The organism is Paenibacillus sp. BJ-4 (assembly GCF_020404765.1).
Classification (GTDB): domain Bacteria; phylum Bacillota; class Bacilli; order Paenibacillales; family Paenibacillaceae; genus Paenibacillus.
Map to the genome: position 1 here is coordinate 1 of NZ_JAIVEM010000162.1, position 56,405 is coordinate 56,405.

At 45.7% G+C, this 56,405-nt stretch carries 71 protein-coding genes, 1 rRNA gene and 1 other annotated feature (1 of these 73 running past the window's edge); of the genes, 2 read left to right on the plus strand and 70 right to left on the minus strand.

The window, feature by feature from the left end:
- From LCF57_RS23755 to LCF57_RS23765, 3 genes are all read right to left on the minus strand, one after another.
- Positions 1–62 (minus strand): 16S ribosomal RNA (locus LCF57_RS23755); the annotation flags it as partial.
- A gap of 336 nt (positions 63–398) precedes the next feature.
- Complete coding sequence (locus LCF57_RS23760) at positions 399–629, minus strand: hypothetical protein (RefSeq protein WP_013312131.1); 231 nt, start codon at positions 627–629, stop codon at positions 399–401.
- 184 nt (positions 630–813) lie between these two features.
- On the minus strand, positions 814–1,428 hold the full coding sequence (locus LCF57_RS23765) for a stage II sporulation protein M (protein ID WP_226002903.1): 615 nt from the start codon (positions 1,426–1,428) through the stop codon (positions 814–816).
- A gap of 100 nt (positions 1,429–1,528) precedes the next feature.
- Between LCF57_RS23765 and pdaB the strand changes: the two genes are divergently transcribed.
- Positions 1,529–2,308: a polysaccharide deacetylase family sporulation protein PdaB gene (gene pdaB, locus LCF57_RS23770; protein ID WP_226002904.1), complete on the plus strand. Its 780-nt coding sequence runs from the start codon at positions 1,529–1,531 to the stop codon at positions 2,306–2,308.
- A 106-nt stretch (positions 2,309–2,414) separates the two neighbouring features.
- Positions 2,415–3,167, plus strand: coding sequence for a spore germination lipoprotein GerD (gerD, locus tag LCF57_RS23775; RefSeq protein ID WP_226002905.1), 753 nt, complete (start codon positions 2,415–2,417; stop codon positions 3,165–3,167).
- Between the two features lie 34 nt (positions 3,168–3,201).
- Here the strand turns inward: gerD and LCF57_RS23780 are convergent, their stop codons facing one another.
- The 67 genes from LCF57_RS23780 to clpC all read right to left on the minus strand — a co-directional run.
- Positions 3,202–4,308, minus strand: a complete 1,107-nt coding sequence (locus tag LCF57_RS23780; protein ID WP_226002906.1) for an Mrp/NBP35 family ATP-binding protein — start codon at positions 4,306–4,308, stop codon at positions 3,202–3,204.
- A gap of 60 nt (positions 4,309–4,368) precedes the next feature.
- Positions 4,369–5,145 (minus strand): N-acetylmuramoyl-L-alanine amidase CwlD, encoded by a 777-nt coding sequence (gene cwlD / locus LCF57_RS23785; RefSeq protein WP_226002907.1) that lies wholly within the window; start codon positions 5,143–5,145, stop codon positions 4,369–4,371.
- 68 nt (positions 5,146–5,213) lie between these two features.
- Positions 5,214–6,383: a sulfate adenylyltransferase gene (gene sat, locus LCF57_RS23790; protein WP_226002908.1), complete on the minus strand. Its 1,170-nt coding sequence runs from the start codon at positions 6,381–6,383 to the stop codon at positions 5,214–5,216.
- Positions 6,384–6,435: 52 nt separating this feature from the next.
- Positions 6,436–7,128 (minus strand): phosphoadenylyl-sulfate reductase, encoded by a 693-nt coding sequence (locus tag LCF57_RS23795; RefSeq protein ID WP_226002909.1) that lies wholly within the window; start codon positions 7,126–7,128, stop codon positions 6,436–6,438.
- Positions 7,129–8,137: 1,009 nt separating this feature from the next.
- Complete coding sequence (gene rpsI / locus LCF57_RS23800; RefSeq protein WP_007432554.1) at positions 8,138–8,530, minus strand: 30S ribosomal protein S9; 393 nt, start codon at positions 8,528–8,530, stop codon at positions 8,138–8,140.
- 19 nt (positions 8,531–8,549) lie between these two features.
- The gene (gene rplM, locus LCF57_RS23805; protein WP_007432555.1) at positions 8,550–8,987 is read right to left on the minus strand and encodes a 50S ribosomal protein L13; all 438 of its coding nucleotides are present in this window, start codon (positions 8,985–8,987) and stop codon (positions 8,550–8,552) included.
- Positions 8,988–9,170: 183 nt separating this feature from the next.
- A complete protein-coding gene (gene truA / locus LCF57_RS23810) occupies positions 9,171–9,956 on the minus strand; it encodes a tRNA pseudouridine(38-40) synthase TruA (RefSeq protein WP_025715672.1) in 786 nt (261 codons plus the stop codon).
- Positions 9,957–10,106: 150 nt separating this feature from the next.
- The gene (gene rplQ, locus LCF57_RS23815) at positions 10,107–10,472 is read right to left on the minus strand and encodes a 50S ribosomal protein L17 (protein ID WP_007432557.1); all 366 of its coding nucleotides are present in this window, start codon (positions 10,470–10,472) and stop codon (positions 10,107–10,109) included.
- Between the two features lie 33 nt (positions 10,473–10,505).
- Positions 10,506–11,450: a DNA-directed RNA polymerase subunit alpha gene (locus LCF57_RS23820; RefSeq protein ID WP_007432558.1), complete on the minus strand. Its 945-nt coding sequence runs from the start codon at positions 11,448–11,450 to the stop codon at positions 10,506–10,508.
- 135 nt (positions 11,451–11,585) lie between these two features.
- Complete coding sequence (rpsK, locus tag LCF57_RS23825; protein ID WP_007432559.1) at positions 11,586–11,981, minus strand: 30S ribosomal protein S11; 396 nt, start codon at positions 11,979–11,981, stop codon at positions 11,586–11,588.
- A gap of 19 nt (positions 11,982–12,000) precedes the next feature.
- Positions 12,001–12,369, minus strand: coding sequence for a 30S ribosomal protein S13 (rpsM, locus tag LCF57_RS23830; protein WP_007432560.1), 369 nt, complete (start codon positions 12,367–12,369; stop codon positions 12,001–12,003).
- Between the two features lie 21 nt (positions 12,370–12,390).
- Complete coding sequence (gene rpmJ / locus LCF57_RS23835) at positions 12,391–12,504, minus strand: 50S ribosomal protein L36 (protein ID WP_003333770.1); 114 nt, start codon at positions 12,502–12,504, stop codon at positions 12,391–12,393.
- Between the two features lie 118 nt (positions 12,505–12,622).
- Positions 12,623–12,838, minus strand: coding sequence for a translation initiation factor IF-1 (gene infA, locus LCF57_RS23840; protein ID WP_006212898.1), 216 nt, complete (start codon positions 12,836–12,838; stop codon positions 12,623–12,625).
- A 2-nt stretch (positions 12,839–12,840) separates the two neighbouring features.
- Entirely contained in the window at positions 12,841–13,149 is a 309-nt protein-coding gene (locus tag LCF57_RS23845) for a KOW domain-containing RNA-binding protein (protein WP_010348799.1), read from the minus strand.
- A gap of 9 nt (positions 13,150–13,158) precedes the next feature.
- Entirely contained in the window at positions 13,159–13,698 is a 540-nt protein-coding gene (locus LCF57_RS23850; protein WP_226002910.1) for a M24 family metallopeptidase, read from the minus strand.
- 5 nt (positions 13,699–13,703) lie between these two features.
- Positions 13,704–14,348 carry an adenylate kinase gene (locus LCF57_RS23855; protein WP_226002911.1) on the minus strand — a complete coding sequence of 215 codons (645 nt, stop codon included), beginning with the start codon at positions 14,346–14,348 and terminating at the stop codon, positions 13,704–13,706.
- Between the two features lie 89 nt (positions 14,349–14,437).
- A complete protein-coding gene (secY, locus tag LCF57_RS23860) occupies positions 14,438–15,736 on the minus strand; it encodes a preprotein translocase subunit SecY (RefSeq protein WP_226002912.1) in 1,299 nt (432 codons plus the stop codon).
- Entirely contained in the window at positions 15,736–16,176 is a 441-nt protein-coding gene (gene rplO / locus LCF57_RS23865; protein ID WP_007432565.1) for a 50S ribosomal protein L15, read from the minus strand. Before rplO ends, secY begins: the two co-directional genes overlap by 1 nt.
- 43 nt (positions 16,177–16,219) lie before the next feature.
- On the minus strand, positions 16,220–16,405 hold the full coding sequence (rpmD, locus tag LCF57_RS23870; protein ID WP_007432566.1) for a 50S ribosomal protein L30: 186 nt from the start codon (positions 16,403–16,405) through the stop codon (positions 16,220–16,222).
- 12 nt (positions 16,406–16,417) lie between these two features.
- Positions 16,418–16,915, minus strand: a complete 498-nt coding sequence (gene rpsE, locus LCF57_RS23875; RefSeq protein ID WP_007432567.1) for a 30S ribosomal protein S5 — start codon at positions 16,913–16,915, stop codon at positions 16,418–16,420.
- A 27-nt stretch (positions 16,916–16,942) separates the two neighbouring features.
- Entirely contained in the window at positions 16,943–17,311 is a 369-nt protein-coding gene (gene rplR, locus LCF57_RS23880; RefSeq protein WP_007432568.1) for a 50S ribosomal protein L18, read from the minus strand.
- 115 nt (positions 17,312–17,426) lie between these two features.
- A complete protein-coding gene (gene rplF, locus LCF57_RS23885) occupies positions 17,427–17,969 on the minus strand; it encodes a 50S ribosomal protein L6 (RefSeq protein WP_025715677.1) in 543 nt (180 codons plus the stop codon).
- Positions 17,970–18,002: 33 nt separating this feature from the next.
- Positions 18,003–18,401, minus strand: coding sequence for a 30S ribosomal protein S8 (rpsH, locus tag LCF57_RS23890; protein WP_014278308.1), 399 nt, complete (start codon positions 18,399–18,401; stop codon positions 18,003–18,005).
- 32 nt (positions 18,402–18,433) lie between these two features.
- Complete coding sequence (locus LCF57_RS23895) at positions 18,434–18,619, minus strand: type Z 30S ribosomal protein S14 (RefSeq protein ID WP_013312154.1); 186 nt, start codon at positions 18,617–18,619, stop codon at positions 18,434–18,436.
- 75 nt (positions 18,620–18,694) lie between these two features.
- The gene (rplE, locus tag LCF57_RS23900) at positions 18,695–19,240 is read right to left on the minus strand and encodes a 50S ribosomal protein L5 (protein WP_007432571.1); all 546 of its coding nucleotides are present in this window, start codon (positions 19,238–19,240) and stop codon (positions 18,695–18,697) included.
- A gap of 31 nt (positions 19,241–19,271) precedes the next feature.
- Positions 19,272–19,625: a 50S ribosomal protein L24 gene (rplX, locus tag LCF57_RS23905; RefSeq protein WP_013312155.1), complete on the minus strand. Its 354-nt coding sequence runs from the start codon at positions 19,623–19,625 to the stop codon at positions 19,272–19,274.
- A 36-nt stretch (positions 19,626–19,661) separates the two neighbouring features.
- Entirely contained in the window at positions 19,662–20,030 is a 369-nt protein-coding gene (gene rplN, locus LCF57_RS23910) for a 50S ribosomal protein L14 (protein ID WP_007432573.1), read from the minus strand.
- A gap of 34 nt (positions 20,031–20,064) precedes the next feature.
- Positions 20,065–20,328 (minus strand): 30S ribosomal protein S17, encoded by a 264-nt coding sequence (gene rpsQ / locus LCF57_RS23915; RefSeq protein ID WP_007432574.1) that lies wholly within the window; start codon positions 20,326–20,328, stop codon positions 20,065–20,067.
- A 50-nt stretch (positions 20,329–20,378) separates the two neighbouring features.
- Positions 20,379–20,576 carry a 50S ribosomal protein L29 gene (gene rpmC / locus LCF57_RS23920; RefSeq protein WP_007432575.1) on the minus strand — a complete coding sequence of 66 codons (198 nt, stop codon included), beginning with the start codon at positions 20,574–20,576 and terminating at the stop codon, positions 20,379–20,381.
- Positions 20,566–21,000, minus strand: a complete 435-nt coding sequence (rplP, locus tag LCF57_RS23925) for a 50S ribosomal protein L16 (RefSeq protein WP_007432576.1) — start codon at positions 20,998–21,000, stop codon at positions 20,566–20,568. The genes rpmC and rplP overlap by 11 nt, the downstream gene beginning before the upstream one ends.
- Positions 21,001–21,002: 2 nt before the next feature.
- Positions 21,003–21,668 (minus strand): 30S ribosomal protein S3, encoded by a 666-nt coding sequence (gene rpsC / locus LCF57_RS23930; protein ID WP_007432577.1) that lies wholly within the window; start codon positions 21,666–21,668, stop codon positions 21,003–21,005.
- A gap of 13 nt (positions 21,669–21,681) precedes the next feature.
- Positions 21,682–22,014, minus strand: coding sequence for a 50S ribosomal protein L22 (gene rplV, locus LCF57_RS23935; RefSeq protein ID WP_007432578.1), 333 nt, complete (start codon positions 22,012–22,014; stop codon positions 21,682–21,684).
- A gap of 35 nt (positions 22,015–22,049) precedes the next feature.
- Complete coding sequence (rpsS, locus tag LCF57_RS23940) at positions 22,050–22,328, minus strand: 30S ribosomal protein S19 (protein ID WP_007432579.1); 279 nt, start codon at positions 22,326–22,328, stop codon at positions 22,050–22,052.
- Between the two features lie 72 nt (positions 22,329–22,400).
- Positions 22,401–23,231, minus strand: a complete 831-nt coding sequence (rplB, locus tag LCF57_RS23945) for a 50S ribosomal protein L2 (protein ID WP_025715680.1) — start codon at positions 23,229–23,231, stop codon at positions 22,401–22,403.
- Between the two features lie 30 nt (positions 23,232–23,261).
- On the minus strand, positions 23,262–23,552 hold the full coding sequence (gene rplW, locus LCF57_RS23950) for a 50S ribosomal protein L23 (RefSeq protein WP_007432581.1): 291 nt from the start codon (positions 23,550–23,552) through the stop codon (positions 23,262–23,264).
- The gene (rplD, locus tag LCF57_RS23955) at positions 23,552–24,175 is read right to left on the minus strand and encodes a 50S ribosomal protein L4 (protein WP_007432582.1); all 624 of its coding nucleotides are present in this window, start codon (positions 24,173–24,175) and stop codon (positions 23,552–23,554) included. The genes rplW and rplD overlap by 1 nt, the downstream gene beginning before the upstream one ends.
- Before the next feature lie 26 nt (positions 24,176–24,201).
- Positions 24,202–24,825 carry a 50S ribosomal protein L3 gene (gene rplC, locus LCF57_RS23960; protein ID WP_010348812.1) on the minus strand — a complete coding sequence of 208 codons (624 nt, stop codon included), beginning with the start codon at positions 24,823–24,825 and terminating at the stop codon, positions 24,202–24,204.
- A gap of 32 nt (positions 24,826–24,857) precedes the next feature.
- Positions 24,858–25,166, minus strand: coding sequence for a 30S ribosomal protein S10 (rpsJ, locus tag LCF57_RS23965; RefSeq protein WP_006676490.1), 309 nt, complete (start codon positions 25,164–25,166; stop codon positions 24,858–24,860).
- A gap of 339 nt (positions 25,167–25,505) precedes the next feature.
- A complete protein-coding gene (gene tuf / locus LCF57_RS23970; protein ID WP_023990558.1) occupies positions 25,506–26,696 on the minus strand; it encodes an elongation factor Tu in 1,191 nt (396 codons plus the stop codon).
- Between the two features lie 95 nt (positions 26,697–26,791).
- A complete protein-coding gene (fusA, locus tag LCF57_RS23975; RefSeq protein ID WP_025715684.1) occupies positions 26,792–28,870 on the minus strand; it encodes an elongation factor G in 2,079 nt (692 codons plus the stop codon).
- A gap of 47 nt (positions 28,871–28,917) precedes the next feature.
- On the minus strand, positions 28,918–29,388 hold the full coding sequence (gene rpsG, locus LCF57_RS23980) for a 30S ribosomal protein S7 (RefSeq protein ID WP_007432586.1): 471 nt from the start codon (positions 29,386–29,388) through the stop codon (positions 28,918–28,920).
- 50 nt (positions 29,389–29,438) lie between these two features.
- A complete protein-coding gene (gene rpsL / locus LCF57_RS23985; protein WP_007432587.1) occupies positions 29,439–29,861 on the minus strand; it encodes a 30S ribosomal protein S12 in 423 nt (140 codons plus the stop codon).
- 143 nt (positions 29,862–30,004) lie between these two features.
- Positions 30,005–30,256: a ribosomal L7Ae/L30e/S12e/Gadd45 family protein gene (locus tag LCF57_RS23990; protein ID WP_007432588.1), complete on the minus strand. Its 252-nt coding sequence runs from the start codon at positions 30,254–30,256 to the stop codon at positions 30,005–30,007.
- A gap of 221 nt (positions 30,257–30,477) precedes the next feature.
- Positions 30,478–34,092: a DNA-directed RNA polymerase subunit beta' gene (gene rpoC / locus LCF57_RS23995; RefSeq protein ID WP_226002913.1), complete on the minus strand. Its 3,615-nt coding sequence runs from the start codon at positions 34,090–34,092 to the stop codon at positions 30,478–30,480.
- Between the two features lie 139 nt (positions 34,093–34,231).
- On the minus strand, positions 34,232–37,777 hold the full coding sequence (gene rpoB / locus LCF57_RS24000; RefSeq protein WP_063211168.1) for a DNA-directed RNA polymerase subunit beta: 3,546 nt from the start codon (positions 37,775–37,777) through the stop codon (positions 34,232–34,234).
- Between the two features lie 315 nt (positions 37,778–38,092).
- Complete coding sequence (locus LCF57_RS24005; RefSeq protein ID WP_226002914.1) at positions 38,093–38,734, minus strand: class I SAM-dependent methyltransferase; 642 nt, start codon at positions 38,732–38,734, stop codon at positions 38,093–38,095.
- A 148-nt stretch (positions 38,735–38,882) separates the two neighbouring features.
- Entirely contained in the window at positions 38,883–39,248 is a 366-nt protein-coding gene (rplL, locus tag LCF57_RS24010) for a 50S ribosomal protein L7/L12 (RefSeq protein WP_013373275.1), read from the minus strand.
- 68 nt (positions 39,249–39,316) lie between these two features.
- Positions 39,317–39,820 carry a 50S ribosomal protein L10 gene (gene rplJ, locus LCF57_RS24015; protein WP_025715687.1) on the minus strand — a complete coding sequence of 168 codons (504 nt, stop codon included), beginning with the start codon at positions 39,818–39,820 and terminating at the stop codon, positions 39,317–39,319.
- A gap of 73 nt (positions 39,821–39,893) precedes the next feature.
- Positions 39,894–40,045, minus strand: a sequence feature (ribosomal protein L10 leader region).
- Between the two features lie 68 nt (positions 40,046–40,113).
- Entirely contained in the window at positions 40,114–40,806 is a 693-nt protein-coding gene (rplA, locus tag LCF57_RS24020; RefSeq protein WP_025715688.1) for a 50S ribosomal protein L1, read from the minus strand.
- An 89-nt stretch (positions 40,807–40,895) separates the two neighbouring features.
- On the minus strand, positions 40,896–41,321 hold the full coding sequence (rplK, locus tag LCF57_RS24025; RefSeq protein WP_007432595.1) for a 50S ribosomal protein L11: 426 nt from the start codon (positions 41,319–41,321) through the stop codon (positions 40,896–40,898).
- Positions 41,322–41,394: 73 nt separating this feature from the next.
- A complete protein-coding gene (gene nusG / locus LCF57_RS24030) occupies positions 41,395–41,928 on the minus strand; it encodes a transcription termination/antitermination protein NusG (protein WP_007432596.1) in 534 nt (177 codons plus the stop codon).
- Between the two features lie 22 nt (positions 41,929–41,950).
- Positions 41,951–42,142: a preprotein translocase subunit SecE gene (gene secE / locus LCF57_RS24035; protein WP_025685946.1), complete on the minus strand. Its 192-nt coding sequence runs from the start codon at positions 42,140–42,142 to the stop codon at positions 41,951–41,953.
- 20 nt (positions 42,143–42,162) lie between these two features.
- Positions 42,163–42,312 carry a 50S ribosomal protein L33 gene (gene rpmG, locus LCF57_RS24040; RefSeq protein ID WP_081752062.1) on the minus strand — a complete coding sequence of 50 codons (150 nt, stop codon included), beginning with the start codon at positions 42,310–42,312 and terminating at the stop codon, positions 42,163–42,165.
- 330 nt (positions 42,313–42,642) lie between these two features.
- The gene (gene sigH, locus LCF57_RS24045; protein ID WP_007432598.1) at positions 42,643–43,287 is read right to left on the minus strand and encodes an RNA polymerase sporulation sigma factor SigH; all 645 of its coding nucleotides are present in this window, start codon (positions 43,285–43,287) and stop codon (positions 42,643–42,645) included.
- Positions 43,288–43,449: 162 nt separating this feature from the next.
- Positions 43,450–43,971 carry an NYN domain-containing protein gene (locus LCF57_RS24050; protein ID WP_226002915.1) on the minus strand — a complete coding sequence of 174 codons (522 nt, stop codon included), beginning with the start codon at positions 43,969–43,971 and terminating at the stop codon, positions 43,450–43,452.
- A 4-nt stretch (positions 43,972–43,975) separates the two neighbouring features.
- Positions 43,976–44,722: a 23S rRNA (guanosine(2251)-2'-O)-methyltransferase RlmB gene (gene rlmB, locus LCF57_RS24055; RefSeq protein WP_025715691.1), complete on the minus strand. Its 747-nt coding sequence runs from the start codon at positions 44,720–44,722 to the stop codon at positions 43,976–43,978.
- A gap of 55 nt (positions 44,723–44,777) precedes the next feature.
- Positions 44,778–45,236, minus strand: a complete 459-nt coding sequence (locus LCF57_RS24060) for a Mini-ribonuclease 3 (RefSeq protein WP_226002916.1) — start codon at positions 45,234–45,236, stop codon at positions 44,778–44,780.
- Positions 45,233–46,636, minus strand: coding sequence for a cysteine--tRNA ligase (gene cysS / locus LCF57_RS24065; protein ID WP_226002917.1), 1,404 nt, complete (start codon positions 46,634–46,636; stop codon positions 45,233–45,235). Before cysS ends, LCF57_RS24060 begins: the two co-directional genes overlap by 4 nt.
- 33 nt (positions 46,637–46,669) lie before the next feature.
- Positions 46,670–47,341 carry a serine O-acetyltransferase gene (cysE, locus tag LCF57_RS24070; protein WP_226002918.1) on the minus strand — a complete coding sequence of 224 codons (672 nt, stop codon included), beginning with the start codon at positions 47,339–47,341 and terminating at the stop codon, positions 46,670–46,672.
- Between the two features lie 488 nt (positions 47,342–47,829).
- Entirely contained in the window at positions 47,830–49,290 is a 1,461-nt protein-coding gene (gene gltX / locus LCF57_RS24075) for a glutamate--tRNA ligase (RefSeq protein WP_226002919.1), read from the minus strand.
- 39 nt (positions 49,291–49,329) lie between these two features.
- A complete protein-coding gene (gene ispF / locus LCF57_RS24080) occupies positions 49,330–49,806 on the minus strand; it encodes a 2-C-methyl-D-erythritol 2,4-cyclodiphosphate synthase (protein WP_226002920.1) in 477 nt (158 codons plus the stop codon).
- The gene (gene ispD, locus LCF57_RS24085) at positions 49,803–50,501 is read right to left on the minus strand and encodes a 2-C-methyl-D-erythritol 4-phosphate cytidylyltransferase (RefSeq protein ID WP_226002921.1); all 699 of its coding nucleotides are present in this window, start codon (positions 50,499–50,501) and stop codon (positions 49,803–49,805) included. The genes ispF and ispD overlap by 4 nt, the downstream gene beginning before the upstream one ends.
- Positions 50,502–50,571: 70 nt before the next feature.
- Positions 50,572–51,657: a PIN/TRAM domain-containing protein gene (locus LCF57_RS24090; RefSeq protein WP_226002922.1), complete on the minus strand. Its 1,086-nt coding sequence runs from the start codon at positions 51,655–51,657 to the stop codon at positions 50,572–50,574.
- A gap of 189 nt (positions 51,658–51,846) precedes the next feature.
- Entirely contained in the window at positions 51,847–52,593 is a 747-nt protein-coding gene (pssA, locus tag LCF57_RS24095) for a CDP-diacylglycerol--serine O-phosphatidyltransferase (RefSeq protein ID WP_226002923.1), read from the minus strand.
- A gap of 54 nt (positions 52,594–52,647) precedes the next feature.
- Entirely contained in the window at positions 52,648–53,724 is a 1,077-nt protein-coding gene (gene disA / locus LCF57_RS24100) for a DNA integrity scanning diadenylate cyclase DisA (RefSeq protein ID WP_013312183.1), read from the minus strand.
- 12 nt (positions 53,725–53,736) lie between these two features.
- Entirely contained in the window at positions 53,737–55,110 is a 1,374-nt protein-coding gene (gene radA, locus LCF57_RS24105) for a DNA repair protein RadA (protein WP_152379554.1), read from the minus strand.
- A gap of 242 nt (positions 55,111–55,352) precedes the next feature.
- A protein-coding gene (clpC, locus tag LCF57_RS24110; RefSeq protein WP_226002924.1) for an ATP-dependent protease ATP-binding subunit ClpC crosses the window boundary here: on the minus strand, positions 55,353–56,405 show its end. 1,392 nt of this gene lie beyond the right edge of the window; the window shows 1,053 of its 2,445 coding nt (coding positions 1,393–2,445); its start codon lies beyond the right edge, outside the window — the gene reads right to left on this strand; the stop codon is at positions 55,353–55,355.

Sequence of the window (56,405 nt, forward strand, 5' to 3'; positions counted from 1 at the left end):
ACTTGCATGTATTAGGCACGCCGCCAGCGTTCGTCCTGAGCCAGGATCAAACTCTCCAATAAAGACCAACCGAAGTTGGTTATAGAAAGAGCGATTAGCTCATTTGAAACTGACGAGATAAAAATATCTCATTGTTGATTTTGCGAACAAAATCATATACTCACTCGTTGTTCAGTTTTCAAAGATCAAACCTGCATATTACTGTTTTGCTTTTTGTTTTCACTTTGTTTCACCGCCGCGTCTCAGCGGCGACTTTTATAATATATCATCTCTTTTTGAAATTTGCAAGAGTTTTTTTAAATCTTTTTTTTCGAGCAAATCCTTCAAAAAGGAACGAAAATTAATTTACCATGAATATAGAATAGAGTCAATACTTTTTTGCTCAAAATCTTTATCTTTTATTGTTTGGTTTGAGGAACACGCCCTCTGCGGGCATATTTGGATAATTCCTTAGCAGGTGCAAAGCGGGCATACATGCGGAAGACTGTTTTATACCGAAGCGCTATTGCATAACGAATATCCTGGTCCAACCGTGTATCACTCATGTCAAGCAGCATTTCATCGAGCTCCTTACGAAGAACGTAGTCCAGTTCCTTGCATTCCTTTTCGTTAAACAGCATTCCCAACATATGACCATACTCCCTTATCAGCATATTATATAGTACTTATATTTGCTCAACTATTGTTCCAATCTTTACCTGTTTTTAAACTGAACTGCTAAGGTTTCAAACTTCTTCCCATAATTTTTCTTTAAGCTCTCCCTTTTGTTATGTTCAATTTTCAGTAAATATATAAATAAATGACCATAATATTTTAATGTGACAATAAGCGATAAGTTATGCCACTCTCTATTGCGGCTGCGATAAGCAGCAAAATGACAGACCATATGGACACTGTCAACGTCTGTTTCATATAGACCTCCCACGTTTGACCGTTTCCTTTTCGTTTTAGCCCCATGCTTGAGCCTATCGTAGACATTACTTTAATCCCAAACTTCAATCCAAAGGCGCAAGCGATAATTAGAACAGGCAATTCAATTACACCATGAGGAAGCAATCCTTTTACCACAACCTCATACATACTTCTTCCCATATCTGTCTGCAAATGCACTACAAATCCTAAAACCATTCCATTCACAATTAAAAATATAAACGGTACGATTCCAAATAAAGCCCCCAAAAATATAACTAGCACACACTTGATGGCATTATTGAGAAAGATAAACACAAAAAAGCTCCATTGAGGATGAGCAGTCTGCTGCAAACGTTGAGCTACTCCTCCCAAGCCTTCTATTTGTTGAGCTAGCATGGATTGGATAGCTCCTGTACTTAACCAGCCCACCACAATACTTATACAAAAAAGAAGTGTTGAAACTAAAATTAGCCGTCTTGTCGTGTGTAGATCATGAAAAAATGCTTTTAATCCCATTCGATGTTTCCCTCCTGTTAGTCCATTGGCATAATTGACAACCCCCGGCATAGCTTTAAGTAAACAAGCACTTCTAGGATGAAAGGGGCATTATTATACTATGAATTCTTTTTTCTATGTTCTGAACGGTAAAAAAATCAAACGGTTCTTTATCGTAATAGCCGCGGCCGTCTTTGCTATTGGGGTCATTTATGTGGAAACTGATAATGTTACCGTTTTTTCCGAGGAAGCACCAACCGCTGTTTATAGTGTACCCACTGATAAAAAGCTGATTGCCCTCACCTTTGACATTAGCTGGGGCGATAAGCGCACTGCTCCTATTTTAAAGGTACTTGAGGATAAAAAAGTAACCAAGGCTACTTTTTTTCTTTCTTCCCCGTGGAGCAAAACGCATCCAGAGCTTGTGAATCAAATTAAAGACAGTGGTTTTGAGATTGGAAGTCATGGACATAAACACGAAAATTATAGCAGCTTAAGCGACGAGGACATTCGTAAGCAAATATCAACTGCCCACACCACACTAACCGAGCTGACCGGGCAAGCACCGAAGTTAATTCGTATGCCTAATGGGGACTTTGACAAAAGAGTCCTTCAGGTGGCCAACACTTTAGGCTATAAAACCATTCAATGGGATACAGATTCCTTGGATTGGAAAAATCCTGGCACTCAGGTCATTATCGACCGCGTTGTAAATAAAGCGCATCCTGGTGACATCGTTCTTCTCCATGCAAGTGATTCCTGCAAGCAAACTCATGAAGCGCTTCCGATCATTATTGACAAGTTGCGCGCGCAAGGATATGAATTCGTAACGGTATCTGAACTGCTTCAACAGGGTACAGTAAAAGGCAAAGAGGTTCGCGATCAGGCTATGGATCTTTAAGGAGTTATTTTACATCGTTCTCAGCAAAAAACCAAAAGCCAGTCGACATATTTCTCCTCATTCATTCGCATACTATCCACATTCATGATAAAGGAGGAATACGGCCATGAATTGGACTCGTTTGCGATTTGTCAGCATGATATGCGTACTGGGCGTTGCACTGAGCGGCTGTGGCTCAGATCAGAGTTCTGCACCTCCCCAGACCAGTTATAAAGAGATGAAAACGATGGTTGTCGATATCTTAAAAAGCGATGATGGAAAAAAAGCGGTAGAAGAAGCTTTGACTGGGCAAAGCAGTTCGTCCAAGGATGGTCAATCTGGCAGCGGTGAAGAAAGCGGGGCTGGTGGTGGTTCCGGTGGAACTTCCGGTGGCAGCATGGGAATGAAAATGCTTATGCCCATGCAATCAGCTGAGCAGATGAAAATCGCAGTTAAGGATACTTTGGTTTCACCTGAGTATAAAAAAGAAATCGAAAAAATTATGACTGATCCGCGTTTTGCCGGAGAGTTTGCCAAAGCAATCAACAGCCAAAGCAAACAACTTCATATGCAACTTATAAAGGACCCATCTTATCAAAAGTCCATTGAAACGATGCTCAAGTCGCCAGAACTGACCAAGATGTTCATGGACCTGACTAAAACCCCTGAATATCGCAAACAATCTATGACAGTTATGCATGATGCCATGCAGAATCCGATTTTCCGGCTTGAGGTTATGAATTTACTCAAAACCGTCGTACAAGAGGAGCTTCAACCCAAGGTTGAGAAAAAAGGTGGTGAGCAAGGCGGCGCAGGCGGCGATAAACAAGGTGGCGGTGAAGGCGGTGGTGGTGGCGAAGGCGAACAAGGAGGTCAATAATAAAAAGGCTGGTTCAGCAACCAGCCTTTTTTTCTTATTCAGATTCGGCGTGCAACGTCGTAATTTGAAGGGCAATATCGTTATAAATAGCTCCGGTTGCCGATTCGGATTTATATACGGATGGCGAAAAATCAGCTTCTGAAGGATGATTATCCGGGATCCCCAAAGGAATTTGGGCCAGCAGCTTGGTATGGAGGTTATCGGCCAACATAGCCCCTCCCCCACGGCCGAAAACATAATCCTTTTCACCAGCAGAGGAAACATAATAGGACATATTTTCTACTACGCCAATGACCTTATGATCCGTTTGGAGCGCCATTGCCCCTGCGCGTGCAGCTACAAAGGCAGCCGTCGCATGAGGGGTAGTGACGATGATCTCTTCACTCTGCGGAATCATTTGGTGTACGTCAAGCGCTATATCCCCGGTACCCGGCGGTAAATCGAGTATCATATAGTCGAGCTTGCCCCATTGGACATCACTAAAAAACTGTCTGAGCATTCTTCCCAGCATAGGACCTCTCCAGATGACGGGATTGTTCTCCCTGACAAAGAAGCCCATGGACATGAGCTTGACACCAAATCTCTCGACTGGCTGAATAATCCCTTCTTCTACAGAAGGAACGTCCTCTGCCCCAATCATATCTGGTATACTAAACCCATAAATATCGGCATCAATCAAACCGACACGTTTGCCTTGTCTAGCTAAAGCAGCAGCTAAATTTACAGCAACTGTCGACTTCCCTACACCACCTTTTCCGCTCGCAATGGCAATAAATCGAACGCCAGATGCTGGATCTAGCAGCTCATGTTCTTCCATACCGACAGCATGTCCCTTGGTCAATACTGGGTCAGGCCCTGCTTCGGGATCATCTTCTGTTTGAATAGCGAATCTTTCATGCTCAGAGGCTTCCCGAGTACGAATATGAACGTGACTCAGGCCCGCCTCTTCCAACGTCTGCCGGATTTCCCGCTCCAAATCTGCCTGTACCCCTTCCTCCGAATTTAAACTAACCACGGTCAAGGATACGCGATCTTCTTTCACAACGACATCCCGAATAAAATGAAGATCAACCAGACGACGGCCCGTATGAGGCTCTCGTACCTGTTGAAGTAGCTCTATAACTTGCTCTCTAGATTGCATGAATAATCAGCACCTCTGCTTCAATGAATTTACGTAGTTGTAAACAATTACAGTATACCACTATCTGACTTTAGGTGCTGACGATGTCCCCTTTTCCCCGGCGCTATAACGTAAAATCCCCTTATAGATGGATGCCGCCACCTGTCTCTGATAGGTTACGTCACTCAATCGGCGGGCTTCCTCTGGATGGGATAGAAATCCGACCTCCACGAGGGCTGAGGGCATTTTAAGGGCCTTTAACAAATATACCGTGTCTACGGTCTTAGCCACTCTGTCCGTATTTTCCAGATTGCGCTTTATCTCCTCCTGTATAAGAGAAGCCAAATTCCCATTATCCTCATGGTTGGGGACATAAAAGGTTTGAGCTCCACTCCAACGGCTGGATGGGATGCTGTTCATGTGAATACTCAAAAAAAGGTCCGCTTTATGCTCCTCAATCATGCGCACACGTTGTTTTAGATCCTCCGTTTTTCTTCTGGAATAGCCCTTGGTATCTGGCAGCGCCAGATCGCGGTCATCCTCACGTGTCATGACGACAACGGCTCCTGCTTGTTGTAAGTAATCCCGCAAATAAAAAGCGATCGCCAGATTAATGTCCTTTTCAATGACACCCTCCTTGCTAACTGCCCCTCCATCAGGCCCTCCATGTCCTGCATCTATAGCAATTACTTTACCCGCGAGCGGAAGACTCCAATGGGTCCATACTCTCGAAGCAGGTATCTCATACATAGTCAGTACAATAAACAGAAAGGCGAGACAACAGCCCAATAGCATTTTTTGCAGCGTCCGATAGCGAATCCACAGTGTAACCTGGTGTTTACGATTATTTTTATGCATAACAAAACGCCTCCGTCCTATACAGATACTAATGATCTATATGGGACGAGGCGTGTAAATAGTACAACTCAGGAATGAACAAATTCTTTCATGCCTTCTATCAGCACTTGAGCGACTTCTGGTCGTGTAAACTCAGGCGGCGGACAAACCCCGGAGCGTAACAATTCCCGTACCTTGGTGCCCGAGAGCGTCAAATGATGCTCCTTGGGATGAGGACAGGTTTTGCTCGAAGCCATATTTCCACAACGGGTGCAATAAAAGCTGTGTTCAAAAAACAATGGAGTAATGGCCAGCTCCTCAGCAGTAAAATTCCTGAATATTTCCTGCGCTTCGTAGGTACCATAATAGTCTCCTACACCGGCGTGATCCCTTCCAACAATAAAATGGGTGCAACCATAGTTCTTCCGCACAATAGCGTGGAAAATTGCCTCTCTCGGCCCAGCATATCGCATGGCAGCAGGAAACACACCCAGAAATGTCCGATCCGCCGGATAGTAATTATCCAGCAGTACTAAATAGCTCTTCATGCGCACATCTGCTGGAACATCATCTGACTTGGTTTCACCGACGAGCGGATTGAGAAATAGTCCATCAACAATCTCCATCGCGCTTTTCTGAATGTACTCATGCGCACGGTGCACCGGATTACGCGTTTGAAAGCCGACTACCGTTTTCCAGCCCTTTTCAGCAAAATGATGGCGTGTCTGTGCTGGTGTGTAATAAAAATCGCCAAATTGTGCAGGTTCAGGTCGGTTTAGCACCTGCACAGAGCCTCCCACATAGGTGGCTGGTCGGTCCAACAGCTTTTTCACGCCAGGATGAGCTGGATCATCCGTCTTGAATACACGTCTGGCTTCCTCGGCCTGATCAACCTGATAAATACTTTCAATATCAAGCACTGCATAGATAGTTCCGTCTGTTTCACCTATCAAAGCGACTTGCTGACCCACGTTTAGTTCACTGGCTATGCTATCTGTAATTGCAAGCGTAATGGGAATACTCCAAACTGTACCATCGGCAAGACGCATATCTGTAACCACCGACCGATAATCAGACTCGTTCATAAACCCGGTCAATGGGGAGAACGCTCCCACCCCAATCAAATCCAGGTCAGAAATAGTCCACGAGTTCACTCGAATTGAAAACAATTCACGTGCAGCCTGCAAAAGGACTTTTTGCTCCGGGCCTGTGATGATTCTATCAACTAGTGTTCCGCCATGCGGAAGAATTGCAGTCATAGTGCACTTCCTTTCCTTTTAGAAATACGATTCACAGCTACTGTGTGCAGTTTTATTTATGGAGCCCGCATTCGGTTTTTTCATTGCCTGACCAGCGTCCTGCACGAGGATCTTCACCTGGTAGGACTTGCCGTGTACATTGCTCACATCCAATACTTGGATAATTGCGGTCATGCAGTGGATTATACAACACTTTATGAGTATGGATATAATTCCACACGTCTTCTGATGTCCAGCTTGCTAGCGGGTTGAATTTAACAAGTCCAAATTTCTGGTCATACTCTACCTTTTTGGCATTCGCACGGGTAGGTGCCTGGTCGCGGCGAATGCCGGTAATCCATGCATCATACTGAGATAAAATGCGTGTTAGCGGCTCAACTTTGCGTATACCACAGCAAGTGTTGGGATCCGATTTCCACAGCTCTTCCCCATACTTAGCCGCTTGCTCTTCGGGAGTAATTAAGGGAGATACCCGAACAAAATCCAGGTTATATTTAGCCTTGATCTGATCTCGTGTATCGTACGTTTCTTGAAAATGATAGTCGGTGTCCAAGTAAAAGATGTCGGTGGAGGGGCTAACTTTTTGCAGCAGATCTACAAGGACTACGTCTTCCGCCCCAAAGCTACAGGCAAAAGTGAGATTGGGAAATGTTTGAACAGCATACTGGATAATTTCCTCGGGCGTCGCCTCTTCCAGTTCAATCGCTTTGACCTTAATCAATGCTTCTTTCTCCAATAAATTCATTATTAATGCGCCTCCATTTGAAGATTCATAAATAAGTACCTTTTTCAATACCGACTAAACTAATAAGAATAAATAAAGTATAAAACTTTCTTACTCATTGTCAATCCACAGTAATGTACTTTGAAATAGGCATTCTTCATCCTGAAATCAGCAGGAGCGTTGTTCTGTCAGCATTTTATAACCCCATCCTCCGCATCCGAACAGGTTCATTAACCATATATAAAATATTCTTATACAACTTCATTTGGAATGATCCTTAAGTTTAATTGTAACTAAAAGGTACTAGTCAAAGACACCATCTTCCACAAGTTTATCTACTGCACCCAAGCCATTGGATGAATAAACATATATACTTTAACAAACTCAGGATCTCAAAGTGAGATATCCCCTAAACGCTTACGAAGTCGAATCACGATAGATTATGTACTGATATTGCAGCAGTCCATTCAGACGCCCCAGTTTCCCACAAGCGCGGTCTATCATTAAGATCAGACTACAGATTAGCCCACGCGCCCATCGTGCCTGGAACCCAAAGTTTTGATCGTCAGCAGCTCGCTCTCCACAATAGGGAGCACAAGGCAGCTTGATTTGCCCTAGTTATCGTAGTAAAAACGATGAGCAAATCCTTAAGGTTGATGGTGAGCGTTAGCCGACATAAGAGGTTAATAACAGATAAAATTGAAATAGATGAGCGAGGCTATTGAACGAAAAAAGAAAGATAAAAAGATTACTTGTACTTAAAAATCTATTTCAAGCAAAGGGCACATCTTTTTTAAACGCATAGGATGAGGTTTCTAAGCGTTTTCATCATTCTAGACACATAATCCCTTACTTTACTTAAAAGTGGCGTACACATCAAAGGAAATGGGAAATAACACACGAGGGGACAAATAGCCTCAATGAACAACCGGTTGCTAAATTTCAAAACTACACATTCAAAAACAATTGAGCTTCAATTTAAATAAAAAAGACCCCCAACCCAATGGTTGAGAGCCTTTGAACGTTGATATTAACGTTTCGAGAACTGTGGTGCACGACGAGCAGCTTTAAGACCGTACTTCTTACGTTCTTTCATACGTGGGTCACGAGTCAGGAAGCCTGCTTTTTTCAAAGCTGGACGGAATTCCGGGTCTGCTTTCAACAGAGCACGTGAAATACCGTGGCGAATTGCGCCTGCTTGACCAGAGATACCACCGCCATGAGCAATAACGAGTACGTCATAGCTACCAATTGTTTCTGTCAGGTTCAATGGTTGTTTAACGATCAGTTTGAGTGTTTCCAAACCGAAATATTCATTAATATCACGCTTGTTAATGACAATGCGTCCTTCACCCGGTACGAGACGAACACGAGCTACCGAATGTTTACGACGACCTGTCCCATAGTATTGTACTTGTGCCATGAAACTGTCCTCCTTTTAATTATCCGCGAAGTTCGTAAACTTCAGGTTTTTGTGCTGCATGTGGATGCTCAGTGCCTCTGTAAGCTTTCAATCTCAGCTTCATTTTTTCGCCTTGACGAGTTTTAGGAAGCATACCGTGAACAGCCAATTCCAACATACGTTCAGGTTTGTTTTTAACCATGTCTTGTGCAACTGTTACTTTCAAACCACCTGGGTGCATGGAGTGACGGTAGTATTTCTTGTTCTCCATTTTTTTACCAGTCAATACGATTTTCTCTGCATTGATTACAACAACGAAATCACCTGTGTCCACATGTGGTGTAAATTGTGGCTTGTGTTTACCGCGGATCAACGCAGCTGCTTCGCTTGCCAGACGACCGAGCGTTTTACCTTCAGCATCGATGATGTGCCAGTTACGCTCAACTTCATTTGGCTTAGCCATATACGTAGTACGCATAAAAAGTTTCCTCCTTAAGTTCATTAACAGAAATCGTCATTTATCTTCGTTCGTTAACTTGCTACATTATTGATGGATTAGATGTTGCTTTAATGTGATCATCTTAATTGGGGCTGTGGGAAAGCCATTAAGAAAACACAACTTTTATATTACAGGATAACCAGCAAATTCGCAAGGGAAAAATCAATGTTTTTTGATGTTTTCCTCATATTCCACACTCCAGAGAGTTAAAGCATGTCCTACCGCTGTAGGCCCTGCCTTTGAACGATTTTTCGCCTCTAAAATAAATGGAATATCATCGGCTGACTTCTTTCCTTCGCCCACTTCGAGCAAGGTTCCCATAATAATCCGAACCATGTGCTGCAAAAATCCGCTACCTGTAATATAAGTATGAATAATTCCCTGATCATCCGAACCCGGACGTGAAAAGGAATGGTCTACCGTCATATAGGCCTCGTAAATGGTGCGGACATGATTCGTCTTCTGGGAACGTCGAGATGCAAAAGAAGTATAGTCAAAGGTCCCCACTAAATGTGCTAGTCCCTGCTCCATTGCTTGTACATCTAGTTTTGTTGGGTGATGCGCCTGTGTACGACGGTGAAAGATGTCTGGAAATCGGTTAGCATTAATGCTGTACCGATAAGTCTTCCGCTTCGCCATACGGCGCGCATGAAAAGACAACGGCACCTCTCTCGCATCCGTAACAATAATATCACGGGGCAACCACGCATTTAGGGCAAGGCACCAACGTTCAATAGGAATAGGCGACTCGGTATGAAAATTAAATACTTGCCCATATGCATGTACACCAGCGTCTGTGCGACCTGAACCTGTGATTTTAAGACGTTCCCCCGTCAATGAACATATAGCACTCTCCAGATAATCCTGAATCGTATTGCCGCTGGGCTGAGTCTGAAAACCATCATACTCGGTTCCGTCGTAGTTCACTTTCATGCACAAGTTCCGCACGTTTCTTCACACCTTTACAGGGTAATCTCTGGGTCTATGAGGATTAACCGAACATAGCAAAGGAGAAGCCCCTCCGGACTTCTCCAAGAGAAAAAAAGGGTTGTTCAGAATCAAGCTGATTCTGTCCACCCTTCCCTCATCTTCGCCTGTCTACGCGCGGTCAACCAATTCCAGATATACCATTGGAGCAGCGTCGCCACGACGAGGTCCCAGTTTCAAGATACGAGTGTATCCACCTGGACGCTCATTGTAACGTGTAGCCAATTCGCTAAACAGTTTTTGGATTGCATCCTGCTCACCATCAACAGTTTCACGGCGAACGAACGCAGCCACTTGACGGCGTGCGTGCAGATCCCCTTTTTTTGCTTTGGTGATCAGCTTTTCAGCAATAGAACGAACTTCTTTTGCTTTAGCCTCAGTAGTTTGGATACGCTCGTACAAGAACAGATCGGTTACCAAATCACGAAACAAAGCTTTACGGGCACTGGAGTTACGGCCCAATTTTTGGTATGCCATGTAATTTCCCCTCCTTCACAAAAACGTTGCTGTCTATTCTTCCGTACGAAGTCCTAAACCAAGTTCCTCAAGCTTCTCTTGTACTTCTTCCAAAGATTTGCGACCCAAGTTGCGGACCTTCATCATATCTTCTTCGGATTTAGTCGTGAGTTCTTGTACCGTATTGATACCAGCGCGCTTAAGGCAGTTATAGGAACGGACGGAGAGATCCAGCTCTTCGATCGTCATTTCAAGAACTTTTTCTTTCTTATCTTCTTCTTTTTCGACCATAATTTCAGCATCTTTTGCTTCGTCCGTGAGACCCACGAACAACATTACATGCTCGGTCAAAATTTTGGCTCCAAGGCTCACTGCTTCCTCAGGACGAATACTTCCGTCAGTCCAAACCTCAAGTGTCAGCTTGTCATAATTCGTAACCTGGCCGACACGCGTATTTTCTACGCCGTAGTTCACGCGTGCAATCGGAGTGTAGATGGAGTCGACGGGAATGACGCCGATCGGCTGGTCATCACGTTTATTCCGATCCTGCTTAACGTAACCGCGACCGCGATTGGCAAAAATACGCATGTGAAGTCTCGAACCCGGTCCGAGAGTAGCAATGTGAAGATCCGGATTAAGAATTTCCACATCACTATCCGCACGGATATCTCCTGCCGTTACAACTCCTTCGCCTTCCGCATCGATTTCGAGTACCTTCTCTTCATCCGAGTGGATTTTAAGCGATAAAGCTTTCAAGTTCAGTATGATCTCCGTTACGTCTTCCTTCACACCGGGAACCGTTGCAAACTCGTGCAAAACCCCATCGATCTGAACCGATGTGACTGCTGCCCCCGGTAACGAGGATAACAGAATACGGCGAAGCGAGTTCCCCAGCGTCGTACCGTATCCGCGTTCCAGCGGTTCTACTACGAATTTTCCATAGGTGCCATCATCATTGACGTCGACCGTCTCAATTTTCGGCTTTTCGATTTCTATCACTGCAATATCCCTCCTTCAAAACGTCGCTCCTATATGAAACATTCACCTTATCCATAGTCAATCATGCAGTATACCTAAACATCCATTCTTGGCAATTTGTGCCGGATCTATACTACACGCAGAGGAGAAATCTCATTAGACGCGACGACGTTTTGGAGGACGGCATCCGTTATGAGGTACCGGAGTTACGTCTTTAATCAGGTTAACTTCCAGACCAGCAGCTTGCAAAGAGCGGATTGCTGCTTCGCGGCCTGCGCCTGGTCCTTTAACCATAACTTCGACAGTTTTCATGCCGTGTTCCATAGCAGCTTTGGCAGCAGTTTCTGCGGCCATTTGTGCAGCGAATGGAGTAGATTTACGGGAACCGCGGAATCCCATACCGCCTGAGCTTGCCCAAGAGATTGCATTACCGTGTGGATCTGTGATCGTAACGATCGTGTTGTTGAACGTGGAACGGATGTGTGCCACGCCACTCTCGATATTTTTACGGTCACGGCGTTTTGTACGTACAACTTTTTTCGGTTTAGCCATTGAATGTTATCCTCCCTTCTTATTTCTTTTTGTTCGCTACAGTCCGACGAGGACCTTTACGGGTACGAGCATTGGTTTTAGTACGTTGTCCGCGAACAGGCAATCCACGACGGTGACGAACACCACGGTAGCAGCCAATCTCAGTCAGACGTTTAATATTCAAGGAAATTTCACGACGCAGATCGCCTTCTACTTTAACTTCTTTGTCGATCGTTTCACGTAATTTGCTCACTTCATCTTCAGTCAAATCACGAACACGCGTGTTTGCACTGATGCCTGTTTCCTTCAAAATTTTCTGAGAAGTCGTTTTACCGATTCCGAAAATGTAAGTCAAGGCGATCTCAACGCGTTTGTCACGTGGTAAATCCACACCAGCTATACGAGCCATTTTACGCTACACCCCCTTCTATTAACCTTGTTTTTGTTTGTGTTTCGGATTTTCGCAAATAACCATTACATTCCCTTTGCGGCGAATGACTTTGCATTTCTCGCAAATAGGTTTTACAGAAGGTCTTACCTTCATGTTGATTACCTCCTCCAAGCTTTACCCTGGTAAAACTCGCTTCGTGAACATTCACATCGTTTTGCCGAGCAAAACAAGTTTTTTTAAATGACGTACGTTTAATAAAAACCTGCATGAATTACTTGCGGTACGTTATACGGCCTTTAGTTAAATCGTAAGGCGATAACTGTACAACCACCTTGTCGCCTGTCAAAATACGGATAAAGTGCATCCGCAGCTTTCCGGAAACATGAGCAAGAATTTGGTGACCGTTCTCCAGCTCTACCTTAAACGTAGCGTTTGGCAGTGGCTCGATTACCGTACCTTCAACCTCAATGACATCTTCCTTGGCCAAAGTCAGTCTCCTTTCTCTTCAGCTTGGTATTCGGACGAGTCCAGGAAAGTTTTCACTGCGTGACGCAGCTTTCCATTCGTCACCCGACCGCTTTCGTTTAAACTGTTTACAATCTCGCTACTAATCTTAGACTGAGGCATCAAATGAAGAACATTTTTCTTCTTCGCTTGATCAAACTTTCGTTTATCCCCATCCGCAATATATACAAACCTGCTGTCCGCTATTGAAACGACAACCGCTATCTGTCCGGCACCTCTGCCTTTCAGAATCTTCACCAGCTGACCGATTTGCAGGTTTCCTTGCTGAATCATTCCAATCACCTACGCACTCAGTTTCGTGAAAATGTCCATGCCGTCCGTTGCGACCGTCTTCGTGTGCCCGTTACGAGCACAAGGAACCAAGCCCACCGTAACGACCGTCCAGTTGTCTTCCAGCGTCCCCACATGGCGAGAACCTATTTGAATCATTGATTCAATAGCCAGCTTAATGCCGGTTTTCAGCCTCGACCCCTGTTCGGGAATACCACGGTTTGGATTCTCAATATATTGCCGAATGGCATGCGACATTGTAAACTGGCGAGTTTTCACGAGGATATCGCCTTTGTTTAACTTGCGTCTGCCGGGAAATCCGTGCACCAGTTGTTCGTTGACTGAAGCGCAAATGCTAGCAGGAAAACCATCATAACCTTTAGAAGACGGCACAGCTCCCTGACTGCGAATATACTGATCAGCTAAATGATCAAGTTTACCGGTCGTAATACCGGGCTCGATGTGTTCTGCCAAGTAATGGGTCGTTTCCGTCTCCATACTCTCAGCTTTCCTCATAAAGCTTAATTCCGTTCCCGACTTGCAAATGATCATTACAGCTAACCCCGCAACAAGGACACGATATTTTGGGAAACCACATCAATATCCTGTTCACCGTCAATATGACGCAGAAGATTCTGGTTCTCATAAAACGTGAGGAGTGGTGCTGTTTTATTACTATATTCGTCTAGCCGTGTTCTTACGCTATCTTCGTTATCGTCAGGACGCTGATAGAGCTCCCCACCGTCTTTATCGCAAATGCCTTCAACCTTAGGAGGATTAAAGACAACATGATAGCTAGTTCCACAACTTTTGCAAACCCGCCGTCCTGTGATTCGAGCCAATAAGTTGTCACGATCCACTTTCAGGTTGATGACATCATCAAGCTTCGTGCTCAAACGGCCCAAAATTTGATCCAAGGCTTCAGCCTGAGCTAAAGTTCTTGGAAACCCGTCCAACAAGAACCCTTTCTTGCAATCCGGCTGTTGCAGCCGTTCTTCAACGATGCCGATTGTTACGTCATCAGGAACAAGTTCACCCTTGTCGATATATTCTTTGGCTTTAATGCCAATAGGTGTTCCCTGTTTCATCGCCAGGCGAAATGCATCGCCTGTCGAGATATGAGGAATGCCGAATTCCTTCACAATGACATCTGCTTGTGTACCTTTACCAGCCCCCGGAGGGCCCATGATCAAAATATTCACAACCTGTCACTCCTCAGACGACCCCTACACAAGAAACAGCACAAAAGGTGCCGGTAAGCATGCGAACATCCTAAGCCGGAACCTATTGCCTATTTGTTGATGAAGCCTTTGTAGTGGCGTTTAATCAGTTGGCTTTCGATTTGCTTCATTGTATCCAATGCAACACCGATAATAATGAGCAGTGAAGTACCGCCAATTTGCACGGAGCGAGGCAAGCCCGAAAGCGAACCGAAGAATACTGGCAATACGGATATGACTGCAAGGAACAAAGCCCCTGTCATCGTCAACCGTGACATTACTCGTGTCAGGTATTTCTCCGTAGCTTTACCCGGGCGAATCCCCGGAATATAGCCGCCGTTTTTCTTCATGTTGTCGGCCATTTGCTGCGGATTCATCTGTACAAAGGTATAGAAGAATGTGAAACCGATAATCATTACGACATACAAAACCATGCCCAGCGGCTTGTCATAATACAAGTAAGTGGTAACCCACTTAGCCCACGCATGATCCGCCCAGAAACTCGCAATAATTGTCGGGAATTGCAGCAATGATACCGCAAAAATTACCGGAATAACGCCTGCCGCATTAATCTTCATCGGAATATGCGTATTCTGGCCACCGTACATTTTGTTACCAACCACACGTTTCGCATATTGTACCGGTATTTTCCGAATACCTTGCTGGATGTAGATAACACCAACAATAATCAGAATAACTACCAAGGCAATAATAATTGCCTTCAGAATATTCATGAACAGCTGATCTGCCTGAATAAACTGGGATTCCACAATCGTACGAATATGTCTTGGAATACCTGCCGCAATCCCTGCAAAGATAACAATGGAGATACCATTGCCGATTCCCTTTTCGGTAATTTGCTCACCAAGCCACATAAGGAACGTAGTCCCTGCTGTAAGCACAATTGCAATGACCAAATAATCAGCAAAAGTCGCTCCAGGAATCATCGCTGCACCGTACAGTCGGTTAAAGCCGATCGACGTTCCGAATGCTTGGATCAAGCCCAGTATTACCGTACCATACCGCGTAAGTTGAGCCAACTTCTTTTTCCCATGCTCTCCTTGTTTAGCCCATTCCGCAAGTTTCGGAATCACGTCCATTGACAGCAACTGCACAATGATAGACGCTGTAATATATGGCATAATCCCGAGGGCGAAGATCGAAAACTGATACAAAGCGCCCCCTGAGAAGGTATTAAGGAGTCCAAATAACTCGCTTCCTGCCTGATCCTGAGATGTAAAGACTTGCTTGTTCACGCCGGGAACCGGCACAAAAGAGCCAATACGATATACAAATAGTATAAACAGGGTAAACAGGATACGGGTTCTAAGATCCTCAACCCGCCATATATTTTTCAGGGTCTTGAACATTAGATCACCTCGGTTTTACCGCCGGCAGCTTCAATTTTCTCTACCGCAGATTGAGAGAACTTGTTCGCTTTAACTGTCAATTTCACAGTGATTTCACCGTTACCCAGAATTTTAATTCCGGACTTCGCGTCTTTCACAATGCCATTGTTCAGCAAAAACTCAGGGCTTACTTCTGTACCCGCTGCAAAACTGTTCAAATCTTCGATATTCAAAACCGCATACTCTTTACGAGTAGGATTTACGAAACCGCGTTTAGGCAAGCGACGATACAGTGGGTTTTGACCACCCTCGAAGCCCGGACGTACACCACCGCCGGAACGAGCGTTTTGACCCTTATGACCACGACCAGAAGTTTTACCCGTACCGCTACTAGGACCACGACCCAAACGTTTACGTTCTTTGCGTGAACCTGGAGCTGGGGAAAGCTCATGTAACTTCATCGTTCGTTGCACCTCCTTGATTATTGTTAAATTGCTTTATTTCTTAAGCCTCGATTTCTTTAACAGAAACCAAATGGCTAACTTTATTAATCATCCCGCGAATTGCTGCATTGTCGGGTTGAACTACTTTATGGTTGATTTTACGCAAGCCGAGCGTCTTAACAGTCGTTCTCTGAGTACCAGGACGGCCGATCAACGAACGAACGAGGGTAATTTCTAATTTCGCCATGATATTCCCTCCTTAGCCCAGCAGCTCTTCGATAGATTTGCCGCGCAATTTTGCAACTTCTTCAGCGCGTTTCAAGCGTGACAAACCTTCCAAAGTCGCATTGACCATATTCATGGAATTCGAAGAACCCAGAGATTTTGTCAAGATATCACCTACACCAGCAAGCTCCAGTACAGCACGAACTGGACCACCAGCGATAACCCCAGTACCTTCCGATGCCGGTTTCAGCAGAACCCGGCCAGCACCGAACTTACCTGTAACAAGGTGAGGAATTGTTGTACCTACGAGTGGAACGTGAATCAGGTTTTTCTTAGCATCTTCAATACCTTTGCGAATCGCATCAGGTACTTCGCCAGCTTTACCGATTCCAGCGCCTACCCAGCCGTTGCCGTCGCCTACTACTACCAGAGCACTGAAGCTGAAACGGCGTCCGCCTTTGACAACTTTAGCTACACGATTAATATTTACTACTCTTTCAGTCAGTTCCAAAGTATTCGGATCTACACGCAAGTCGTTAACCTCCTTTTGAGAAATGTCTTAAAATTCAAGGCCTGCTTCGCGAGCTGCATCAGCCAAAGCTTGAATTCGTCCATGATACAAGTATCCACCACGGTCAAATACGATGTTAGCATGACCTTTTTCTTTTGCACGTTTAGCAACGAGTTCGCCAACCTTACGAGCTGCTTCAACGCTACCACCGTTTTTGATTTCGCTGCTCAGTTCTTTATCCATAGTGGAGGCAGATACCAATGTTACACCAGCTACATCATCAATCAGTTGTGCGTAGATATGCTTGGAAGAGCGGAACACGTTCAGACGAGGACGTACAGCCGTACCTTCGATTTTTTTACGTACACGCAGATGTCTTCTGACACGTGCTTTATTTTTATCTTGTTTTGTAATCATCTCAAGTTTTCACTCCCTTCAGTTTGCCTTTTAAAACTTTATACTAAGACGCACTGGGTAAAAAAGAAGTACGAAGTCTTTCCTGCAGAAAGACCGCACAAAGTCGGTAAGAAACTTATTTCTTCTTACCGGCTTTACCTTCTTTACGGATGATGCGCTCGCCTTCGTATTTAATCCCTTTACCTTTGTACGGTTCAGGTTCACGAACGGAACGAATTTTAGCAGCGTAGGCACCTACACGCTCTTTATCAATTCCGCGAACGATGATTTTAGTGTTCGAAGGAACTTCGAATTCGATGCCCGCTTCCGGTGTGATTTCAACCGGGTGAGAGTATCCAACGTTCAGAACGATTTTATCTCCGGATTTGCTTGCACGATATCCGACCCCAACCAGCTCCAGAGATTTGGAAAAGCCTTCAGTTACACCACTTACCATGTTGCTGACAACGCTGCGGGTTGTTCCATGCAAAGAGCGGTGAAGTTTGTTGTCCGAAGGACGAACTACATTAATTTCATTGTTTTCCACAGTAACGGACATGTCTTTGTGAAGCTCACGAGTCAATGTTCCTTTAGGACCTTTAACTGTGATCACTGTGTTGTTCAAAGTTACGTCAACACCACTTGGTACTGTGATTGGTTTACGACCAATACGGGACATATCTGTTGCACCTCCTATCTTTTAAACGTTATCTTACCAAACGTAGCAAACCACTTCTCCGCCGGCTTTGGACTGACGTGCTTCTTTATCAGTCATGATACCTTTGGATGTTGAAATGATTGCGATCCCGAGTCCACCCAGAACGCGTGGAATCTCATTGCTCTTCGTGTAAACGCGAAGACCTGGTTTACTGATTCTTTTCAAACCTGTAATAACACGTTCGTTGTTCGCACCGTATTTCAAGAAAACACGGATGATCCCTTGTTTGCTATCTTCAACAAATTCCGCATCACGAATGAATCCTTCACGTTTCAGGATGTCGGCGATTTGTTTTTTCATTGTAGATGCAGGCATTTCTACCGTTTCGTGACGAACTGTGTTCGCGTTACGAATACGAGTAAGCATATCTGCAATTGGATCAGACATAGTCATTGTGTATAAACCTCCTTCCTAAACAGGACTTTTTACCAGCTTGCTTTTTTCACGCCAGGAATCTGGCCTTTATAAGCTAATTCACGGAAGCAAATTCTGCAGATCTTAAACTTTTGCAGCACCGAATGTGGACGACCACAACGCTCACAACGAGTGTAAGCACGAACTTTAAACTTTGGTGTGCGTTGTTGTTTGACTTTCATTGAAGTTTTTGCCACTTAGCCTGACACCTCCTAAATAGTTTCGGAGAACAGGGGTCCTTTAAATCAGACGCCCAAAACGTTATGCCAACATTACTTTGCGAAAGGCATGCCCAGCTGAGTCAGAAGCTCACGGGACTCTTCGTCAGTTTTGGCAGTCGTTACGATAACGATGTCCATACCACGAACTTTATCAACTTGATCATACTCGATTTCCGGGAAGATCAACTGTTCTTTCAAACCAAGCGTGTAGTTACCACGTCCGTCGAAAGCTTTTGTTGATACACCATGGAAGTCACGTACGCGAGGAAGTGTAATGTTGAACAATTTGTCCAAGAAATAATACATACGCTCGCCACGAAGTGTTACCTTAACACCGATTGGCATGTTTTCACGCAATTTAAAACCTGCAATAGATTTTTTAGCGCGAGTGATAACTGGTTTTTGACCAGCAATCAGCTGCATGTCATTGAGAGCTGAATCAAGCACTTTAGAGTTTTGAACTGCGTCGCCAACACCCATGTTGATTACAACTTTCTCGATTTTAGGCACTTGCATCACTGTTGTATAGTTGAACTTCTGCATCAAAGCAGGAGTGATTTCTTTCAAGAAACGTTCTTTCATTCTTGTTGTTGCCATGAATCATAGTCCTCCTTTCTTCAAAAAATAATTAGTCGATCACTTCGCCTGAACGTTTTGCAATACGCACTTTTTTTCCGTTGTCCAATACTTTGTAACCAACACGAGTTACTTTTCCGCTCTTCGGATCAATGTGCATAACGTTGGAAACGTGAATCGGAGCTTCTTTCTCGATGATGCCGCCTTGTGGATTCAGCTGATTAGGCTTTTGGTGTTTTTTAATCATGTTAACACCTTCCACAAGCACACGGTTTTGACGAGGGTAAGCAGCGATAACGCGACCTTTTTTACCTTTATCTTTACCTGTAATCACCAGAACAGTATCGTCCTTTTTGACGTGCAGCTTGTTGTTATGGGATTCCAGAACTTTTTTCACTTTTGGCATTTCGTACACCTCCTACGGGCACATTTTAAGGTGAATTTAGATCACTTCCGGAGCCAAGGAAACGATTTTCATAAAGTCCTTGTCACGAAGTTCGCGAGCAACTGGTCCGAAAATACGAGTACCGCGTGGGCTCTTGTCTTCTTTTACGACCACTGCTGCGTTCTCATCAAATCCGATGTAGGAACCGTCTTTACGGCGGATAGAACGTTTAGTACGAACGACAACCGCTCTTACTACATCACCCTTTTTGACAACGCCGCCTGGTGTTGCTTGTTTTACGGAACAAACGATCAGGTCACCAATTTGAGCTGTACGACGTCCCGTACCACCGAGCACACGGATACACATCAGTTCCTTCGCGCCGGAATTGTCAGCCACAGTCAAACGTGTAAATGGTTGAATCATTTATTTATCCTCCTTTCGGAAAAACTACGCTACATTAGATTATAACAGCTTTTTCAACGATTTCGACCAGTCTCCAGTTTTTGTCTTTGGACAAAGGACGAGTTTCCATGATTTTAACAGTATCACCGATTTGTGCGGTGTTGTTTTCATCATGAGCTTTGAATTTTTTAGTCACTTTAATGCGTTTATGGTAGAGATCATGTTTTTTGTAAGTTTCTACAGCAATCACAATCGTTTTATCCATTTTGTCGCTAACTACTTTACCGACTAATACTTTACGGGCATTACGTTCGCTCATTGTTGGCCTCCTTCCTAATTACAGGCGGATTTTCCACCCGGTCTAATATCTTAGCTAATCCCAAGTTCTCTTTCACGGATCACAGTTTTAGCACGAGCAATTTCCTTACGCACAGCGCCGATCCGAGTCGGGTTATCAAGCTGACCGGTAGCGAGTTGAAAACGAAGGTTAAAAAGTTCTTCTTTAAAACCAGAGATCTTTTGTTCGATTTCAGCAGTGGTTAGGTTGCGGAATTCACTAGCCTTCATTTGCTTCACCACCCAATTCTTCACGTTTCACAAACTTAGTTTTGATTGGCAGTTTGTGAGCGGCAAGACGCATTGCTTCACGAGCAATCTCTTCCGGTACACCAGCAAGTTCAAACATGATCTTACCTGGTTTCACTACTGCAACCCATTTTTCTACGTTACCTTTACCGCTACCCATACGAACCTCAAGAGGCTTCTGAGTAATTGGTTTGTCAGGGAAAATTTTAATCCAAACCTTACCACCACGTTTGATGTAACGAGTCATCGCAATACGAGCAGCTTCGATTTGACGGTTAGTGATCCATGCTGGTTCAGTAGCTTGCAAACCGTACTCACCAAAATTCAGTGTAGTACCGCCCTTTGCACGACCCTTCATGTGACCACGTTGTTGTTTACGATGTTTTACGCGTTTAGGTACCAACATGATTAGTTGCCTCCTTCCTGAGGAGCTTGTTTCTTAGCTGGAGGAAGAACTTCTCCACGATAGATCCATACTTTTACGCCAAGACGGCCATAAGTAGTATGAGCCTCTGCTGTACCGTAGTCGATGTCAGCACGAAGCGTATGCAGTGGAACAGTTCCTTCGCTGTACCCTTCGGAACGAGCGATTTCGGCACCGCCAAGACGTCCGCCTACTTGAGTTTTAATTCCTTTTGCTCCGGAACGCATAGTTCTTTGAATTGCTTGTTTCAACGCACGACGGAAAGAAACACGACGTTCCAATTGTTGTGCAATGCTTTCAGCAACCAGAATTGCATCCAGTTCAGGGTTTTTGATTTCAGAGATATTGATGTGTACCTTTTTACCGCCTGCAATTTTAGTGATTTCATTACGCAGGTTTTCAACTTCGGAACCGCCCTTACCGATAACCATACCTGGTTTCGCAGTGTGAATCGTTACGTTGACGCGGTTAGCTGCTCTCTCGATTTCAACACGGGATACAGCGGAGTCTTTCAATCTTTTCTTCAGATGCTCACGAATCTTAACGTCTTCCAGCAAAAGATCACCGAAATCTTTGCCTGCATACCATTTGGATTCCCAATCACGGATAATACCGATTCGGAGTCCGACGGGATTTACCTTTTGGCCCACACGTTTTCCCTCCTTATTTTTCAGATACCACCAGAGTAATATGACTGGTGCGTTTATTGATGCGGCTTGCACGACCCATTGCACGCGGGCGGAACCGTTTCATAGTAGGACCTTGGTTTACGAAAACCTCAGATACTACCAATTTATTTACGTCCATAGAGTAGTTGTGATCTGCATTTGCGATCGCAGAATTCAACAATTTCTCAACGACTGGAGAAGCGGATTTCGGAGTGTGACGAAGAATTGCAATCGCCTCACCAACCTGCTTGCCACGAATCAAATCGATAACAAGTTTCACTTTGCGAGCGGAAATCCGCACGGATTTAGCATGTGCTTTTGCTTCCATTGAGTTACCTCCTCTCAAACACTACGCTGTGTTGATTATCTTCTTGTTTTCTTATCGTCATCCGTATGGCCTTTGTACGTACGCGTTGGAGCGAATTCGCCCAATTTGTGTCCGACCATATCTTCCGTTACGTATACTGGCACGTGTTTACGACCATCGTATACACCAAACGTATGTCCGATAAATTGTGGGAAAATTGTAGAGCGACGGGACCAAGTTTTGATCACAACTTTTTTGTCCGATTCGTTCAAAACCTCTACTTTTTTCAGCAAGTAACCATCAATGAATGGTCCTTTTTTGAGACTGCGACCCATTTATGAATCCTCCCTTCGTTAAAACGTTATCGTTCCTTAAAATGTTAACGTGCGACTTAAGCGCACGTTTCATTACTTAGTACGACGACGAACGATGTATTTATCAGATGCTTTACCTTTTTTACGTGTTTTGTAACCAAGGGTTGGCTTGCCCCATGGAGACATTGGAGATTTACGTCCGATTGGAGCGCGACCTTCACCACCACCGTGTGGGTGATCGTTAGGGTTCATAACAACACCACGAACTTCAGGACGTTGTCCCAACCAACGACTACGACCAGCTTTACCGATCTTAACAAGTTCGTGGTCTTCGTTACCAACAGAACCGATTGTAGCGCGGCAAACTTTCAGAATGCGACGAACTTCACCGGAAGTCAAACGAATTGTTACATACTTCTCTTCTTTACCAAGAAGTTGGGCTTCCGTACCAGCAGCACGAACGAGTTGGCCACCTTTACCCGGTTTCAATTCGATGTTGTGGATAACCGTACCTACAGGAATGTTTTCCAATGGCAAGGAGTTACCGATTTTGATGTCGGATTCCGGACCGGATACTACTTCGTCTCCTACTTTCAGACCTTTAGGAGCGATGATGTAACGTTTTTCACCATCCACATAGTGGATAAGTGCGATGTTGGACGTACGGTTCGGATCATATTCGATCGTAGCAACGCGGCCCGGTATTCCATCTTTGTTACGTTTGAAGTCAATAATACGGTATTTACGTTTGTGTCCGCCGCCTTGATGACGAACTGTAATTTTACCTTGGTTATTGCGTCCAGCTTGCTTGCTCAGAGGTGCCAGCAACGATTTCTCGGGCTGATTTGTTGTGATCTCCTCGAAAGTAGATACAGACATTGCACGTCTGGCCGGGGACGTCGGTTTATACTTTTTAATTGGCACTGAGTTTCCCTCCTTACTTTACAGTTTCAATTATACCGTTTCAAAAAACTCAAGCGGCTTACTGTCTTTGCTCAGCGTTACGAACGCTTTTTTCCACTCGCTCGTATAGCCGGAATGACGTCCGTAGCGTTTTGGTTTTGCAGGAACACGAAGCGTATTCACGTTACTTACTTTCACGTTAAAGATCGCTTCGATTGCTTTTTTAATTTCGACTTTGTTAGAACGAATGTCAACCTCGAAAACGTATTTCAAGTCATTCATCATACCAGCCGTACGTTCGGTGATAACCGGACGTTTGATAATATCACGAGGATCCTTCATTACGCGAGCACCTCCTCTACCTTCTGAACTGCTTCCTTCGTAATGATCAGTTTGTCATGTCCAAGCACGTCAAGAACATTAATGCCGTCTGCGGCTACAAACTTCACACCAGGAATATTACGAGCGGACAGCGCTACATTATCATCATAACTAGGAGCTACGATCAATGCTTTACGATCAGCTTTAAGGTTATTCAAAATGGCTGCGAATTCTTTCGTTTTAGGTCCGTTCAGTGTAAGAGCGTCCAATACGATGATTTCATTCTCAATCACTTTGGATGACAATGCCGATTTGATCGCCAGACGACGAACTTTTTTAGGCAATTTGTAAGCATAGCTACGTGGAGTCGGACCAAATACAGTACCGCCACCAACCCATTGTGGTGCACGGATCGAACCTTGACGAGCGCGGCCAGTACCTTTTTGTTTCCAAGGTTTACGTCCACCGCCACGTACTTCAGAACGTCCTTTTACTTTGTGAGTACCTTGACGCAGGGAAGCCAATTGCATAACAACAGCATCATGAAGAACGTGTTTGTTCGGTTCGATACCGAATACTGCATCGTTCAATTCAATTTCGCCTACTTGGCTGCCGCTAATATTTAAAAGTGCTACTTTTGGCATTTCGTGTTCCTCCTTTCTTCAGTCGTTTATTTTTTCACCGTTTCTAATACTTTAACGAAGCTGTTTTTAGGTCCTGGAATGGAACCTTTGACGAGCAATACATTACGTTCTGTATCGACTTTAACAACTTCAAGTCGTTGAATCGTTACTGTTTCATTACCCATGTGTCCTGGCAGGTGTTTACCTTTAGGAACGCGGTTAGCTTGGATGGAGCCCATGGAACCTGGACCTCTGTGGTAACGCGAGCCGTGCGCCATTGGTCCGCGGCTTTGTCCCCAACGTTTGATAACGCCAGCAAAACCTTTACCTTTAGAAATACCTGTTACGTCAACGAATTCGCCTTCTGTGAAGACATCAGCCTTCAGTTCTTGGCCAACCTCGTACGCAGCAAGGTCGATGCCACGAAGTTCACGAACGTAGCGCTTAGGTGCAGTATTTGCTTTTTTCGCATGTCCTGCTTCAGGTTTATTGGATCTTTTTTCTTTTTTATCAGAGAAACCGAGTTGAATAGCTTCGTATCCATCGTTTTCCTGATCTTTCTTTTGCAGAACAACACAAGGACCCGCTTCGATAACCGTAACAGCAAGCACGTTACCTTCAGGGGTAAACACTTGAGTCATTCCGAGTTTTTTTCCTAAGATACCTTTCATGTTGACACCTCTTTTCTTTTCCTAATCACATATTACAATTTAATTTCGATATCTACACCGGACGGCAGGTCCAAGCGCATCAAGGCATCCACAGTTTGTGGAGTCGGGTTAACGATGTCGATCAAACGCTTGTGTGTGCGCATTTCGAATTGTTCCCGAGAATCCTTGTACTTGTGTACCGCACGGAGAATAGTAATAACTTGTTTTTCAGTTGGCAGCGGAATTGGTCCGGATACACCAGCGCCCGAACGTTTAGCTGTTTCAACAATTTTCTCAGCGGATTGATCAAGAATTCTGTGATCGTAAGCTTTCAAACGAATACGAATTTTTTGCTTTGCCATTTTAGTCCCTCCTTCTATCGCCCAATTTGGTATCGGACATACTCCGTGAAAATTTTCCGACAGCCCTCCCATGGCAAAGGGGCCGGGTGTGTCAGTAACCTCTCACATCATCGCACAGTCACAAACAACATTAATTATTATATCTAATAGTTCTGCCTATTGCAAGCAAAAACGAAAAAACAATGCATCTTATTTTCAAAAAGATAGAATTGCGCTCGCAGCTCGCCTTTTATTCAAGAGAAAAGCCCCCGCACCAGGGCAGGGGCTCGTTTAGCTTCGTTCCAGTACAATGTTACTCGTTCCAGTACAATGTTACTATATTCAAGGCTTGCAGCCTTATTATTTAGAGATTGTTGCTACGGCACCGGCGCCAACTGTACGGCCACCTTCACGAATGGAGAACTTAGTTCCTTCTTCGATTGCGATTGGGTTGATCAGTTGAACAGTAACCGTGATGTTATCACCAGGCATTACCATTTCGGAACCTTCTGGCAAAGTAATGATACCAGTTACGTCAGTTGTACGGAAGTAAAACTGTGGACGGTAACCAGTGAAGAAAGGTTTGTGACGTCCACCTTCTTCTTTAGTCAAAACGTAGATTTGAGCAGAGAATTCTGTATGTGGGTTAACAGAACCTGGTTTAGCCAATACTTGACCACGCTCGATTTGTGCACGATCTACACCGCGAAGCAGTGCGCCGATGTTGTCACCAGCTTGAGCGGAATCAAGCAATTTACGGAACATTTCTACGCCTGTTACTACGGATTTACGGGATTCTTCTTGAATACCGATGATTTCGATTTCGTCGCCCACTTTAACTGTACCACGCTCTACACGGCCTGTAGCAACTGTACCACGACCAGTGATGGAGAATACGTCCTCGACAGGCATAAGGAAAGGCTTGTCAGTGTCGCGCTCTGGAGTTGGGATGTAAGTGTCGATTGTTTCGAACATTTCAACGATTTTCTTAGCCCAGTCGCCATCTGGGTTTTGCAGTGCTTCACGAGCGGAACCACGAGTGATTGGAGTGTCGTCGCCTGGGAAGTCATACTCGCTCAGCAAGTCGCGAACTTCCATTTCAACCAATTCCAGCAACTCTTCGTCTTCAACCATGTCACATTTGTTCAGGAATACAACGATGTAAGGAACGCCTACTTGGCGGGACAACAGGATGTGTTCGCGAGTTTGTGGCATTGGGCCGTCAGCTGCGGATACAACCAGAATCGCTCCGTCCATTTGTGCAGCGCCAGTGATCATGTTTTTAACATAGTCGGCGTGACCTGGGCAGTCAACGTGTGCATAGTGACGATTAGGTGTTTCGTATTCCACGTGTGCTGTGGAGATTGTGATACCGCGTTCGCGCTCTTCTGGAGCTTTATCGATTTGGTCGAATGCTACAGCAGCACCACCGTAAGTTTTGGAAAGTACAGTTGTGATTGCAGCAGTCAAAGTTGTTTTACCATGATCGACGTGACCAATAGTACCGATATTAACGTGCGGTTTGTTACGTTCAAACTTAGCCTTTGCCATTTGAACAATTCCTCCTCAATAACTTGTTTTATTTTTAGGCTGCCGGATACCTCTTGGAAAAACCTTGAGTATACCGAGTCAGCTAATACACTGTATTACTCGCCGCCTTTGGTTTTGGCAACGATCTCTTCGGCAATGCTCTTCGGAACTTCTTCATAATGATGAAGCTCCATGGAGAACACACCGCGTCCTTGCGTACCGGAACGAAGTGTAGTTGAATATCCAAACATTTCGGACAATGGAACCATTGCACGAATAATTTGGGCACCGCCACGGGAATCCATACCTTCAATCCGGCCACGACGGGAGTTCAACATACCCATTACGTCACCCATGTATTCCTCTGGAACCGTTACTTCAACTTTCATAATCGGCTCGAGCAATACTGGTTTACATTTGTCTTTCGCTGCTTTCAGCGCCATTGAACCAGCAATTTTAAATGCCATTTCATTGGAATCGACATCATGGTATGATCCATCCACAATTGTAGCTTTAACGTCCACAAGCGGGAAGCCAGCCAGGACACCGTTTTTCATTTGCTCTTCAATACCAGCAAGTGCAGGTCCGATGTATTCTCTTGGAACAGAACCACCGACAACCTTGCTTTCAAACTGGCTACCAGTACCTGCTTCAAGAGGCTCGAACTCAACCCACACGTGACCGTATTGACCACGACCACCGGATTGACGAACAAACTTACCTTCAACACGTGCTGGAGCACGGAATGTTTCACGGTATGCTACCTGTGGTTTACCAACATTGGTTTCCACTTTGAACTCACGACGCATACGGTCAATGATAATGTCCAAGTGAAGCTCACCCATACCCGCCAAAATGGTTTGACCAGTTTCTTCGTTAGTAGAAGCGCGAAGAGTTGGATCTTCTTCGGTCAACTTGCCGAGTGCAACTGCCATTTTGTCTTGGTCAGCTTTGGTTTTAGGCTCAACCGCGATTTCGATAACCGGATCAGGGAAATTCATGGACTCGAGAATAACAGGATTCTTCTCATCACACAGTGTATCACCTGTACCTGTATCTTTCAAACCTACGGCTGCCGCAATATCACCGGAGTAAACTTCAGTGATTTCTTGACGGCTGTTCGCATGCATTTGAAGAATACGTCCGATACGTTCACGTTTGCCCTTTGTTGCATTCAATACGTATGAACCGGATTGAAGCACACCAGAGTATACGCGGAAGAATGTCAACTTACCAACGTAAGGGTCAGTCATAATTTTGAAGGCCAATGCAGAGAAAGGCTCTTCATCAGAAGAATGACGTTCAACTTCCGTACCATCTTCCAGATGACCTTGGATACTTGGTACATCAATAGGAGCTGGCAGGTAGTCAACAACAGCATCCAGCATCAACTGAACACCTTTGTTACGGTATGAAGATCCACAGATAACAGGGAAGATTTTAACTTCTACAACACCTTTGCGGAGAGCAGCTTTAATTTCTTCAACCGTAATCTCTTCGCCTTCCAGGTATTTCATAGTCAAATCTTCGTCCAGTTCAGCAACCTTCTCAATCAATTCGTTGCGAAGTTCTTCAACTTGATCTTTGAATTCCGCAGGAATTTCGGTTTCTTCGATATCTTGACCAAGGTCATCTTTGTACATATGAGCCTTTTGTGCAACAATATCAATGATACCTAAAAAGTCATTTTCAGCGCCGATTGGCAATTGAATCGCAACTGCGTTCGCCTGAAGGCGATCACGCATGTCAGAGACAACATTCAAGAAGTCGGCACCAATGATATCCATTTTGTTTACATATGCGATCCGTGGAACGCCATAGCGATCAGCCTGTCTCCATACGGTTTCGGACTGAGGCTCAACGCCTTCTTTCGCACTGAAAACACCAACTGCTCCGTCCAATACACGAAGGGAACGTTCAACTTCTACAGTGAAGTCAACGTGCCCCGGGGTGTCGATGATATTGACGCGGTGACCTTTCCAGGCAGCGGTCGTCGCAGCGGAAGTAATCGTGATTCCGCGCTCTTGTTCTTGTTCCATCCAGTCCATTGTCGCAGCGCCTTCGTGAACTTCACCGATTTTGTGCGTACGGCCTGTGTAGAACAAGATCCGCTCTGTTGTTGTGGTTTTACCCGCGTCAATATGAGCCATGATCCCGATATTACGTGTATTTTTCAAGGAGAACTCTCTTGCCATGAAATGGGTCTCCCTTCAAAATTGAAGTTATTTTTTTGAGCTGAATCCTACCAACGATAGTGAGCAAACGCTTTGTTCGCTTCAGCCATTTTGTGAGTGTCTTCACGTTTTTTCACGGAAGCGCCTGTGTTGTTGGAAGCATCGATAATCTCAGCCGCCAAACGCTCTTCCATAGTCTTCTCGCCGCGGTTGCGGGAGTAGTTTACGAGCCAACGTAATCCCAGGGACGTACGTCTTTCTGGTTTTACCTCGATTGGTACTTGGTAGTTGGCACCGCCGACACGGCGTGCTTTAACTTCCAGGACTGGCATGATATTCTTGATAGCTGCTTCAAAAACTTCCATCGGGTCATTCCCCGTACGTTCTTGGATAAGCTTGAACGCATTGTACAGAATGCTTTGAGCAACGCCTCGTTTTCCGTCGAGCATGATGCGGTTGATCAAGCGGGTAACCAACTTGCTGTTGTATACCGGATCTGGCAACACGTCTCTTTTGGTAACTGGACCTTTGCGTGGCATGGATATCCCCCTTTCTTACATGTTAAACCTGCATATGCGGTTTATATTCATTAGGATTTTTTAGCTTTAGGGCGTTTTGCGCCGTATTTGGAACGAGCTTGCATGCGGTTGTTTACGCCTGCAGTATCCAAAGCACCGCGAACGATATGATAACGCACACCCGGAAGGTCTTTTACACGACCGCCACGAATCAGCACTACGCTGTGTTCTTGGAGGTTATGTCCAATACCTGGAATGTAAGCAGTCACCTCTACACGGTTCGTCAAACGAACACGAGCATATTTACGAAGTGCGGAGTTTGGTTTTTTTGGAGTCATAGTACCTACACGAGTGCACACTCCGCGTTTTTGCGGGGCACTGATGTCGGTAGCTTCACGTTTCAAGGCATTAAAACCTTTTTGCAAAGCCGGTGATTTCGATTTCTCGATTTTGGCTTGACGTCCTTTACGAACCAGTTGGTTAATAGTTGGCATGTTGGTTGCCACCCCCTTCCTCAATTTTTGCTGTTGCTTTACAAACCTTATCTAAGCCCACAGACCCAGGCGGTTCATAAAAGAACAAATGAAAAGTCTTTGCCGCCAAGAATACAATTCCCTAGACAAAAACGTTCCTTACCCTATTGTTTTACGATAGCAGCCATTGCGGCTCCCACTTCAATCCCACATGCAGCTCCGAGATTTTTCATTGTGTCTACGAGAGTCACTTTGACTCCTTGCTTGTTGCACAAAGCAATGATGTTGGAAGTGAGACGCTGATCTGCGTCTTCTGCCACATATACTTCAGAGGCGAAGCCCAATTCTACCATACGAATGGTTTGTTTGGTACCGATTTTGACATGAGCATCTTGCAGTCCCTGTTCTTTAGACATATCTCATTCCTCCGAAAAGACCCAATAGCATATAGGCTGCTCACGCACCTTTGCTATATTAGCATTGACTATTAACAATGTCAAGATAATTATTAAGTATAATTCACTTGATCCAAGCTATCGCGTTCATTTTCAGAAAAAAGCAACGGAACATCGCCTGCTGAAGCCTTTATGCAAGGCTCCAGCAAGGTTAAGATGCTCCGGGCCATTAATGTTTTTTATTAATCAGCTGAAATCGGCTCAAGTTCCTCAGATGAGGATTGTTCCTCTTCCGGCTGGGCAAATTTCACACTACGGTAACGGTTCATACCTGTTCCCGCAGGAATCAATTTACCAATAATTACATTCTCTTTCAAACCAAGCAACTGATCGACCTTGCCTTTAATAGCAGCATCGGTCAGGACACGAGTGGTTTCCTGGAAGGAAGCTGCAGACAAGAAGGAATCAGTTTCCAGAGACGCCTTGGTAATACCGAGCAGAACCGGTTTAGCTACCGCTGGCTCTTGTCCGCTGAGAATCGCTATCTTATTTGCATTTTCATACTCATGTACATCAACAAAGGAACCTGGAAGCAGCGTCGTGTCACCCGCATCAATGATACGGATTTTACGCAGCATTTGACGAATCATAACTTCCACGTGCTTATCGTTGATTTCTACGCCCTGATTTCGGTATACACGCTGAACTTCCTGAAGGATATAGTTTTGTACCCCGCGAATACCTTTAATACGCAGCATTTCTTTAGGGTCGATCGAACCATCCGTCAGTTCATCCCCGGCTTCAACGGTCATGCCTTCGCTTACGCGCAGACGTGAACCATAAGTTACCGAGTAAGTTTTCGTTTCAGCTTCACCTTGAATGTCGATTTCACGACGGTCTTTACCTTCACGAACTTCTTTAACTACACCGTCAATTTCACTGATGGTTGCCTGGCCTTTAGGATTACGTGCTTCGAAAAGCTCCTGGATACGAGGCAAACCTTGTGTAATATCGTCGCCCGCTACGCCGCCTGTGTGGAACGTACGCATGGTGAGCTGTGTTCCCGGTTCACCGATGGATTGCGCTGCGATAATACCAACCGCTTCACCAATCTCAACGTGTTTACCAGTAGCCAGATTACGACCGTAGCATTTTTTGCAGACACCGTGTTTGGCACGGCAGCTTAGTACAGAACGAATTTGAACCTTCTCTACACCAGCTTTAACAATCGCTTCAGCTTTGTTGGAGTCAATCAGTTCGTTGCGTCTAGCCAAGATCTCGCCAGACTCCGGATGACGTACGGTTTCGAAGCAATAACGACCTTCCAGACGATCGTACAAGTCCTCAATTACTTCTTTGCCGTCCTGGATACGACTTACTGTAAAGCCTTTATCCGTTCCACAGTCTTCTTCGCGCACGATAACATCCTGCGCCACATCAACGAGACGACGAGTCAGGTAACCAGAGTCAGCCGTACGCAGGGCTGTATCCGCCAAACCTTTACGCGCTCCGTGTGTGGAGATGAAGTACTCGAGTACTGTCAGACCTTCACGGAAATTCGATTTGATTGGGAGCTCGATAATACGACCGGATGGATTCGCCATCAGTCCACGCATACCGCCGAGCTGGGTAATCTGCGATTTGTTACCACGCGCTTTGGAGTCTACCATCATCATGATGGAGTTGTAGCGATCCATGGACTTCATCAGCACGTCAGTAATATCATCTTTTGCTTTGGACCAGATATCGATAATTCGGTCATAGCGTTCCTCGTTCGTAATCAGACCACGACGATACTGATTCGTTACGACTTGCGCTTTGTCCTCAGATCCCTTAAGAATCTCTTGTTTTTCCACTGGCACAATTACGTCCGCTACAGCAACAGTTACACCCGCACGAGTAGAATACGTAAAGCCAAGCTGCTTGATTTTATCCAGAATTACAGCTGTTTCTGTTGTATGGTAAATTTCAAAACAACGGGCGATGATATTACCAAGGTAATCCTTGCCCACCCCGCTAGCTTGCGGAGCGTTTTGAATAGCTTCCGTAAGATTTACACCCTTCTCGTAAACAAAGAACTCCTCTGCAGTACCATAGAGCAGGTTTGCGCGGGTAGCGTCATTGATGTACGGGAAGCTTGCTGGGAAAATCTCATTAAAGATAATTTTACCCACTGTTGTAATCAGCATTGCATCTTGTTGTTTCTCTGTAAAGCTCGTTTTATTCAAAGCTTTAACCGGAATAGCTACACGAGCATGAAGCCCCGCTGTACCACGCTGGTACGCCGAGATAGCCTCATTCGGATTGCGAAGGATCATATTGCTTCCTTCTTCTTCCTTGTTATCCATAGTCAAATAGAACGAACCAAGAACCATATCCTGGGAAGGAGTAACAACAGGCTTGCCATCTTTTGGATTCAAAATGTTGCCGGATGCCAGCATGAGCAAACGAGCCTCTGCTTGAGCTTCCGCAGACAACGGAACGTGAACCGCCATTTGGTCACCGTCAAAGTCGGCATTGTATGCCGTACATACGAGCGGATGCAAACGAATCGCACGACCTTCAACCAGGATCGGTTCAAACGCTTGAATACCCAGTCTATGCAGCGTAGGGGCACGGTTAAGAAGAACCGGATGCTCCTTGATTACTTCTTCGAGCACATCCCATACTTCTGCGCTCACACGCTCTACTTTACGCTTCGCGCTCTTGATGTTGTGTGCCAGACCTTTGTTGACAAGTTCTTTCATAACAAAAGGCTTGAACAGTTCCAGCGCCATTTCTTTCGGTAAACCGCATTGGTACATCTTCAAGTATGGACCTACTACGATAACGGAACGACCGGAGTAGTCAACACGTTTTCCGAGCAAGTTTTGACGGAAACGACCTTGTTTACCTTTCAGCATGTGGCTGAGGGATTTCAAAGGACGGTTACCCGGACCTGTAACAGGACGACCACGACGGCCATTATCAATCAGAGCGTCAACAGCTTCCTGCAGCATCCGTTTTTCATTTTGCACGATAATATCTGGCGCACCGAGATCTAACAGGCGTTTCAGACGGTTATTACGGTTAATAACACGGCGATACAGATCGTTTAGATCAGAAGTAGCAAAACGTCCGCCATCCAACTGTACCATTGGACGAAGCTCAGGAGGAATTACAGGCAGTACGTCCATGATCATCCAATCCGGCTGGTTGCCAGAGTTACGGAACGCCTCAATAACTTCAAGACGCTTGATGGCACGGTTACGACGTTGTCCTTGAGCTGTACGCAGCTCTTCCTTCAGGAATTCCAGTTCTTTATCGATGTCCAAATCTTGAAGAAGCTTTTTAACCGCTTCGGCCCCCATACCTGCTTGGAAACCGTACCCGTATTTTTCACGGTAGCTGCGGTATTCTTTTTCGGACAGAAGCTGCTTTTTCTCCAGTGGCGTATCTCCTGGATCAGTTACAACATAAGATGCGAAGTAAATGATCTCTTCGAGAGATCTTGGAGACATATCAAGAGCAAGACCCATACGGCTTGGAATACCTTTGAAGTACCAAATGTGCGATACAGGGGCAGCCAACTCGATGTGTCCCATGCGTTCACGACGAACCTTAGCGCGGGTAACTTCTACACCACAACGGTCACAGACAACGCCTTTATAGCGTACACGTTTGTACTTACCACAATGACATTCCCAATCTTTCGTAGGTCCAAAAATTTTCTCGCAAAATAGTCCTTCTTTTTCCGGTTTAAGCGTACGATAGTTAATCGTCTCCGGTTTTTTGACTTCTCCGCGGGACCAAGAACGAATCTTTTCGGGGGAAGCAAGCCCGATTTTCATATATTCGAAATTGTTAACGTCCAACAAGGAGCAACCCTCCTTAACCAAATCCTGAGTTTTTAGGTTTGATACCGCCCGGCAGCACCGGGCGGTATCAAGAAGCCCATTCCATCCTAGAATGGATCAAGGCATATAACAAAGCTGATAGATTCAGTCAGCGATCCAACTACTCTACGCCAACCTCAGAGCCTTCCAGATTCAAACTCAGCTTATCGCCAGTTGTATCATCCTCGTCATCAAGCTCTCTCATTTCGATCTCTTGTTCGTCTTCGGACAGAATCTTCACGTCCATACCCAAGCTTTGCAGCTCTTTGATCAAGACCTTGAATGATTCAGGAACACCCGGTTCAGGGACATTTTCACCTTTGACGATGGATTCGTAAGTTTTAACACGTCCAACCACATCATCGGATTTCACTGTCAAAATTTCCTGAAGCGTGTACGCCGCGCCGTAGGCTTCCAGCGCCCATACTTCCATCTCCCCGAAGCGCTGACCACCGAATTGAGCTTTACCGCCCAATGGTTGTTGCGTAACGAGAGAGTAAGGACCCGTAGAGCGAGCATGGATTTTATCGTCAACCATGTGCGCAAGTTTAATCATGTGCATGACACCGACAGTAACTTCACGTTCAAAACGATCTCCTGTACGTCCATCATACAACACAGTCTTACCATTACGCTGCATGCCTGCTTCTTCCATAGTATCGAACACGTCATATTCCTTGGCACCATCGAATACTGGCGTTGCCACATGAATACCAAGACGCATTGCAGCCATACCCAGATGGACTTCGAGCACCTGTCCGATGTTCATCCGTGAAGGTACGCCCAGCGGGTTCAGAACGACCTGTACTGGTGTACCATCCGGCAGGAATGGCATATCTTCCTCAGGCAAGATACGGGCAACGACACCCTTGTTACCGTGACGTCCAGCCATTTTATCGCCTTCGGAGATTTTACGTTTTTGAGCAATGTATACGCGTACCAGCTGGTTCACACCTGGTGGCAGCTCATCGCCATTTTCACGTGTAAATACTTTAACATCTACAACGATCCCGTCCGTTCCGTGAGGAACTCGCAAGGAAGTATCGCGAACTTCGCGTGCCTTCTCACCAAAGATTGCATGCAAGAGACGCTCTTCAGCTGTCAGCTCAGTCACACCCTTAGGTGTTACTTTACCAACGAGGATGTCGCCTGCGGCGATTTCAGCACCAATACGAATGATGCCGCGCTCATCCAGATTACGAAGCGCTTCTTCACCAACATTCGGAATATCACGAGTAATTTCTTCAGGTCCAAGCTTCGTATCACGAGCCTCAGATTCGTACTCCTCGATATGGATCGAGGTGTATACATCCTCCTTGACCAGCTTCTCACTCAGCAGGATCGCATCCTCGTAGTTATAACCTTCCCAAGTCATGAAAGCCACGACAACGTTACGTCCCAATGCCAACTCGCCCATCTCTGTGGAAGGACCATCCGCAAGAATATCGCCAACTTTGACAATATCGCCTCTGTTAACAATCGGACGCTGGTTGATGCATGTTCCTTGGTTAGAACGCATAAATTTGTGTAATTTATACTTAACAATGTCGCCTTTTACTTCAGCGCCATCTACAGTTTCAATACGACGCAGCCAAATTTCATTAGCCGAAGAACGTTCGATTACCCCGTTGTACTTGGACACAACGCAAACACCGGAATCTTTTGCAGACTTATGTTCCATTCCTGTTCCAACCAAAGGAGCCTTCGGAATCAAAAGTGGGACAGCCTGCCGCTGCATGTTGGAACCCATCAACGCGCGGTTAGAGTCATCGTTCTCCAGGAACGGAATCAGTGCAGTTGCGACCGATACGACCTGTTTAGGCGATACGTCCATGTAATCGACACGGCTACTCGCCATTGGAATAATGTTATCAGACTGCTTGTTATAGCGGACAATGACGATTTCATCCTTAAAGGTGTTTTCCTCAGTCAATTCCGCATTTGCCTGAGCTACGATGTAGTTATCTTCTTCATCAGCAGTCAGGTAATCAATCTGATCTGTAACTTTTCCGGTTTTCGGATCTACCCAACGATAAGGAGCTTCGATAAATCCGTACTCGTTGATACGCGCGAAGGTAGACAAGGAGTTAATCAAACCAATGTTCGGTCCCTCCGGTGTCTCGATAGGACACATACGGCCGTAGTGACTCGGATGGACGTCACGTACCTCCATGCCCGCGCGCTCACGTGTCAAACCACCAGGCCCGAGAGCAGACAAACGACGTTTGTGTGTCAATTCAGCAAGTGGGTTCGTCTGATCCATGAACTGAGACAACTGGGAGCTACCAAAGAACTCTTTAATCGAGGCGATTACCGGACGTATGTTAATCAGCGCCTGTGGCGTAATTACATTAGCATCTTGAATCGACATTCTTTCGCGAACCACACGTTCCATACGGGACAAACCAATGCGGAACTGGTTCTGGAGCAACTCACCTACAGAACGCAAACGACGGTTACCCAAGTGGTCAATATCGTCTGTGCTTCCGATTCCGTGAAGCAAGTTAATAAAATAACTGATGGAGGAAATAATATCGGCAGGCGTAATATTTTTAACCGATTTATCAATATTTCCGTTAGCAATCAGTTTTACAACTTTACCATCCTCAATTGGTGAGAATACGTCAATCGTTTGAAGTGGAATATCATTGCTTTCCAGTACGCCACTAGCAACATGATACGTACGGTGTCCAACCGATTCTTCCAGTTGAGCCAAAATCTCGTCCAACAGGCGGCGATCCACCATTTGTCCTGCCTCAGCGATGATTTCACCAGTTGTCGTATCAATCAGGGTCTCAGCAAGCCGTTGATTGAACAGACGGTTTTTGATGTGAAGTTTTTTATTGATTTTGTAACGGCCTACGTTGGCCAGATCATAACGTTTTGGATCAAAGAAGCGTGCAACGAGCAAGCTCTTTGCATTATCCAGTGTAGGTGGCTCACCCGGACGAAGACGCTCATAAATTTCAATCAGCGCTTTCTCGGTAGAGTCGGTATTGTCTTTATCAAGCGTGTTACGGATATATTCGTCATTGCCGAGCAAATCCAAAATCTCAGCATCAGTGCCGAAGCCTAGCGCACGCAGCAACACCGTAACCGGAATTTTACGGGTACGGTCAATCCGGACATAGATAATGTCCTTCGCATCCATCTCCAGTTCGAGCCAAGCCCCCCGGTTAGGAATTACCGTTGCGGTGTATGTTGTTTTCGCATTCTTGTCGACTTTTGTGCTGAAATAGACGCTGGGAGAGCGAACCAACTGGCTGACAATAACCCGTTCCGCACCGTTAATAATAAACGTACCCGTTTCAGTCATCAGCGGGAAGTCTCCCATGAATACTTCCTGCTCTTTCACTTCCCCGGTTTCTTTATTAATAAGCCGGACTTTTACCCGAAGCGGTGCTGCATACGTTACGTCGCGTTCCTTTGCGTCGTCAACGGTATATTTCGGTTCTCCGAGAGAGTAATCGATAAATTCCAAAATCAGATTTCCTGTGAAATCCTGAATTGGCGAAATATCCCGAAACATCTCCCGTAATCCTTCCTCCAAAAACCAATCATAGGATTTTTGTTGGATTTCAATCAGGTTCGGAACCTCGAGTACCTCATTAATACGTGCATAACTGCGCCGAGTGCGTCGACCATATTGAACAAGATGTCCTGCCAACTTAAACTCACCCCTCATGTCTACTCACTTTAAAAATACATTGCGAACCTCTGTTTGTGACCTTATAATAAGACACATACAGAAGATTCGATCTTACAAATACAGAAAAGCCCTTACTCGAATGCATTCGAAAAAAGAGCGACGTATCTGCAGAATCCTCTTACCGGAAGATCTTCATCACTTGTAGATTTGCCCAAAATGATTATATTATACGTAATAGAGATACATACTATACCCTTCTACGCATAAACCTATTGACATTTCAACAAACTAAAGCCATGGAGGGCATCCTAATACTGACATTTTATAATGATATCACAGACCAGGATTCAAGTCAATGGTCCTATTGCATTTTCTAAAACTTTTTTCTGCCTTTAAGATTCGATAACCTTTATCCTTCGTAACTTCCTCCACACAACCGAAAAGACTCTCGATTTTAGCACTCGCCGAAGGAGCCCCTTGTTTTTTCTGAATGACCACCCACAAAGCTCCACCTTCGTTTAAATGCTCATACGCCAACTCAAAAATGGCGTGCACCGTTTCTTTCCCTGCACGTATCGGCGGATTCGTCAAGATCACGTCAAAATGCTGATGCTTTACTTCCGCGAACAAATCGCTCTGCTTAATGGTAACATTCTTAATCCCATTTCGTTCCGCATTTTCCTTTGCCAGTTGAACGGCTCGTTCGTTAATATCAATCATCGTAACGTGGCCCTCTGGCACAAGCGTTGCTGCCGTCAACCCAATCGGTCCATATCCGCATCCTACATCTAGCACCGAGGCCTGTACGGGAAGCTGCATCGCTTCAATGAGCACACGGCTGCCGTAATCAATCCCCTGTTTTGAAAATACACCTGAATCACTGGCAAAACGGTATGTCCGTCCCCTCAGCACTGTCTCCAGGCTCCGTCGTTCATGCGCCGCCTCTGGCCGTTTAGAGTAATAATGATCAGCCATTCATGACCACCTCTTTCGGTTCTAATACCATCATAGCCCTTACGATCACGTTTCAGACATGTTGGCACTACCGTTTTACAGCAACAAACCCCTTGAAGATCACCTCAAGGGGTTTGTTTTCGTACATTGTCTGCTAGTTAGCAGTCAATTATTTTACTTCTACAGAAGCGCCTGCTTCTTCCAATTTTGCTTTAACGGATTCAGCTTCTTCTTTAGCAACTTTTTCTTTCAGTGGTTTTGGAGCGTTGTCAACCAGTTCTTTTGCTTCTTTCAGGCCAAGACCTGTGATTTCGCGAACTGCTTTGATAACGTTGATTTTGGAAGCGCCAGCACTTGTCAAAATTACGTCGAACTCGGATTGCTCAGCTTCTGCTGCGCCACCTGCTGCACCACCTGCTACAGCTACTGGAGCTGCTGCAGTTACGCCGAATTCTTCTTCGATTGCTTTTACAAGATCGTTCAATTCCAATACGGACATACCTTTAATTGCTTCCAAGATTTGCTCTTTACTCATGGTTGAACCTCCATTTAAATTCGTATTTTTTTGTTCTTAACTGCTATACAGCAGGTTTAATCCCAAACTTATGCGCTTTGCTCTTCTTTTTCCGCAACCGCTTTAACTGCAAGCGCGAAGTTGCGCATAGGAGCTTGAAGCACGCTGAGGAGCATAGAAAGGAGACCTTCGCGGGATGGCAGTTCTGCCAGCGCTTTGATTTCCTCAACACCGATAACGCGACCTTCTACAACTGCGCCTTTCAGTTCCAGCGCATTGTTTTTCTTAGCGAAATCGTTCAAGATTTTAGCTGCAGACACAGCATCATCTTTGCCGAACGCGATTGCAGTAGGACCTGTCAATACTGCGTCCAGTTCAGTCAATTCTGCTGCCGCAGTTGCGCGACGAAGCAGCGTGTTTTTCAGCACTTGAAATTCGATTCCGGCTTCGCGAAGCTGCTTACGCAGCTCAGTTACTTGGGCAACATTCAGACCGCGATAGTCTGCAACCACAGTTGTTACGCTCTCGCGCAATTTTGCAGCTACAACTTCAACAGCCTCTTGTTTTGCTTGAATCACCTTTGCATTTGCCAAACTGTACACCTCCTGATCAATTTATCCGCTTTGTTCGAAACACCTGCTTCGGCAATCTCCCAAAGCTGCTTTCTTGAGCATGAAAAAAGCCTCCGTAGAGTACGAAGGCTTGATAAATCCACATGGACGGGACAAGCCCGTCACATGAAACGTTCTATCATAACACCTCGGTAGGAAATTAAGCTCGAAAGCACCTACTGTCTACGGTAAGCATATTCAAATTTAATGGTCAGTCACAAGGACTCACAACTTTTACAGAATAACAAATTTAATTGAACGTGTCAATCAAAATATTATCTGTAAACAGATGCGTTCACACGTGCGCTTGGTCCCATAGTCGAAGAGATAGCGATGTTTTTCAGGTATACACCTTTAGCAGCCGCTGGCTTCGCACGGTTCAAGGCTTCAATCAAGGCTTTAAGGTTCTCGTTCAGTTGTTCAGCACTGAAGGAAGCTTTGCCGATTGGTGCATGAATTTGACCTGCTTTGTCGAGACGGTATTCGATTTTACCGGCTTTAATTTCTTGAACAGCCTTGGCAACGTCGAAAGTAACTGTGCCTGCTTTAGGGTTAGGCATCAAACCTTTACCACCGAGCAAACGACCCAGTTTACCAACCTCACTCATCATATCAGGTGTTGCAACGCAGACGTCGAATTCAAACCAGCCTTGTTGGATTTTGTTGATCATATCTTGATCGCCAACAAAATCAGCGCCAGCTGCTTCCGCTTCTTTCGCTTTGTCACCTTTTGCAAATACCAGAACGCGTTGTGTTTTACCTGTACCATGCGGCAGGACAACAACACCACGAACAGCCTGGTCTTGTTTACGGGAATCTACGCCCAGACGAACTGCTGCTTCAACGGTTTCGTCGAATTTAGCAGTTGCAGCCTTTTTCACCAGTTCAACGGCTTCCAAAGGCTCATAAGTCGCTTCGCTGTCAATCAGCTTAGCAGCTTCCAGGTATTTCTTACCATGTTTAGCCATTATGTTTTTCCTCCTTATGTGGTATTAGCGGATATTCCTCCCACACTTGCCGGACAGTCAAACTGCCGGCACACGTAGATTAATAAAAATTAATCTACGATGGTGATACCCATGCTGCGAGCAGTACCTTCAACCATACGCATTGCCGATTCTACGGAAGCTGCGTTAAGGTCAGGCATTTTTTGCTCTGCAATTTGACGAACAGCAGCGCGATTTACAGTTGCAACTTTCGTTTTATTCGGTTCACCGGAACCTTTTTCGATTTTAGCAGCAACTTTCAACAGAACAGCAGCCGGTGGAGTTTTCGTGATGAACGTAAAAGAACGATCCTCAAATACCGAAATTTCAACCGGGATAATCAGGCCTGCTTGATCAGCAGTACGAGCATTGAACTCTTTACAGAATGCCATGATGTTGACACCTGCTTGACCCAAAGCTGGACCTACTGGAGGCGCTGGATTAGCTTTCCCTGCAGGAATCTGCAGTTTTACCATTTTAATTACCTTTTTTGCCATGGATGACACCTCCTTGACTCAATAGTGGTAGACGGACCTATTGATCCTCCCACAAGAAACCTGTAAGAAAAATCTATATTTTCTCCACTTGAGTATAATCCAACTCAAGCGGGGTTTCCCGTCCAAACATGTTGACGTGAACCTTAAGCTTGCTCTTCTCAACCAAAATTTCTTCCACGGAGCCCACAAAATTCGCAAAAGGACCAACTTTAATTCGCACGGATTCCTTAACATCGAATTCAATCTTCGGTTTCGGCTCTACCATGCCCATATGCTTCAGAATCTGTTCAACTTCTTCCGGAAGCAATGGCGTCGGCTTGGAACCCGAGCCTGTCGACCCTACAAATCCCGTAACACCTGGTGTGTTGCGAACAACATACCAAGAGTCGTCGGTTTGGACCATTTCGACTAAGACATAACCAGGGTATACTTTACGCATAACGGTCTTTTTCTTACCGTCCTTGGTTACCAGTTCTTCTTCCATTGGAACAAGAACACGGAATATCTTGTCTTCCATGCCCATGGACTCAACGCGTTTTTCCAAATTGGCTTTGACTTTGTTCTCATACCCTGAATAGGTATGAACGACGTACCATCTTTTTTCCATATCAAGCCACCTGGAACCCTTCCTAGATAATCGCTCCGATCACAGCGGAAATGCCGATATCGAGAACCCAAAAATAAATCGTGACGAACGCAATCGTCCCAATGACAATCAGCGTATAGTTGGTCAGTTCTTTACGATTGGGCCAGCGAACCTTCTTGAGTTCAGCCCAGCTTTCAGAGAAAAAGGAAAACAGAGACTTGAAACTGCGTTTCACGCCGACTACACCTCCAAAAACTATCTGGTTTCCCGATGAGAAGTCTGTTCGTTACAGAACTTACAGAATTTCTTCATCTCCATGCGGTCGGGGTGATTACGCTTGTTTTTCGTCGTTGTGTAATTTCTTTGTTTGCATGTTGTACAAGCCAAAGTAATAATTACCCGCATGATGTGCACCTCCCGAAGACATCCAACACCGGAAGTCTCATAATTGATCCTAAAAAAAACCGCGAATTTAGGCCTACCTAAAACACTTTATCACACGGGGTTTTCCATGTCAACGAATGTTTGCATACATTTCGCAGTCTCGACTGTGGTGCATTTTTACATCTGTTCATCCTTCGAAAATATTCCCTGAAAACCGCTTCAAGACCCAAGCGACATCTATTATCATATTTTTTAGTATAAATCATTTTTAACACATATAAACCTGCCCAGCCTTGCCCTAACGAATAAAAAAAGACTCGGACTCGAGCCTTTCCTTGTCAGCCTCTACTTTCAACTATCCCTTACTTCCAGATACTTTTCAAGTTTACGCTTGACCCGTTGCAGTGCATTATCAATCGATTTTACATGGCGGTCAAGATCCTCTGCAATCTCCTGATACGAACGTCCGTCCAGATACAACATTAGCACCTTTCGTTCCAGCTCGCTCAGAATTTCCGACATCTTGTCCTCAAGTCCTACAAATTCTTCCTGATTGATAATTAATTCCTCAGGGTCGCTTACTTGTGTTCCGCAAATCACATCGAGCAACGTCCGGTCTGACTCTTCATCATAGATGGGCTTGTCCAGAGATACGTAAGAGTTCAGAGGAATGTGCTTTTGTCGTGTAGCCGTCTTGATTGCCGTAATAATCTGTCGTGTAATGCATAACTCGGCGAAGGCCTTGAACGAAGAAAGCTTGTCTCCCTTAAAATCACGAATGGATTTGTAGAGACCAATCATGCCTTCCTGAATAATATCCTCGCGATCAGCGCCGATCAGGAAGTAGGATCTGGCCTTGGCCCGCACAAAGTTCCGGTATTTATTAATCAGGAATTCCAGCGCTTCCCCATCACCTTCATGGACTGCTCCGACAATGTCTTCATCATTTTTGTAATCAAACTTTGACAACATGATATCCTTGAGGTCCACACTCACTAACAATCCCTCCGGCTGCAACGCAAGGTACCCGTCACTCTCTCAAATATACGACAAGTATACGCGATGTAACCTGATACCGTCAACCACAACAGCCTAAAAAAGAAGAGCGCTAACAAAATTGTCAATGGTTTCAAAATGGAGGAGCCCCCAATTAATGGATTATTCTCTTCTCCATCGTTCAAACAGCTTTCGAAGCTCCGGGCTTAGTTTGGCATCCAGCGAGTTGCGGGACAACTTGGCGCTGTCCTGCTGAATTCGCTTCTGTACTTCCCTTTCGGATTCCTCAATCTCGATCAGCAGTTCCCGTGCCGATATCCTGAGTGCTCCCTGGCCAAAGGCAACATGCTGCTCTACCTGATCACTTGTCGCTACGTAAATACTTCTCCTCTTGCTACTAAGCTCTCGAACCAATCGCTCGATGCACTCGTCGGCTGTCTCTTTTTCTCTTGTAAAATAAATCTGGACTTTACTCTGGGCAAAAGTTTTACCCAATCCTGGCACCCTGTAAGCATCAAATACGACGATGACTCTTCTGCCGGAATACGCCTGATGATCCGCGAGCCGTTCGAGAAGTCTGTCCCTCGCTTCCTGCATACCAGATTGTACCAGTGCGGAAAGTTCGGGCCAGGCTCCAATCATGTTGTAACCGTCCACCAGCAGAACATCCCGCGTGTCAGCCATATCGTTAGTCCCGTGCCTGTCGTCCGCGCAATACTTCGTACATTACGACACCTGCAGCTACAGAAGCATTCAGGGAATTGATTTGCCCCGCCATCGGCAGCTTGACGAGTACGTCGCATTTCTCACGAATCAAACGGCCCATTCCTTTATTTTCGTTACCAATGACAATGGCCACTGGTCCCGTGAATACTCCATTTCCAAAAACAGGGTCGGTCGCTGCCACATCCGTGCCAACTACCCATACACCTTCTTCTTTAAGACGGTCAATGGTTTGTCCCAAATTGTTCACACGCGCCACCGGGACGTACTCAGCAGCACCTGCCGAAGTTTTGGACACCGTTACAGTTACGGCTGCCGAACGCCTTTTGGGCACAATAACACCATGTGCTCCTGTGCAGTCCGCTGTACGAAGGATGGAGCCCAGATTATGCGGGTCTTCTATTTCATCCAGCAAAATCAAAAACGGCTCTTCCCCTTTATTACGAGCACTCGCGAGCAATTCTTCCACTTCAGCATAGGCAAAAGGCGCAGCCTGTGCAACCACTCCCTGATGCTGAATTCCCGGTACCATTTGATCGAGCTTACGCTTGTCCACCTGTTGAACAATGATCCCTGCTTTTTTCGCTTCAGCCGTAATCGGAAGGGTCAAATGCTTTTGGGCATTATCTGCAATCCATATTTTATTTATCGTTCTGCCTGAACGTAATGCCTCCGTTACGGAATGCTTACCGGCAATCCATTCTTCTTCCATATCTAGCTTCCTCCCGGGAAACGCCAGATGATAAATCCATCTGATCCGTTCCCATTTATGATTTTTCTGTATTCTCCATTTGTGCAATGCCGTACGTTATCAATTCGCTCAATCTATCCAAGCGTCCATCGCTATAGAGAAAGCCGATCAGTGCCTCTAGCGCAGTCGCGTGACGGTACTCAAGTACATCAGCATTTTTGGGCAGACTCCCTGACTTGGCATTTCTTCCTTGTCGGACAATGTCGCACTCTTCCTCCGTCAGCACCTTTTCCAGCAGTCCCAGCAGACGGCTTTGCGCCTTCGCAGAGACTAGCCCTGTTGCTCGCCGATGCAGATGATTTGGACGCAAGTTGGGCTGTGCCAACAAATATTGACGGACGGCGACCTCATACACGGCATCGCCAATGTAAGCTAGTGCAATGGGCGGCATCAGGCGGGCCGGTTTGGACGCAGGATATGGGAACCAGTTTCCCGCGCCCTCCGAAGCCCCCGTATTCAGTGACTTATCATTCATTTCCGACGCCACCGCATCCCCTGCGCCGTATCCTCAAGCACAATGCCTTTAGCAGCCAGCAGATCGCGAATTTCGTCAGCTCTACCCCAGTTTTTGGTTTTACGAGCTTCGACACGTTCTGCAATTAATTGCTCTATTTCATCATCCAGCAGCTCTTCTTTGGGTTCCGAATATATGCGAAGTACAGTATTCATCGAATGGAAGGTATGCAGTACAGCCTGCAATTCCGCCTGATTGACAACATCACGCTGCAGCAAATGATTGGCTTCGCTGACCCATTCGAATACAGCAGTAATTGCATCAGGTGTATTAAAATCATCATCCATCTTTTCGCCAAATTGCTGTAAAATTCCGTCAAGCTTCGTTTGCAGCTCAGCAGCTACTTCTCCATTACCTTTCAAAGCATTGGCCAAACGATGCTTCACGTTCGCGACTGCATTAGCAATCCGTTCGACGCTGTTCTCCGCTTGACTCATCGTCTCTTGGTTGTAGTTCAACGGATTACGATAATGCGTCGACAGCATAAAATAACGCAAAGCTTCGGGCTTGTGGCGAGTGCGCAGATCTTTAACCAAAATACCATTACCGAGTGATTTCGACATTTTTTCATTATCAATTCGGATATATCCATTATGCATCCAGTAGCGGGCCAATGGCTTACCTGTAATCACTTCGGATTGCGCGCATTCACATTCATGATGCGGAAATTGTAAATCCTGTCCGCCTCCATGGATATCCAGTGTATCCCCCAAATAATGGCGAGCCATAGCCGAGCATTCGATATGCCATCCTGGTCGTCCATCTCCCCAAGGACTCGACCAATAAATTTCTCCCGGCTTTGCTGCCTTCCAGAGTACAAAATCCTCGGCATTTTCCTTGCGCTCATCTACATTGATGCGAATTCCGAATTGAAGCTCATCCAGATTTTGACCTGACAGTTGTCCGTAATCTTTGAACATTTTGGTCCGATAGAACACATCGCCATCATTCTCATAGGCATAGCCTTTGTCTACCAGTTCCTTAATAAAATCAATAATCAAATCCATGCTCTCTGTTACGCGCGGATTCATGCTAGCAGCAGGAACATTCAACCCGGTCAGATCCTCATGATAGGCTGCGATAAATTTCTCGGCAATTGCCGGAACCTCCATATCCAGTTCCCGAGCTTTGCGAATCAGCTTATCATCGACATCCGTAAAATTCACCACATAGTTTACAGTATAGCCCAAATACTCCAGGTAGCTGCGTACCACGTCAAACACAATTACAGGTCGTGCATTGCCAATATGAATGTAATCATACACGGTAGGTCCGCATACATACATTTTAACCTTTCCAGGCTCCAGTGGCACAAAAGGCTCTCGGCTCCTCGTCATGGTATTATAAATTTGAAGCGGCATCGTTATGTTCCTCCCTCATGAAAATTATCCTTGTCATTTATTCTCTTGGGTCACCTGATGTTTCTGAACAGATCGTTCATCCTTCAAATCAGATAACTCCGCACGCAATCGTTCTATTTCCAATTGAAGATCCCGTATAGAATCCACGACCGGATCAGGCAGCTGATGACTAAGTCGGTCTGGGCGCCTACCGTCTTGTCTGACCACCCGCCCTGGGATACCCACCACCGTACTGTTCGGCGGAACTTCTTTAAGAACAACCGAGTTGGAGCCAATGTTGGACTGTGCCCCAATTGTAAATGAGCCCAATATCTTTGCGCCGGAGCCTATAACTACATTATTGCCAATGGTGGGATGACGCTTCCCCTTCTCTTTACCGGTCCCTCCAAGAGTGACCCCCTGATACAATACAACATCGTCGCCGATCTCACAGGTTTCACCGATGACCACTCCCATGCCATGGTCAATGAACAGTCGAGCTCCAATACGAGCACCAGGATGAATTTCAATGCCTGTCATAAAACGCGATACTTGAGATATAACACGGGCTACAGTACACCATTTTCGCAAATAAAACCAATGTGCGATTCGGTGTGCCCAAAGGGCATGAACGCCGGAATACGTAAAAATGACCTCCAGCTTACTCCGGGCGGCCGGATCATTATCCAAAACAGTCTGAATGTCGGATTTGATATGTCTGAACATGTCGCCCTCCTATTCCCTCCATATCCTTGTCGCATCTTCACAACACTTCACGTTCCGCCAATTTTCGCATTCATCAGCACTCTTCGACATTTTTCAATCTATGACGAGTCTGAATCTGATAAAAATGAAAAAAGCGCCTCCGCAGCCTAAGCTGCAGAGACGCATGAACGTGGTCCCACTCTGCTTCGGACATATCTACTGCCTAAAAGCAGAGAAGTCCGTCTTTGGCGTCCGGTAACGGGAACGACTCGGTACGCCCTTGTCATAATCAGCGGTTGACGCTAATTAGGGTTCGGGCGCACGGCTCCCAGGTGCATTTCCTCTGCAGGTCATCTGGACGGCTTCCAGCCTAGGGTTTCCCCTCGGTCGTCCTCTCTGGCAGATGCCCATATGCAGTGTACTTCTCCTGTTCGCAGCCTTTACACGTAAATATCAATCCGTATCAATGGAGTCATTATAGCGAAAAGACAACAAATTGACAAGAAATATCAGCCTTTAATTTGTGCCTTAAGACGATCCAACACCTTGTCACGTCCAAGCAAATAGATGGTTTCGTTCAGATCCCGTCCATGAGTTTGACCTGTAAGAGCCACACGAATCGGCATGAACAGCTGTTTCCCCTTAAAACCGGTTTCCTTTTGAACTTCCTTAATCAGCTTGGCCATTTGTGGAGCTGTAAATTCCTCGCTCTCTTCAACCTTGCCGGCAAAGGCTCTGAGCACCTCAGGAACCTGTTCTTCAGCCAGTACAGCCGCCGCTTCGGCATCCATCTCCAAGTGTGAACGGAAAAATAACTCAGACAACGCTACAATATCGGACGCAGAAGTCATCTGCTCCTGATATAAGCGAACGAGGGCCTTAGCCCAATCCTGCTGTTCTGCCGACAATTCAGTCGGCAACAGCCCCGCTGCCTGCAAATGTGGAATCGCCATGCTGGCAATCCGCTCAGGATCAGCCTTTTTAATATAATGATTGTTCAAGTAAGCAAGCTTGTTCGTATCAAATACGGCCGGGCTTTTGGACAAACGATTAGGGTCGAAAATCGAAATCAATTGCTCCCGATCATAGATCTCTTCTTCGCCTTCCGGGGACCAGCCCAGCAGCGCAATAAAGTTGAATATAGCTTCCGGTAGATAGCCCAGCTTGTCATACTGCTCCATGAATTGAATAATGGATTCGTTACGTTTACTGAGCTTTTTGTGATCCTCGCCTACGATCAGCGTCATATGACCAAAGCGTGGAGGCTCCCAGCCGAGAGCTTCAAAAATCATCAATTGCCGCGGCGTATTGGAAACATGATCCTCCCCCCGTAGTACATGCGATATTTTCATCAAATAATCGTCAACCGCTACAGCGAAGTTATATGTCGGAATACCGTCTTTTTTGACGATAACAAAATCGCCGCTTTCCTTGGAATTGAACGTTATTTGACCTTTAACGATATCGTCAAACGTATATTCGCGATCTTCCGGTACGCGGAAACGAATGCTTGGTACACGGCCCTCTGCTTCAAATGCCTGACACTGTTCTTCTGTTAAGTCACGATGCTTTCCAGAATAGCGTGGTGTCTCCCCACGTGCCATCTGTTCTTCACGTTCGCGTTCCAGTTCTTCCTCCGTGCAGTAGCAACGGTAAGCCAAACCACGATCCAGCAAATCCTGCCAGTAAGTTTTGTATATATCCAGACGTTCAGTCTGGCGGTAAGGTCCAAACTCTCCTCCCACGTCTACGCTCTCATCCCAGTCCATACCCAACCATTTCAAATATTTAAGCTGGCTTTCTTCTCCGCCCTCAATATTGCGCTTCACATCTGTGTCTTCGATGCGAATAATAAATTTCCCGCCTTGATTGCGAGCAAATAAATAATTAAATAATGCCGTTCTGGCGTTTCCAATATGCAGATGCCCTGTAGGACTTGGTGCATAGCGTACACGAACTTCCGTGCTCATATAATCTCCTCCAAATTGAATTACTCAAGATGATAGCATTTACTTGATAAGACAGACAACCGATTGAGCCGCGATCCCTTCGCCCCGTCCGGTAAATCCGAGTTGCTCTGTGGTAGTCGCCTTGACATTCACCTGGGATGGCTCTTCTGCTTCCAACACCCGGGCGATGACTTCATTCATCTGCGGGATATACGATGCCATCTTGGGCTTCTGTGCAATAATCGTAGAATCGATGTTCCCCAAGCGATATCCCTGCTCTTTAGCCAGACCCCACACATGCTCTAGCAGTTTCAGACTGTCGGCATCCTTAAATTCCGGGTCATTATCCGGAAAATGCTTCCCGATGTCTCCCAGGCCAAGTGCGCCCAGGATGGCATCGCTAATGGCATGCAGCAGCACGTCTGCATCGGAATGACCGAGCAAACCTTTTTCATACGGAATCTTCACACCTCCGATGATGCATGGCCTTCCTTCCACCAGCTGGTGGACGTCAAATCCTTGTCCTACTCTGATCACTTGATATCCTCTCCCTCTGTCTTTACCCATAGCGCCGCCATGTCCAAATCCTCAGGCGTAGTAATTTTGATGTTCTTGTAGCTGCCTTGAACGACAGTAACCGGAATGCCCAGCCGCTCCACTAGTGTAGAATCATCTGTTCCCAAAAATCCCGCCTGCTCCGCTTCCTCATAGGCACGGAGCAAATCGGAAAGACGAAAAGTCTGTGGCGTTTGAATACTCCACAGACTTCGGCGATCCGGCGTTGCTGTAATGATACCATCCCCGTTCACTTGCTTGACCGTATCCTTTACAGGTACTGCCGCTACAGAAGCACCGGTACGCTGAGCCGCCTCCAGACACGAACGTACAAGCTCAGGCTGGATCAGTGGACGCACACCATCATGCACCATCACCCAATCCGCTTGCAAGTGGCGTAAGCCGTGATAAACCGAATGCTGTCGTTCACTGCCACCAGCCACCACCTGTACGTTTTTACCGATCTGGTATTGACGAATCCATTCCCGACAGCGCTCCACATCTTCAGCTCCCGTCACCATCACCATTTCATCCACTTCGGGCATAGCTGCAAATATTTCAAGTGTATGTATGAAGATGGGCTTGTCCCGTAAAAGCAGAAATTGCTTACTCTCCTGCGTCCCCATACGGGAGCCGCGCCCAGCCGCCACAATAACGACTCCTACCCGATTGTTCATTGAAATAACTCCTGCCCTGATCGTACTTGGACGATCCGTATGATAACACATCTACTTCATCATACCTCGTTTATTGAGCTTTTTCCAATAGTTTCGGTTTAGCAAAGATCATACGGCCCGCAGAGGTCTGAAGTACACTCGTGACCAGCACCTCCATCAGGGAACCTATATAGTCACGTCCGCCCTCCACAACAATCATCGTACCATCATCCAGATAGGCCACACCCTGTCCATGCTCCTTGCCGTCTTTAATGATCTGCACCATAATTTCCTCACCGGGCAGTACGACAGGCTTGACTGCATTCGCCAAATCGTTAATGTTCAGCACCGATACACCTTGAAGCTCGCATACCTTATTCAGGTTAAAATCATTGGTTACAACTTTACCCTCCAGCACCTTTGCCAGCTTGACCAACTTACTGTCAACCTCTGAAATCTCCTCAAAATCCCCTTCATAAATGAGTACATTCACATCCAGCTCTTTTTGGATTTTGTTCAAGATATCCAGACCCCGACGTCCACGATTACGCTTAAGTAAATCAGATGAATCTGCAATATGCTGAAGTTCCTCCAACACAAATTCAGGAATCACTATCGTTCCTTCAATAAAACCTGTCTTGCAAATATCCGCAATACGCCCGTCTATAATGACGCTGGTGTCCAAAATTTTATGTTCCTCCAGCTTGCGTTCTGCTCCACCTGTGCCCCGGCCAAAAAAACCAGAACTCCAAAAGGATGACAGCTCGTCCCGCTTCTCCAAACCAACCATCAATCCTACATATCCGCATACGATGGTAACGGCTGTCTGAATCAGTTGACCAGGTGCTCCTAACCATGATAAAAGCGGGTAAACTGCCAAGGAAAGGATCAATCCCACCGCTAATCCAATTACACCTGCAAGCATCTCGTTCATCGGTATCCGTACCAAGCCTTCAATGCCCTGCTGCAATCGATTCGCCACCGATGCCCCTGCGAATGAGCAACCGACCATAAACAGCACTGCTCCCGCAATCATCCAAACGGCCATTCCTGGTAAAGTACCATCATTTAACCACTGCGGCATCCATGATACGATACCTCCTACCCGATAGTACAACGTATAGCCAAACCATGCTCCGCACAATCCAGTAAAAGTTAAAATAGCCTTTCTCCACATCGAGTCTCTATACCTCCTTTTTTTCTTCTCATACATCCTGCTATTGATTGGATATACACTTTTTTCTTTACCAGTATGATCCAATTTCCACCCAGCTAACCCTATGTTTTTATTTTTTATGCATAAAAAAAGCATCTATCTCCCTGAAAGAATTCAAGGAAATAAATGCTCATTTGTTTCTAGCTGATATTAACGTTGCGAATGACGATATTGATCGTCCTGTTCTTCCTGGTTGGAACGTTCCCGATCACGTCCACGTCTGCGTGAAAGCTTACGGATGTTCAATTTCATCCCATATAATGCATACAGTACCAATGGGACAAAAATCAGCTTCGACAGCTGGTCGGGAAATTTAACAGCCAACACTACCGCTGCAATCACAACCCATGGAGCGATCCAGATCGCTTTTTTTGGAAGACCAACTTTTTTAAAATTAGGATATCTCATGGAGCTGACCATCAAATAAGAGACCAGCAACATGGCAATCGACATGTATAACAATGAAATATTGTTATGAAATAAGGACAAAGTGGCTAATACGCCACCTGCTGCTGGAATCGGCAAACCTGTAAAATAACCTGGCACACCGGGGCGTACATTAAATCGAGCCAAACGTAACGCACCGCACATGGGGAAAATGGCCGTAACCGTCCAAGCCAAAGCCGAATTTGCATCCTGAAAAGCAACCATGTACATAATAACTGCGGGAGCTACACCAAAAGATATCATATCTGATAAGGAGTCCAGTTCTTTACCGAATTCGCTCTGGGCATTCAGTGCCCGGGCCATTCTTCCGTCCAGTCCGTCCAACAGCATGGCGACAATAACCATAATAGCGGCAAGACTGTATTTTCCGTCTACGGCCAATAAAATGGCGATCATTCCGAGAAACAAGTTACCCAAGGTAAACATGTTCGGAATTGATTTGGTAATCATCTCTTCACCTCAATGTATGAATTGTTCCATTATAATCCTTTCACTGTATTACATTTACATTTGCCTGTCAATGAAAACTTGTTCTTGCAACCGTTTGAGACCTTCTTTAATGGTACGCGCACGAACCTCTCCGATGCCATCCACTTCATCCAGTTCTTCAATCGTTGCAGTTATGACATGCGGAAAGCGTCCAAACCGCTCCACCAGATTATGAATAATCACATTCGGCAGACGCGGTATCTTGTTCAGTACCCGATATCCGCGTGCAGCAATATACTCCTCTGATGTTGCAGCAGAAGACGGGTAACCCAGTAAACGTACGATATGATTAACATCCAGCAACTCGTCATCCGTAGATCGCTTGAGTCCGAGTATAATTTCACGGATTTTCTCGTCGCTGTCGTCTTTAGCATAATCCTTGTACAGCAACCAGGCTTCTTCCTCTATATTGCTGACAAGCTCCTCCATCTGCATGCTGATGAGTCGGCCTTCATTTCCAAGCTCGTTAATAAATCGTTTGATTTCCATTTTAATGCGCAGCACCATTTCAATCCGTTGGATAACATTAACGACCTCCGGCATGGTCACCAGCTCTTCGAATTCAGATGCTGTCAAATTCGTCGAGGCTTGCCCCAACACAGATCTATATTTTTCTAGCGTCTGAATCGCCTGATTGGCTTTCGTTAAGATGACTCCGATTTCCTTGAGCGCATAGCGCAGCGTTCCCTGATACAACGTAATAATATTACGCCGCTGGGAAATGGACACAACGAGCTTGCCTGTCTGCTTTGCAACTCGCTCTGCTGTCCGGTGTCGAATCCCTGTTTCAATCGACGAAATAGAAGAGTCAGGAATCAATTGCGTATTTGCGTATAAAATCCGCTTCAAATCTTCGCTCAATATGATTGCGCCGTCCATTTTAGCCAATTCATACAAATAGTTCGGTGAAAAATCACAGTTAATAGAGAATCCGCCATCCACGACTTCCATTACTTCCGGACTATAGCCAACGACCAGAAGAGCACCTGTTTTAGCACGTAAAACGTTTTCCAATCCGTCGCGAAAGGGAGTTCCCGGTGCCACAAGCCGCAGCAAATCGTTCATTTTATCCAGTTGGCTCGCTTCTTTCATTCTCATTGCCCCCTAATCTAATGCGGCTGCCAGTGCATCTGCCACCGTTGCTACTCCTATAATTTGTATCCCTTTCGGATGTGTCCAGCCCTTCAGGCTTTTCTCTGGCATGATCACCCGTTTGAAACCCAGCTTCTCCGCTTCCCGCACTCGCTGCTCTGCTCGGGATACAGCTCGCACCTCGCCTGTCAGCCCCACTTCACCAAAAATTACATCGTACGGCTTTGTAGGGGCGTCCCGGAAACTGGAAGCAATGCTCACCGCTATAGCCAAATCCACTGCGGGCTCATCCAGCTTCACGCCGCCGGCTACGTTGAGATAAGCATCCTGGTTTTGCAAAAACATGCCCATCCGCTTTTCCAGCACGGCGATGATTAATCCCATCCGATGATGGTCGATTCCTGTACCCATTCGGCGTGGAGAAGGAAAATGCGTGGCCGCAATTAGCGCCTGCAGCTCGACCAGCACAGGTCGGGTTCCTTCCACACTGGCTACAACAGTGGAACCAGCCACCCCTAGTGGTCGTTCGGACAGGAAAAGCTCAGAAGGATTCGCTACCTCACGCAAACCGCTTTCAGCCATTTCAAAAATACCGATTTCGTTCGTAGAACCGAAACGGTTCTTAACTGCACGCAGCAGCCGGTACGTATGATGACGCTCTCCTTCAAAATAAAGCACACAATCGACCATATGCTCCAACAGACGTGGGCCTGCAATTGCCCCTTCCTTGGTCACATGTCCTACCAGTACCGTAGCAATACCTAATCCCTTGGCAATTCGCATAAAGCGTGAGGTACACTCCCGCACCTGAGCCACACTTCCTGGCGCACTTGTCACCTCCGGCAAATATACGGTCTGAATTGAGTCGATCACCAAAAACTCGGGCTTCAAGCTGTCCACTGCTTCTTCAATCGTCTCCAAATTCGTCTCACATAATACGTATAAATTGGGAGATAAGGCACCCAGGCGGTCTGCGCGCAGCTTCGTTTGACGAACCGACTCCTCACCAGACACGTACAGCACCTTTAAACCGGTTAAAGCGAGCTCATTAGAGGTTTGTAGCATCAGCGTAGATTTACCAATCCCCGGATCACCGCCCACCAGAACGAGAGACCCCGGCACTACGCCTCCGCCAAGTACACGATTCAATTCGCCAATTCCCGTCAAAATTCGTGCTTCTTTGCCACTCTCTACCTCAATAATGGGGAGCGGCTTATCTTTTGTGCTATGAGTAAGAAGGGAAGAACCCATTCCTTGAGTTTTTACAACGCTTTCTGTTTCTTCCACCATGGAATTCCATGCCTGGCATCCAGGACATTTTCCGTACCATTTGGGCGATTCATAACCGCATTCCGTACAGGAAAATTTAGTTTTCACTTTAGCCATACTTTGATCCCTGGCTCCTTATTGACGACAAATGATGTCAAATTTATCTTGATACAGCCCGGAAAGAGCTGTAACAATAAAAGTTTACCATTGAAGCTTGGCGGACGTAAAGCGATATCACAAACTTTTCCAAAGCATTTACCCAACCATTCCGTAGCGTTCTATACACAAAAAGGGTGCCTTCGCAATAGCCTTCCAGCCTGCGAGACACCCTTCTGTACTGCTTTATTTAGTAAAACGTTTTAGGACTTCGCGGATACGTTATCCTTTTTCGTTACTGTCAATGCACCGTTCTCCTCATCAATCAGCAGAGAATCACCTTTAGTAATATTTCCAGTCAACAGTTCCTCGGACAGACGATCTTCGATATGCTTCTGAATTGCACGACGCAATGGACGCGCACCGTAAGCTGGATCAAAGCCTTCCTTCGCAAGGAATGTCTTAGCCTTGTCTGTCAGTTCAAAGTCCACCTCGTACTCATTCAGACGCTTACGCAGCTCTTCAGACATGAGTGACACGATTTCGGCGATATGTTTTTCTTCGAGAGAATGGAAAACGATAATTTCATCAATCCGGTTCAAGAACTCAGGACGGAAGCTTTTCTTCAGTTCATCCATCACTTTACCCTTCATGTTATCGTAATCCGCTCCAGCGTCTACAACGGCTGTAAAGCCAAGCGTGGAGTTACGTTTAATCGCCTGTGCACCGACGTTGGATGTCAAAATAATGAGTGTGTTGCGGAAGTCAACAACACGGCCTTTGGAATCCGTCAGACGTCCATCTTCCAGCACTTGCAGCAGAATATTGAACACCTCTGGATGTGCTTTTTCAATCTCATCCAGCAACACAACAGAGTATGGCTTACGACGTACCTTCTCAGTCAGTTGGCCACCTTCTTCATATCCAACATACCCTGGAGGCGCTCCTACCAGACGGGACGTGGAGTGCTTCTCCATATATTCGGACATATCGATACGGATAACCGCATTTTCATCTCCGAACATGGATTCAGCTAGTGCGCGTGCCAGTTCTGTTTTACCAACTCCAGTTGGACCGAGGAAAATAAAGGAGCCGATCGGACGCTTCGGATCTTTCAGTCCCGCACGTGCCCGGCGAATAGCCCGGCTTACTGCCTTAACAGCTTCGTCCTGACCAATAACCCGCTCATGCAACAACTGTTCCATATTCAGCAAGCGGTGTGTTTCTTCCTCTTTCAGCTTGCTGACTGGAACACCTGTCCAGATTGCAACGACCTGAGCGATATCCTCCGGTGTAACTTCGGAATCTGTGCGACC

Excerpts from the sequence above, each read along its gene's own strand:
- LCF57_RS23760 (WP_013312131.1), bottom strand. The coding sequence starts at position 629 with ATGTTGGGAATGCTGTTTAACGAAAAGGAATGCAAGGAACTGGACTAC.
- LCF57_RS23765 (WP_226002903.1), bottom strand. The coding sequence starts at position 1,428 with ATGGGATTAAAAGCATTTTTTCATGATCTACACACGACAAGACGGCTA.
- pdaB (WP_226002904.1), top strand. The coding sequence starts at position 1,529 with ATGAATTCTTTTTTCTATGTTCTGAACGGTAAAAAAATCAAACGGTTC.
- gerD (WP_226002905.1), top strand. The coding sequence starts at position 2,415 with ATGAATTGGACTCGTTTGCGATTTGTCAGCATGATATGCGTACTGGGC.
- LCF57_RS23780 (WP_226002906.1), bottom strand. The coding sequence starts at position 4,308 with ATGCAATCTAGAGAGCAAGTTATAGAGCTACTTCAACAGGTACGAGAG.
- cwlD (WP_226002907.1), bottom strand. The coding sequence starts at position 5,145 with ATGCATAAAAATAATCGTAAACACCAGGTTACACTGTGGATTCGCTAT.
- sat (WP_226002908.1), bottom strand. The coding sequence starts at position 6,383 with ATGACTGCAATTCTTCCGCATGGCGGAACACTAGTTGATAGAATCATC.
- LCF57_RS23795 (WP_226002909.1), bottom strand. The coding sequence starts at position 7,128 with ATGAATTTATTGGAGAAAGAAGCATTGATTAAGGTCAAAGCGATTGAA.
- rpsI (WP_007432554.1), bottom strand. The coding sequence starts at position 8,530 with ATGGCACAAGTACAATACTATGGGACAGGTCGTCGTAAACATTCGGTA.
- rplM (WP_007432555.1), bottom strand. The coding sequence starts at position 8,987 with ATGCGTACTACGTATATGGCTAAGCCAAATGAAGTTGAGCGTAACTGG.
- rplQ (WP_007432557.1), bottom strand. The coding sequence starts at position 10,472 with ATGGCATACCAAAAATTGGGCCGTAACTCCAGTGCCCGTAAAGCTTTG.
- rpsK (WP_007432559.1), bottom strand. The coding sequence starts at position 11,981 with ATGGCTAAACCGAAAAAAGTTGTACGTACAAAACGCCGTGACCGTAAA.
- rpsM (WP_007432560.1), bottom strand. The coding sequence starts at position 12,369 with ATGGCTCGTATAGCTGGTGTGGATTTACCACGTGACAAACGCGTTGAG.
- rpmJ (WP_003333770.1), bottom strand. The coding sequence starts at position 12,504 with ATGAAGGTAAGACCTTCTGTAAAACCTATTTGCGAGAAATGCAAAGTC.
- LCF57_RS23845 (WP_010348799.1), bottom strand. The coding sequence starts at position 13,149 with ATGATTCAGCAAGGAAACCTGCAAATCGGTCAGCTGGTGAAGATTCTG.
- LCF57_RS23850 (WP_226002910.1), bottom strand. The coding sequence starts at position 13,698 with ATGATCATTTGCAAGTCGGGAACGGAATTAAGCTTTATGAGGAAAGCT.
- secY (WP_226002912.1), bottom strand. The coding sequence starts at position 15,736 with ATGTTCAAGACCCTGAAAAATATATGGCGGGTTGAGGATCTTAGAACC.
- rplO (WP_007432565.1), bottom strand. The coding sequence starts at position 16,176 with ATGAAGTTACATGAGCTTTCCCCAGCTCCAGGTTCACGCAAAGAACGT.
- rpmD (WP_007432566.1), bottom strand. The coding sequence starts at position 16,405 with ATGGCGAAATTAGAAATTACCCTCGTTCGTTCGTTGATCGGCCGTCCT.
- rplR (WP_007432568.1), bottom strand. The coding sequence starts at position 17,311 with ATGATTACAAAACAAGATAAAAATAAAGCACGTGTCAGAAGACATCTG.
- rplF (WP_025715677.1), bottom strand. The coding sequence starts at position 17,969 with ATGTCCCGTATTGGTCGTAAACCAATCACAGTACCAAGTGGTGTTGAC.
- rpsH (WP_014278308.1), bottom strand. The coding sequence starts at position 18,401 with ATGACTATGTCTGATCCAATTGCAGATATGCTTACTCGTATTCGTAAC.
- rplE (WP_007432571.1), bottom strand. The coding sequence starts at position 19,240 with ATGGCAACAACAAGAATGAAAGAACGTTTCTTGAAAGAAATCACTCCT.
- rplX (WP_013312155.1), bottom strand. The coding sequence starts at position 19,625 with ATGCCAAAAGTGAAAAAAGTTCTGGAATCCCATAACAACAAGCTGCAC.
- rplN (WP_007432573.1), bottom strand. The coding sequence starts at position 20,030 with ATGATTCAACCATTTACACGTTTGACTGTGGCTGACAATTCCGGCGCG.
- rpsQ (WP_007432574.1), bottom strand. The coding sequence starts at position 20,328 with ATGAGCGAACGTAATGCCCGTAAAGTATTAGTCGGTAAAGTAGTTAGC.
- rpmC (WP_007432575.1), bottom strand. The coding sequence starts at position 20,576 with ATGAAGGCTAGTGAATTCCGCAACCTAACCACTGCTGAAATCGAACAA.
- rplP (WP_007432576.1), bottom strand. The coding sequence starts at position 21,000 with ATGTTGGTACCTAAACGCGTAAAACATCGTAAACAACAACGTGGTCAC.
- rplV (WP_007432578.1), bottom strand. The coding sequence starts at position 22,014 with ATGGAAGCAAAAGCACATGCTAAATCCGTGCGGATTTCCGCTCGCAAA.
- rpsS (WP_007432579.1), bottom strand. The coding sequence starts at position 22,328 with ATGGGTCGCAGTCTCAAAAAAGGACCATTCATTGATGGTTACTTGCTG.
- rplW (WP_007432581.1), bottom strand. The coding sequence starts at position 23,552 with ATGAAGGATCCTCGTGATATTATCAAACGTCCGGTTATCACCGAACGT.
- rplD (WP_007432582.1), bottom strand. The coding sequence starts at position 24,175 with ATGCCAAAAGTAGCACTTTTAAATATTAGCGGCAGCCAAGTAGGCGAA.
- rplC (WP_010348812.1), bottom strand. The coding sequence starts at position 24,825 with ATGAAAGGTATCTTAGGAAAAAAACTCGGAATGACTCAAGTGTTTACC.
- rpsJ (WP_006676490.1), bottom strand. The coding sequence starts at position 25,166 with ATGGCAAAGCAAAAAATTCGTATTCGTTTGAAAGCTTACGATCACAGA.
- tuf (WP_023990558.1), bottom strand. The coding sequence starts at position 26,696 with ATGGCAAAGGCTAAGTTTGAACGTAACAAACCGCACGTTAATATCGGT.
- fusA (WP_025715684.1), bottom strand. The coding sequence starts at position 28,870 with ATGGCAAGAGAGTTCTCCTTGAAAAATACACGTAATATCGGGATCATG.
- rpsG (WP_007432586.1), bottom strand. The coding sequence starts at position 29,388 with ATGCCACGCAAAGGTCCAGTTACCAAAAGAGACGTGTTGCCAGATCCG.
- rpsL (WP_007432587.1), bottom strand. The coding sequence starts at position 29,861 with ATGCCAACTATTAACCAACTGGTTCGTAAAGGACGTCAAGCCAAAATC.
- LCF57_RS23990 (WP_007432588.1), bottom strand. The coding sequence starts at position 30,256 with ATGTCTAAAGAACAGGGACTGCAAGATGCTCATGTCAAAATCGGTACC.
- LCF57_RS24005 (WP_226002914.1), bottom strand. The coding sequence starts at position 38,734 with ATGGCTGATCATTATTACTCTAAACGGCCAGAGGCGGCGCATGAACGA.
- rplL (WP_013373275.1), bottom strand. The coding sequence starts at position 39,248 with ATGAGTAAAGAGCAAATCTTGGAAGCAATTAAAGGTATGTCCGTATTG.
- rplA (WP_025715688.1), bottom strand. The coding sequence starts at position 40,806 with ATGGCTAAACATGGTAAGAAATACCTGGAAGCTGCTAAGCTGATTGAC.
- rplK (WP_007432595.1), bottom strand. The coding sequence starts at position 41,321 with ATGGCAAAAAAGGTAATTAAAATGGTAAAACTGCAGATTCCTGCAGGG.
- nusG (WP_007432596.1), bottom strand. The coding sequence starts at position 41,928 with ATGGAAAAAAGATGGTACGTCGTTCATACCTATTCAGGGTATGAGAAC.
- rpmG (WP_081752062.1), bottom strand. The coding sequence starts at position 42,312 with ATGCGGGTAATTATTACTTTGGCTTGTACAACATGCAAACAAAGAAAT.
- LCF57_RS24050 (WP_226002915.1), bottom strand. The coding sequence starts at position 43,971 with ATGGCTGACACGCGGGATGTTCTGCTGGTGGACGGTTACAACATGATT.
- rlmB (WP_025715691.1), bottom strand. The coding sequence starts at position 44,722 with ATGGAAGAAGAATGGATTGCCGGTAAGCATTCCGTAACGGAGGCATTA.
- LCF57_RS24060 (WP_226002916.1), bottom strand. The coding sequence starts at position 45,236 with ATGAATGATAAGTCACTGAATACGGGGGCTTCGGAGGGCGCGGGAAAC.
- cysS (WP_226002917.1), bottom strand. The coding sequence starts at position 46,636 with ATGCCGCTTCAAATTTATAATACCATGACGAGGAGCCGAGAGCCTTTT.
- cysE (WP_226002918.1), bottom strand. The coding sequence starts at position 47,341 with ATGTTCAGACATATCAAATCCGACATTCAGACTGTTTTGGATAATGAT.
- gltX (WP_226002919.1), bottom strand. The coding sequence starts at position 49,290 with ATGAGCACGGAAGTTCGTGTACGCTATGCACCAAGTCCTACAGGGCAT.
- ispD (WP_226002921.1), bottom strand. The coding sequence starts at position 50,501 with ATGAACAATCGGGTAGGAGTCGTTATTGTGGCGGCTGGGCGCGGCTCC.
- LCF57_RS24090 (WP_226002922.1), bottom strand. The coding sequence starts at position 51,657 with ATGTGGAGAAAGGCTATTTTAACTTTTACTGGATTGTGCGGAGCATGG.
- pssA (WP_226002923.1), bottom strand. The coding sequence starts at position 52,593 with ATGATTACCAAATCAATTCCGAACATGTTTACCTTGGGTAACTTGTTT.
- disA (WP_013312183.1), bottom strand. The coding sequence starts at position 53,724 with ATGAAAGAAGCGAGCCAACTGGATAAAATGAACGATTTGCTGCGGCTT.
- radA (WP_152379554.1), bottom strand. The coding sequence starts at position 55,110 with ATGGCTAAAGTGAAAACTAAATTTTCCTGTACGGAATGCGGTTATGAA.